The organism is Streptomyces sp. NRRL S-920, assembly GCF_000717945.1.
GTDB classification, from domain to species: domain Bacteria; phylum Actinomycetota; class Actinomycetes; order Streptomycetales; family Streptomycetaceae; genus Streptomyces; species Streptomyces alboniger.
In genome coordinates this window covers 1-40,692 of the sequence record NZ_JODF01000056.1, presented here as the reverse complement: position 1 = coordinate 40,692, position 40,692 = coordinate 1, and the positions used below count along the sequence as shown (strand labels likewise).

38 protein-coding genes are annotated in these 40,692 nt (G+C 70.9%); 20 read left to right on the top strand and 18 right to left on the bottom strand.

Going from position 1 to position 40,692, the window contains the following annotated elements; translation table 11 throughout:
- Positions 1 to 28 precede the first annotated feature (28 nt).
- From IG54_RS43895 to IG54_RS0129715, 4 genes are all read right to left on the bottom strand, one after another.
- Positions 29 to 199 carry a DUF5999 family protein gene (locus IG54_RS43895; protein ID WP_420712297.1) on the bottom strand — a complete coding sequence of 57 codons (171 nt, stop codon included), beginning with the start codon at positions 197 to 199 and terminating at the stop codon, positions 29 to 31.
- A 192-nt stretch (positions 200 to 391) separates the two neighbouring features.
- Entirely contained in the window at positions 392 to 688 is a 297-nt protein-coding gene (locus IG54_RS0129730) for a WhiB family transcriptional regulator (RefSeq protein WP_078594674.1), read from the bottom strand.
- A gap of 254 nt (positions 689 to 942) precedes the next feature.
- Positions 943 to 1,143, bottom strand: a complete 201-nt coding sequence (locus tag IG54_RS38410) for a hypothetical protein (protein ID WP_158708952.1) — start codon at positions 1,141 to 1,143, stop codon at positions 943 to 945.
- Between the two features lie 169 nt (positions 1,144 to 1,312).
- Positions 1,313 to 1,921 carry a hypothetical protein gene (locus IG54_RS0129715; protein ID WP_030791392.1) on the bottom strand — a complete coding sequence of 203 codons (609 nt, stop codon included), beginning with the start codon at positions 1,919 to 1,921 and terminating at the stop codon, positions 1,313 to 1,315.
- Between the two features lie 418 nt (positions 1,922 to 2,339).
- Here IG54_RS0129715 and IG54_RS0129710 point away from each other — a divergent pair, with 418 nt between their 5' ends.
- From IG54_RS0129710 to IG54_RS0129670, 7 genes are all read left to right on the top strand, one after another.
- On the top strand, positions 2,340 to 3,254 hold the full coding sequence (locus IG54_RS0129710; protein ID WP_234336391.1) for a sigma-70 family RNA polymerase sigma factor: 915 nt from the start codon (positions 2,340 to 2,342) through the stop codon (positions 3,252 to 3,254).
- Between the two features lies 1 nt (position 3,255).
- Positions 3,256 to 4,599, top strand: coding sequence for a UTRA domain-containing protein (locus tag IG54_RS43660; protein ID WP_051820130.1), 1,344 nt, complete (start codon positions 3,256 to 3,258; stop codon positions 4,597 to 4,599).
- Positions 4,600 to 4,619: 20 nt separating this feature from the next.
- A complete protein-coding gene (locus IG54_RS38405) occupies positions 4,620 to 5,189 on the top strand; it encodes an AAA family ATPase (RefSeq protein WP_030791386.1) in 570 nt (189 codons plus the stop codon).
- Between the two features lie 1,220 nt (positions 5,190 to 6,409).
- Entirely contained in the window at positions 6,410 to 8,641 is a 2,232-nt protein-coding gene (locus tag IG54_RS42255) for a hypothetical protein (protein ID WP_051820129.1), read from the top strand.
- Positions 8,638 to 9,477, top strand: a complete 840-nt coding sequence (locus IG54_RS0129680; RefSeq protein WP_051820128.1) for a DciA family protein — start codon at positions 8,638 to 8,640, stop codon at positions 9,475 to 9,477. The genes IG54_RS42255 and IG54_RS0129680 overlap by 4 nt, the downstream gene beginning before the upstream one ends.
- 92 nt (positions 9,478 to 9,569) lie before the next feature.
- The gene (locus IG54_RS0129675; RefSeq protein WP_030791377.1) at positions 9,570 to 10,004 is read left to right on the top strand and encodes a hypothetical protein; all 435 of its coding nucleotides are present in this window, start codon (positions 9,570 to 9,572) and stop codon (positions 10,002 to 10,004) included.
- A gap of 139 nt (positions 10,005 to 10,143) precedes the next feature.
- Positions 10,144 to 10,803: a hypothetical protein gene (locus tag IG54_RS0129670; RefSeq protein WP_234336390.1), complete on the top strand. Its 660-nt coding sequence runs from the start codon at positions 10,144 to 10,146 to the stop codon at positions 10,801 to 10,803.
- A gap of 48 nt (positions 10,804 to 10,851) precedes the next feature.
- Here the strand turns inward: IG54_RS0129670 and IG54_RS0129665 are convergent, their stop codons facing one another.
- Together IG54_RS0129665 and IG54_RS0129660 are read right to left on the bottom strand one after the other, a co-directional pair.
- Positions 10,852 to 12,381 (bottom strand): hypothetical protein, encoded by a 1,530-nt coding sequence (locus IG54_RS0129665; RefSeq protein ID WP_030791372.1) that lies wholly within the window; start codon positions 12,379 to 12,381, stop codon positions 10,852 to 10,854.
- 182 nt (positions 12,382 to 12,563) lie between these two features.
- A complete protein-coding gene (locus tag IG54_RS0129660) occupies positions 12,564 to 14,543 on the bottom strand; it encodes a hypothetical protein (protein WP_030791369.1) in 1,980 nt (659 codons plus the stop codon).
- Between the two features lie 156 nt (positions 14,544 to 14,699).
- Here IG54_RS0129660 and IG54_RS38395 point away from each other — a divergent pair, with 156 nt between their 5' ends.
- Positions 14,700 to 15,443 carry a TIGR02391 family protein gene (locus IG54_RS38395; RefSeq protein WP_037897975.1) on the top strand — a complete coding sequence of 248 codons (744 nt, stop codon included), beginning with the start codon at positions 14,700 to 14,702 and terminating at the stop codon, positions 15,441 to 15,443.
- Positions 15,444 to 15,730: 287 nt separating this feature from the next.
- Positions 15,731 to 16,123 (top strand): hypothetical protein, encoded by a 393-nt coding sequence (locus tag IG54_RS0129650; protein ID WP_158708951.1) that lies wholly within the window; start codon positions 15,731 to 15,733, stop codon positions 16,121 to 16,123.
- A gap of 66 nt (positions 16,124 to 16,189) precedes the next feature.
- Here the strand turns inward: IG54_RS0129650 and IG54_RS0129645 are convergent, their stop codons facing one another.
- Positions 16,190 to 16,723, bottom strand: a complete 534-nt coding sequence (locus IG54_RS0129645; RefSeq protein WP_030791360.1) for a hypothetical protein — start codon at positions 16,721 to 16,723, stop codon at positions 16,190 to 16,192.
- 130 nt (positions 16,724 to 16,853) lie between these two features.
- Positions 16,854 to 17,405 (bottom strand): hypothetical protein, encoded by a 552-nt coding sequence (locus IG54_RS0129640; RefSeq protein ID WP_158708950.1) that lies wholly within the window; start codon positions 17,403 to 17,405, stop codon positions 16,854 to 16,856.
- A 477-nt stretch (positions 17,406 to 17,882) separates the two neighbouring features.
- Here IG54_RS0129640 and IG54_RS0129635 point away from each other — a divergent pair, with 477 nt between their 5' ends.
- Together IG54_RS0129635 and IG54_RS0129630 are read left to right on the top strand one after the other, a co-directional pair.
- Positions 17,883 to 18,149: a hypothetical protein gene (locus IG54_RS0129635; RefSeq protein ID WP_030791354.1), complete on the top strand. Its 267-nt coding sequence runs from the start codon at positions 17,883 to 17,885 to the stop codon at positions 18,147 to 18,149.
- Positions 18,149 to 18,547, top strand: coding sequence for a hypothetical protein (locus tag IG54_RS0129630; RefSeq protein WP_030791351.1), 399 nt, complete (start codon positions 18,149 to 18,151; stop codon positions 18,545 to 18,547). Before IG54_RS0129635 ends, IG54_RS0129630 begins: the two co-directional genes overlap by 1 nt.
- Positions 18,548 to 18,917: 370 nt before the next feature.
- Here the strand turns inward: IG54_RS0129630 and IG54_RS0129625 are convergent, their stop codons facing one another.
- Together IG54_RS0129625 and IG54_RS0129620 are read right to left on the bottom strand one after the other, a co-directional pair.
- Positions 18,918 to 19,727, bottom strand: coding sequence for a hypothetical protein (locus tag IG54_RS0129625; RefSeq protein WP_051820127.1), 810 nt, complete (start codon positions 19,725 to 19,727; stop codon positions 18,918 to 18,920).
- Between the two features lie 8 nt (positions 19,728 to 19,735).
- Positions 19,736 to 20,911 (bottom strand): cupin domain-containing protein, encoded by a 1,176-nt coding sequence (locus IG54_RS0129620; protein WP_030791345.1) that lies wholly within the window; start codon positions 20,909 to 20,911, stop codon positions 19,736 to 19,738.
- Positions 20,912 to 21,268: 357 nt separating this feature from the next.
- On the opposite strand from IG54_RS0129620, the gene IG54_RS0129605 reads away from it, so the two are divergent.
- On the top strand, positions 21,269 to 22,513 hold the full coding sequence (locus IG54_RS0129605; RefSeq protein WP_030791342.1) for a hypothetical protein: 1,245 nt from the start codon (positions 21,269 to 21,271) through the stop codon (positions 22,511 to 22,513).
- Positions 22,514 to 22,665: 152 nt separating this feature from the next.
- Positions 22,666 to 22,905 carry a hypothetical protein gene (locus tag IG54_RS0129600; RefSeq protein WP_030791339.1) on the top strand — a complete coding sequence of 80 codons (240 nt, stop codon included), beginning with the start codon at positions 22,666 to 22,668 and terminating at the stop codon, positions 22,903 to 22,905.
- Positions 22,906 to 22,986: 81 nt separating this feature from the next.
- On the opposite strand, the gene IG54_RS0129595 is transcribed toward IG54_RS0129600, so the two are convergent.
- Positions 22,987 to 25,668 (bottom strand): ATP/GTP-binding protein, encoded by a 2,682-nt coding sequence (locus tag IG54_RS0129595; protein WP_234336389.1) that lies wholly within the window; start codon positions 25,666 to 25,668, stop codon positions 22,987 to 22,989.
- 149 nt (positions 25,669 to 25,817) lie between these two features.
- Here IG54_RS0129595 and IG54_RS38390 point away from each other — a divergent pair, with 149 nt between their 5' ends.
- Complete coding sequence (locus IG54_RS38390; protein ID WP_037897973.1) at positions 25,818 to 26,060, top strand: hypothetical protein; 243 nt, start codon at positions 25,818 to 25,820, stop codon at positions 26,058 to 26,060.
- Here IG54_RS38390 and IG54_RS0129585 read toward each other — a convergent pair.
- From IG54_RS0129585 to IG54_RS0129575, 3 genes are all read right to left on the bottom strand, one after another.
- Positions 26,024 to 27,874, bottom strand: coding sequence for a zeta toxin family protein (locus IG54_RS0129585; protein WP_030791333.1), 1,851 nt, complete (start codon positions 27,872 to 27,874; stop codon positions 26,024 to 26,026). The genes IG54_RS38390 and IG54_RS0129585 overlap by 37 nt on opposite strands.
- 108 nt (positions 27,875 to 27,982) lie before the next feature.
- Positions 27,983 to 28,384, bottom strand: coding sequence for a DUF4357 domain-containing protein (locus tag IG54_RS0129580; protein ID WP_030791330.1), 402 nt, complete (start codon positions 28,382 to 28,384; stop codon positions 27,983 to 27,985).
- Between the two features lie 272 nt (positions 28,385 to 28,656).
- Complete coding sequence (locus tag IG54_RS0129575) at positions 28,657 to 29,370, bottom strand: GNAT family N-acetyltransferase (protein ID WP_051820125.1); 714 nt, start codon at positions 29,368 to 29,370, stop codon at positions 28,657 to 28,659.
- A gap of 754 nt (positions 29,371 to 30,124) precedes the next feature.
- Between IG54_RS0129575 and tap the strand changes: the two genes are divergently transcribed.
- Both tap and tpg (IG54_RS0129565) read left to right on the top strand, forming a co-directional pair.
- Positions 30,125 to 32,473: a telomere-associated protein Tap gene (gene tap, locus IG54_RS0129570; protein WP_030791324.1), complete on the top strand. Its 2,349-nt coding sequence runs from the start codon at positions 30,125 to 30,127 to the stop codon at positions 32,471 to 32,473.
- Between the two features lie 9 nt (positions 32,474 to 32,482).
- Complete coding sequence (gene tpg, locus IG54_RS0129565) at positions 32,483 to 33,040, top strand: telomere-protecting terminal protein Tpg (RefSeq protein WP_030791321.1); 558 nt, start codon at positions 32,483 to 32,485, stop codon at positions 33,038 to 33,040.
- An 86-nt stretch (positions 33,041 to 33,126) separates the two neighbouring features.
- On the opposite strand, the gene IG54_RS0129560 is transcribed toward tpg (IG54_RS0129565), so the two are convergent.
- Positions 33,127 to 34,416, bottom strand: coding sequence for an endonuclease domain-containing protein (locus tag IG54_RS0129560; RefSeq protein ID WP_037897970.1), 1,290 nt, complete (start codon positions 34,414 to 34,416; stop codon positions 33,127 to 33,129).
- 103 nt (positions 34,417 to 34,519) lie between these two features.
- Positions 34,520 to 35,056: a DUF6233 domain-containing protein gene (locus tag IG54_RS0129555; protein ID WP_051820123.1), complete on the bottom strand. Its 537-nt coding sequence runs from the start codon at positions 35,054 to 35,056 to the stop codon at positions 34,520 to 34,522.
- Between the two features lie 91 nt (positions 35,057 to 35,147).
- On the opposite strand from IG54_RS0129555, the gene tpg (IG54_RS0129550) reads away from it, so the two are divergent.
- The 4 genes from tpg (IG54_RS0129550) to IG54_RS0129535 all read left to right on the top strand — a co-directional run bounded on the left by tpg (IG54_RS0129550) (position 35,148) and on the right by IG54_RS0129535 (position 37,421).
- Positions 35,148 to 35,738, top strand: a complete 591-nt coding sequence (gene tpg, locus IG54_RS0129550) for a telomere-protecting terminal protein Tpg (protein WP_030791312.1) — start codon at positions 35,148 to 35,150, stop codon at positions 35,736 to 35,738.
- Positions 35,739 to 35,839: 101 nt separating this feature from the next.
- Positions 35,840 to 36,610, top strand: coding sequence for a hypothetical protein (locus IG54_RS0129545; protein WP_030791309.1), 771 nt, complete (start codon positions 35,840 to 35,842; stop codon positions 36,608 to 36,610).
- A 305-nt stretch (positions 36,611 to 36,915) separates the two neighbouring features.
- Positions 36,916 to 37,149: a hypothetical protein gene (locus IG54_RS0129540; RefSeq protein ID WP_030655479.1), complete on the top strand. Its 234-nt coding sequence runs from the start codon at positions 36,916 to 36,918 to the stop codon at positions 37,147 to 37,149.
- Entirely contained in the window at positions 37,149 to 37,421 is a 273-nt protein-coding gene (locus IG54_RS0129535) for a hypothetical protein (RefSeq protein WP_030791305.1), read from the top strand. The genes IG54_RS0129540 and IG54_RS0129535 overlap by 1 nt, the downstream gene beginning before the upstream one ends.
- A 1,329-nt stretch (positions 37,422 to 38,750) precedes the next feature.
- On the opposite strand, the gene IG54_RS0129530 is transcribed toward IG54_RS0129535, so the two are convergent.
- Positions 38,751 to 39,167, bottom strand: a complete 417-nt coding sequence (locus tag IG54_RS0129530; protein ID WP_030791302.1) for a helix-turn-helix domain-containing protein — start codon at positions 39,165 to 39,167, stop codon at positions 38,751 to 38,753.
- Between the two features lie 59 nt (positions 39,168 to 39,226).
- A complete protein-coding gene (locus tag IG54_RS0129525) occupies positions 39,227 to 39,847 on the bottom strand; it encodes a hypothetical protein (RefSeq protein ID WP_030791300.1) in 621 nt (206 codons plus the stop codon).
- Positions 39,848 to 40,692 lie beyond the last annotated feature (845 nt).

Here is a 40,692-nt window from a genome sequence, read left to right as displayed (position 1 = left end):
TCGATCAGCTGGTGATGCAGGCTTCCCGTCACGCGGGCCTCCTTGAGCAGACGAATGTCGTCTCGCTCAACGAGTCCGAGAAAGTGCAGTTAACAAACCAGCCCTGCTCCGGGTGAGCGGCCACGACCTGAGCGGCCTCGCGGTCCGGGCTGGCGGCCGACGGGCACTTCGGGGTGTGCGTGCACAGCGAGTCCGGCATCCGGGAGGTACCGGTGAGGGACGTCGCGGTCTCGAGCTGGGGGCTGCTTTCCATGGGGCTCTCCTGCGGGGAGGAAGGCGATCCCGGGATTGTCCCGGGCTGGAGACGTGCGAAAAGGCCAGCTGCCCGCCGTGCGGACAGCTGTTGTGCTGCGATGCTGCAGGGCGGGCAGGGAGTTACCTGGGGCTCCCGTCAGGCGGCACGGTTGCGGGCCGCGCGACGCTTGAGGGAGCGGCGCTCCCTCTCGGACAGCCCGCCCCACACGCCAGCGGCCTCGTTCCGCTCCAGCGCGCCCTGGAGGCAGGACTCCATCAGCGGGCAGCGACGGCAGACAGCCTTCGCTTCCTCCTCCTGGAGCAGCGCCGGGCCCGTGTCGCCGATCGGGAAGAAGAGCTCGGGGTCCTCGTCGGCACAGGCCGCGCGGGGGCGCTCGATGACGTCCGTGGTGTCGGCGCCGTAGTAGGGGGTGCGTACGATGGTGCTGTTCATCAGGGCCTCCCAGAAGGTCCGTACGACAGCCCCGGGGGTGCGATCCCTGGGGCTGTTCGCGTTGGTGGCGGCCGGACGGCCGGAGCGAAGGTGAGCTCCCGACGCTCTCCGCCGGCCCCGCCCGTGTGGGCGCGGGGGCGACGGGCAATGCCGGGGGATCGGTCAGCGGCGGTTGTTCTCCGACCGCTTGTTCTGCTCGCTGTTCTTGCGCGAGAGCTCAGCGCGCTCCGCGTCGGTCAGGCTCGTGACGGCGTTCACCGGACCGCCCCCATCTCCGCGAGGGTGCGACGGGCGCGGCGGCCGGCCTTCGCGGCCCGCAGGTCGCCGTCGGCCACCAGGTGGCGGACCAGACGGTGGAAGCTGTCGGTCTCGTCCCGCTCCGGGCCCTTCTGGTTGTCGGCGTCCTCCATGTCGCTATAGAGGCCGTTCGACGGGGCGGGGATCGTACGTGTCATGCTGGGCATCAGGTCCTCCGAGTCAGGTCCTGGACAGTCCGAGGGCTGCAATCCCAAGGGCTGTCGCGATCACTCCCCAGTTGGGGAGCTGACTGCTTGTACGAGCAGCCACGGCCCCGGCCTCCCCTTCGCGGGGTGGCCGGGGCCGTGGTCGTTCGTCCGAAGCAGGTCAGCTCGCGCGGCGCTTGGGGTGCAGCGTCGTGAGCGGCACCGGCGGCGCACCAAGCGGCGCGGCACCGGCGGGCAGCTGCGCGCGCCGGGTGTCGGCATCGCGAACCGTGGGCGCGGCCGCCGCCCACTGTTCCTTGCGCCGCAGCCACAGCGGCCGGTCGTAGCCGCGCTCGTCATCCGCCGGCGCCTGCTTCTGCGCGGCGATCTGGCTGACGGCCGGGGCGGGCGCGACCTTCGGCTTACGCCGCACGGTGGTCTTGCGGCGGTGCCCGGTCTCCGCGTGGCCGTCCTCCAGGCGCTCCTGCCACGCCTTGACCGTGACGTCGAGCGTGACCAGGCGGTTGCTGCCCAGACGGCAGCGGACAGCCGCGTCCTTCCACGTGCGCCCGGTGTCGTGCGGCACCACCTTGGGCGCCGTGCTCCGGAGGCCGGTGATCGGTACCCACGTCTCGCAGTCGGGGCAGATCAGCGATGCGCAATCCCGGCGCAGGTCGTACTGGTGGGGCTTGAGCGTGGACAGGGCCAGCGCAGGGCGGGCGCTGACGGTGCGGGAGCGGGTCCGGCTCCGGCGGGGGCGGGCGGTGTGCTCAAGGATCGAGGCAGACATCTGGACTCCTCACAGGCGGAGCGGCAGGGGGCGCGGGTCGCGATGCTCTCTCTGCCCTCCGGGCCGCACGGCACGAGGCCGGCTTCCCGTAGGACAGACAGCGCACAGCGCTGCGACGTACACGCAGTGGTCGCGGCCGTCAGGCTCCGGGGGAGTTCGATGGTGCTCTCGCGTCCTCAGCTCGCCTGATGACGTGCCCCCAGCGAGCTGAGGGCTACCCCGGCCGCCCCGAAGGGCGGACGACTACTGCGGTCTTGCAACGGGCGCTTGACGTGCAGATATAGCGAACGCAACCAAGCGATTTAGCGCCCTAAACCGCTCGACTACCGAAACCATAGGTCTCGTCACGGCGCGCGTCAACCACCTTGAACCCGTGCGGTTTAATGGGGTAAACATGACCCTAGGAAGGGAGGCACGCATGGAAGCGCACGACGTAGCTCCAGCCGCGCTGCGAGAGCAGCTCGATGCGGCTTTCGATGTCGCCTTGTCCCAGTTGAAGGAGCTCCCCGATCCCCTGGAGCGCGCCAAGCTCGCGCATGCGCTTGTTGGCCGGGTGCAGGACTACGGCAACGAGTTCCAGGTGGTCCGCAACGAAGCGATGAACGAGACGCTGCGCGTGGGCCAGCTGAACAGCACCCAGTTGGCGTCCGAACTCGGTATTAGCAAGGGCCGCGTAAGCCAGCTCGCCAAGGGAGCTCCGCCGGAGCGCCTCTTCCTCGGCTCGGGCAAGGTCGTCGTGGCGCTGGCCGAGAAGCTGGAGGACGGCAACGACAAGGATGGCAAGAAGAAGGCCATCCAAGGCCCGGTAATCGCCACCGAAGACGTCCAGACCTATGAACGTCTTCGGGAACTAGCCGAAGAGGTCGGGCTGGAGATCAGCTTCGAGCGGATCCCGCTCGGCGGCAACGTCCGACTCAACCGCAACAACCTCGTGGTCATCTGTGGCCCTCGGCTGTCGCCCCTCATCGAACAGATCCTTGAAGGGGACCCCCACCTGCGGTTCGACAAGGACGATGCCGGCTGGTACCTCACCGACCGGAACACCGGCCAGGTCTACCGATCACCGATGGACCGCGGCGAGAACAGCGACATCGCGTACTTCGGCCGGCTCCCGCGCCCCGACGGCAAGGGCACGTTCCTTTATGTCGCCGGCATCCACGCCCGCGGCTCCGGCGGCGTCGTCCACTGGCTCAACAAGGAGCTGGCCAACGTGCACCGCGAACTCAAGGCGCGGCGGTTCTCGACCCTCATCTCCAGCCGCTTCGACCCGGAGACTCTGGAGATCGTCGCGAGCGAGCGGATCACGCCCTTCTACCGCCCGGAAGGGGCATGACGTGCAGGTATCCATGGCTTCGACCCAAGGCGTGGGCTCCGCGAACGAGGACACTGTCCACGTCAGCCCCACCGGGGTCGTCGTGCTGGACGGCCTGTCCGCACCCAAGGACCTGCCCATGGGGTGCATCCACGGCACCCCATGGTTCGTACGCCAACTCGGCACATGCTTGATCAACCTAATCGGCGACAACGCAGTGACGCTACGAGAGGCCCTGCGAACCGCCATCTCCGAGGTCAACGACCTCCATCGTGGCACCTGCGCGTTGGACCAGGAGGCTGTCCCAGCATCGACCGTCGTGATGATCCGCGAGCGGGGTGACGTCCTCGACTACCTCGTGCTCTCCGACAACGTGCTGGTGCTCGACCTCGGCGACGATGGCATCCAGACCATCACCGACAAGCGAGTCGAAGAGGTAGCCGGCGAGGAAATGCGCGCCGCGCTCCAAGGGCCTACGGGCACTCCCGAGCACACCGCTCGAGTCTCCGCGCTCGTAACCGTCCAGCGACGTCTCCGGAACCGGCCTGGTGGTTACTGGGTCGCGGCCACCGACCCGGCTGCGGCCGACGAGGCGATCACGGGGACCGTCGGCCTTGCCCAAGTCCGGCAGGCCGCTCTGCTCACGGACGGCGCGAGTCGACTCGTTGACAGCTTCGATGCCCTGAGCTGGGAGCAGCTCCTCGATCTGCTGCGAGCCGAGGGGCCGGCGGCCCTGATCGCTCGCACTCGGGAAGCCGAACTTGCTGACCCGGTAGGCGAGCGATGGCCGCGGTTCAAACGATCCGATGACGCGACCGCCGCATACGTGCGCATCGGCCAGCCCGTGCCTCTCTCCTCTGGAGGCCAGCGCCTGGAGCGCGGGCGGCACACCGGGTCCTCATGGGGCGCGGGAGAGCGCTCCGACGGACACACCGCCGCTGTCGTGCCCGCCCCGCAGGACGTTGCTGCGGCGCTCGGGGTGGAGCCCGGCGACGACGTCATCCGGCGAACCCGCGTCTACCGTGACCGGCACGGCGTTGTCGCACACTCAACCTCGTGGATCCAGCTCGAGTTCGCCCAGGCGGTGCCCGCGCTCCTCCGCAAGGAACGCCTGATTGGCGGCACGTCCCTCGACCTCATCGCCCAGGAAACGGGTCGGCAGGCTGTGAAGCGAACGGACGAGACCACAGCCCGCATCGCCACCGCCGAAGACGCCCGGCTCCTGGAGCTCCAGCCCGGTACGAACGAAGCGATCCTCGTCCTCTCCGCTCGGTTCGTCGACCGCGAAGGTCGGCCTCTGGAGTATGGCGTGGATCTGGGCGCTCCCGGCCGTACACGCGTCGAAACGGCGGACATGACGTGCTGACCTCAACTTGTACCCCGGCCATGGGCGGGGACGTGCCGCGCAAATCACGTGTCGTTCTGATGGCGGGGATGCCGGGCGCCGGTAAGACGACATTGGCAAGAGCCCTCGTAGCCGCGGGGTTCACCCGGCTGTGTCCTGATGAGGAGATGTTCTGTCGCTACGGCCGGTACGGCGTCGACTTCCCCAGGGGGCAATTCCGAGTTCGGGAAGCTCCCGTTCTTGAAGATGTCGCTGGTGAACTCCGAGGACTGGTGGAGGCCGGCGACGACGTCGTGGTCGACCACGGCTTCTGGACACCAGAAGAGCGGGCCGAATGGCAAGCTCTAGTCGTAGGGGCTGGTGGCGTCCCCACCCTGGTGTACCTGCCGGTGCCGCATGAAGTGCGATGGTCACGAATCCGGGAGCGGAACCAGCTCGCTGATGTCGACGCCAATTCCATCGAGTTCAGCGAGCAAGACCTGCTGCGCTTCGCCACGCGCTTCCATCCTCCGACTGAGGATGAGCCGCATGTTGTATATGACGAGCGACCCGAAGCCCTGCTTGCCCAGCTCCGCGACCGCCTGCCATCCGCGAAGGAAGGCCGACAGTGACCAGCCTTCAAAACGATCGGGCTTATCGGATCAACTCTCTCGGATCGCGTCTCCCGTTCGACGGACACCGCAATTCGAGCACGCCGCGCTTCCTCCTTACCTCCATGTCGTCAGAGGAGGTTAGGGTGATCACAGATGTTACCGATAGCAGCAAAGAGTCCCCCATGACCGGGCACGGCCTTGGAGGACTCCTGGACGGGATTCCCGTCCGCACGATGCACCTGATGGGAGGTGATCGCGGGATGCAGCGTACCCGCGCGCGGGAACTCCACCGCGCAACTACGCCGTTTACAGCCGTGATCGCTTTCACCGTTCAGTCGTGCGGGCACGCCGACTCCGCCTCTGTTATCGAGGGGGTCGGCGTGACGTAACCGCCATGGCCGCGCTGCTTCGGCGGACTAACCATCCGCTCGGCCGCGCCGGCCGCGTCCTGACCGGACTCACTGTCCAGGTCAACGCTCAGTCCCGGTCACTACCCGGTCCTGAGCTTCGGCTCATCGAGCCAGATCTACCCAACCGCAACACCGGCCACTAACCACGGCCACCACAGCCGCGCAGCACCCGCTGTGCGTGTCCCGCAGGGCCCCCACCACAGGGGCTCTGCAGTCCCACCGAGACAAGAGGAGAAATCTCCGCCCTGCCGTTCGGTGTCTGCCCGCTTCGCGAAGAAGGGGGCTGCACCCTCATCCACTGGCCGGCCGTCCCGTGTGAACGGGGTGGTCCGACTCGCATATGGAAGTAGGTGTCTTCGCCATAGTGCCCGATCTGGTGTCCCCTGAAAAGTCGAGCGCCGTCCGTTTCGGTACGATCCAGCCGTTTCGCGCGTTTCACGTGACGGAACAGACGTCCGTAATCCGCCCCTTCGCTCCTTTTAGTCAGGAAGAGGGTCTTCCTGTAGGAAGCCACAACCCGGCCGGGTCTGTCCGGTCGGTGTCCACCCGCGTCCGCGACAACTTCGTCGGTGGCGTCCTCGACGGGGCCGTCCCGTGTGGCGGGACGGGTTCCAAGATTTCTGCCCGCCGCGCGGGAGTGCGGGGGGTGATCCGGGCTGAGCGGGCTCTGTCCACAGGCCGCCTCGGGCACTGTCGGCGGATGGATCACGAAGCGCGCGTTCTGCCTGCTCAGGGAGGTGTCCGCTTTGGCGTGTACACCGGCCCAATGACGACGCAGATGACTCCGCCCCTGGTGGCTCCCGCCGCTCCTGTCGAGGCGGTGGGCCGATGAGCACGGTCGCGGCGGCCGCCGTGCTGAACCGCCCCTTGTGGGAAGACGTCGACAACTCCGTCGACCAGCCCCGGGTTCCCGGGCAGCGGAGCGCGCTGCGGTCGATGCCGGCCTCCGGGCAGGCGGGAGACGGTGGCCTGGACGATCCGCTGCGTCTTGGTCGCGCGATGCGGCTGCGGCTGCGTGACGCGGTCCAGACGCTGCTGGCGGACCCGTCGATCGCCGGGCTGAAGGATGCGCCGAAGTTGGCGGCGGTGGTGCTGTACGCGAAGTCGCGGGCGCCCAAGGGCGAGAAGAACGACAACCAGACCTCGACCTGGGGTTCGGAGCTGGGCCGCTGGCTGGGCATGAAGGAGTCCACGGTCCACCACAAGGTGCTACCCGCGCTGCGTGGCACGGACGCGCTGCACACGCAGGTGAGGACCAACGGGAACGGGCACCCGACCGGCCTGGACTGCCTGGTCATGCCGCTGTGGAACGCTCGTAAGAGCGGCGGGGCCGCGCACCCGCTGGCGCTGACCAAGTCGGAGCTGGCGACGCTGCTGCACCTCATCGAGGCGCTGTTCGGGCCCGGCTGGACGCCGGAGGGCAAGGAGCCGACGCCGCCGGGGCTGCTGGCCGGCCGTACGGGCAAGGGCGCGGCGACCGACCGACTCGGGCTGCTGCTGATGGTGCTGAACACGCGGGCGTCGGGCTGGCTGCAGCTGTGCGGCGGCTCGGTGAAGGCGAAGGAGGGGCGAGGGGCGGCGACGCTGGCCCGGCTGCTGGGCTGCTCGCCGTCGGGGGCCCGCAAGGTCCTGGCGCGGCTGACGGAGGCCGGTGTCGTAGCGCGGGGGCACCGTGACACGGCGACGCGGATGCGCGGCCGGGGCCGGGTCATGCTCGTGCCGGTCGCCCACGCTTACGGGCGCAGCCCTCGTTTCCTGGAGGCTGTTCAGGAGTCCACGTCCGCGTTTTCGGTGCGTCCTGATCGTGCAGTCGGAGATCATGCTCCGGCCGCTGCGGCGGGTGCCCTTGGTACGTCTGGGATCGGGGGTGCTGAGGGGGCTGGGGATGCGGCGATTCAGGAGCGTCCCGATGGTGCAGAGCTCCACGCAGACCACGCTTCTGTAATTACTCCCGGTGGTTCTCTGACGCTCTCTGGTGGCTTTTCCGGCGAAGGCCGTGGTGGGAACCACGGTCTGCCGGACCGCGCGTGCGTGCGCGAGGACGGCGGCCCGCTGCGCGGGGAACAGCCGAAGGAGTCCCCGGTCGTCGAAGGTGCGAAGGGCGGCTGCGGGCCGGTGGCAGGCGGCCCGGTGCGGGCCTGGGACGGTGCGGGTCAGGGCAGGCAGCAGCGGGGGAGGGTGCCTCTGCCGCCGGAGGATCTGCGGGCCGTCCTGGCCCCGGTGGACCTGGTGTGGGCGCGGCTGGAGCGTTCAGCCGCCCGGGACGTGGTGCAGGCTGCTGTTCGCAGGGAGCTGGCGCGTCTGGATGGTCTGGTCGGTCCGTCGGATGCGCCGCAGGCCCTTAGCGACCGGCTCGCTCGGCGCCTGGCGGAGCAGATGCGGCTGGGCGGGCCGATCCAGGATCCAGTGGGCTGGCTGATCGGCCGGGGCCTGCCGCAGCGTCAGCTCTGCAGCGATGTGCGGTGCGACGAGCGGGTCTTGCTGCACTCGGGCGAGGACTGCCCCCGCTGCGAGGAACGGCAGGCCGACCGCCGCAACCAGCGCCACGCGGTCGCGGCCGCCGTCGACGCCGCGATGCCGCACGCCTCCGAGAGCGAGCGCCGCGCGGCCGTCGCGCAGCAGTTGCACAAGGACGTGACCGCCCAGGCGTGGATCCGCGAGCACCGGTGGGCGCAGATCCGCGAGCAGCAGGCCGCCGCAGCTCAGGCCCGTGCCGAAGCCGCGGCCGCGCAGCCGGCCGACGTTGCCGTGGACGAGCCGGTGGCCCCGGTCGTGCTGCCCGCGCCGCGCCCGGCCGCCGTCATCGTGCCTGCTCCGCAGCCGGAGCCCGCCGACGTCGACGACGACCACGAGCTCGTCCTCGAGGACCTCACCCCCGACCAGGTGCGCGACTGGCGGGTGCGGGGGCTGAAGGACCACCAGGTGGTGTTCGACCACATCGACCGCTACGGCGAGCCGTCGGCGAGGCGTCTGTTCAGCAACCAGCTGGTCGACCAGGCGCAGCACCACTCCCGGCTCGGGCACCTGGACCTCGGCTACACCACCTGGGGGCAGGCATGAGCGGCGGCGAGACGTCCGGCGTGGACCTGGCCCGGGTCGCACTGCGGGCCGCGATGGAAGCGGCTCGGAAGAACGGCAACAGCCAGAAGACGAAGCGGAAGCCGCGGGCCGTCACGACGGTGCGGCGCGACGGGCGCGAGCCGATGGGACTGGGCGCGGCGATCGGTGCGCTGGTCACCGAGCGGGCCTGGGAGCTCCCGGCCGCCGGCGCGACGCTGCGGGAGCGGTGGGCGGCCATCGCCCCCGAGCTCGCCGGGCACGTCGCCGCCGTGTCGTACGACGCAGACTCCGGCCGGCTCACCGTGTGCCCGGAGTCGACGGCCTGGGCGACGAAGGCCCGCCTGGAACAGACCCGGATCATCGCGGCCGCCAACAAGGCGGCGGGCCGCACCGTCGTCAGCTCCCTGCGGATCCTGCCGCCCGGCGCCGCGCCCGTCCCCGCTCCGGCCGCCGACGCCGCCCCGGCAGATCCGGCCCCGGCCGCGCCCACCGGCCCGGCCAAGACTAGGGAGACCGCGTCCGAGGGCTACCGCCGCGCCCTCGCCGCGCACCAGGAGGCCGCGCCGCCGCGCCGGGTGGACCCGGGCATCGCGGAGGCGGCGCAACGGCAGACCGCCGCGATGCGCGAGTTGTCCCGCAGGGCGTTCCCCGAGACCGACGTTGTGGTGCCGGAGGATGCGCCGGTCCCGATCGAGCAGGCTCGTGCCGAGCGGCGCCGCCAGGCCGACGCCTCCCACGCCGCGGCGGTCCGTCGGGCCCGAGCAGAACGCGCTGCCTGCCAGGCCGGGACGACGGCCGCCATGCCGCAACCCCGTGAGCTGCGGACCACGGCGTGATGGGCGCAGCTGTCGTGAAGTCGCTGTCAGGCCGTTCCACCCACGGAAGACTGAGTGGGCAGGCCATAGGCACCAGGATGGGAGATACGCGCGTGGCGAAGAAGAAGACCACGAAGTCCAGCAAGCGCCGTCAGCAGGTCCTCGCCCGCCGCGAGCATGTTCGCTACCCCGGCAACGTCTTCTGCCCGCTCAGCGAAGCCGAGCAGGCCCTGGGCGCGGCTCGGGCGGGCGAGCTCCTTGCCCTGTACGGCGGAGAGCTGCGGAAGGCCGACGTGCAGCTCGAACTGGTGCTGCGCGAGGAACAGTTCCGGGTGGTCGACACCGACCGCCCGGACGGGCATGCGTGGACCCTGCGCGAGTACATGGATGACTGGAACAGGGACCTTGCAGCAGACGCGGAACAGACCGGAGAGGAGTACGACCTCCTGCCTGACGAGCAGGCGGTAGTCGAGATGCTGCACGACTGGCACCGCTCCGGCCGTATCTGCGTCACCCGTGATGGTGTCATCGAGTGGCAGCCGCTCTGAAGAACCTCTGAGCCACTCGCGGGTGGGACGTGAGGGGAGCGGCGAGGGCGCCGCAACAGCTGGAGCGGACCGCGTGATCCCGCAGCCGTCTGCCCAACCTGACCGTTTTACCCGTGTGCCGCCGAAGAAGGAGACCGCCGTGCAGTCCACATCCTCTCTGGTGCCGGATCAGCCGAGCCGGGAACGCGCGCGTACTGCTGTTCGTGCAGTCCTGAACGGCCCCGGCCTGACGGGTGAGCTCGATGCCGTACGGCTCGCCGCGGTGGTCTTGCAGGCCCTGATCCCACCGGGGGAAAGGTCGGTGACGCTGCGCTCACAGAGCCTTGGGGAGTGGGTCGGGGTGTCCCTCTCGCATGTGGCATCGCTCGTGACTCCCGGGCTGCGCCGGGCGGCTTGGCACACCGCTCCGGACGGGGACCCGGGCCTTGTGTTCACGCCGCCCACCGCGGCTGCCCCGGACGGGGCCCTGCGGCCTGTGGTGTCTGCGCTCTTCGCGCCCGGCACCGGGTTGATGGGAACGCGCACGGGACGCGGGGCGGCCACTGACCGGCTCGCGTTCCTGCTGCTCGTCCTGGAGACCTCGGCAACGGGTGAGGTCCGGCTGATCGACGGACCAGTCGACAGCCAGCGCGGCCGTATCTCCGCGACGATCGCGGCCCTCCTGGGGTGTGGCCTGCCGGGTGCATCGAAGATCGCAGACCGGCTGGAGGCGATGGACCTGGTGGAGCGACGGCGGGAGGAGACCGCGTCCGGCCTGTATCAGGGCACCCGCCTGTTCATCCCCGCAGCCCGCCAGTAGGCACTGCCGCCGAGCCAGGCCAGCCGCCAGGCGGGATTCCGTCTTCCCTCAAGCCCGGAGGGGGCAGGTGAGCGGGAGGACGCGTTCGGTCAGCTGCCCGGTGAGGTGGGTGCCGGTGAGGGCGGCGTCGATAAGCCAGTCCGCTGCGGTCAGCTGGTCGACCAAGTGCTGCAGTTCGCCGGAATCGACCGAAACCCGGCCGGCGAGGAACTCCACAGCGATGCCCTGGCCGCCGGAGCCGACTTCGCCGGCGGCGCTCGCCTGGGTGGCCAGCGTCAGGGCCAGCAGCCGGGTGGCGGCGGTGGCTTTGGCCTTGCGGAGCTTCTTGTCCGAGATGACCTTCTGGGCCCAGCCGGAGAGCTTGGGCCGCATCTTCTTGCCGAACGTGAACGGGCCCGTTCCGTCCTCGCGGGGCACCAGGGAGGGGACCGTGATCGGGGTGGCGTTCTCCGGCCGGGAGGCGAGCAGGTCGCCGACGGTGCCGGGAAGCTCCAGCCAGCCGCAGCCGGTCAGCTTCTCGACCAGGTCCTCCGGGTCGGTCAGGCCCAGCGCGGTGAGGTCCTGGCCGACGAGGTTGCCGGTGCCGGTGTGCGCGGTGCGCAGGGTCAGCATCAGCACCAGCAGCCGTGCGTCGGTGCCGGGCAGCGGGGTGTGGTCGGTCACGTGCGCGAGGACAGAGCGCGCGTGCTCCCACTGCGTCGGGACGGTCAGCAGCCGGGCCACGGCCGGCTCGTCGCCGCCTGTGATGCCGCCGGTGCGCTGCTGGTGCTGGAGGCGGGTGGCAGCAGCGGCCTGCTCGGCGCGCCGGGCCTCCCACCGCAGGGCACCCTCGCAGGTGACATCGGCCCAGGTGCTGAAGGCGCGGGCCTTACGTTCCTGGAGGTCGGCGAGCAGCGCCAGGTCAGGCTGGTCCCGCTGCTGATAGGCGCGGAAGAGGTCACCGAGTTCGATGAGTTCGTCCCGCAGGGCGACGGGCCGCAGGTCGTGGGGGATGACTCGCTGGGCGATCTTCGCCTGCGGGTGGCGGGCCCGCGTCGGTGCGGCGCGGGGCGCTGGCACCTCCCGCGCGCGGGATCCGGGGGAGGAGCGGTCGGAGAACTGCGGGACACCGGCAGGAGCGGTCGTCGGGGAGTCGGCAGCGGTGGCTCCGGGGGAGACCGGGGCGGTGGTGACGACCTTCGCGCCGGGTGTGGCGGCCGCGCAGCGCGAGCAGCACTCCGTGGCCTGCCACCAGCGGCCTTCCCGATCGGCGACCACGGCCAGGACCACAGCCCCGCCGCACCGCCAGGGCTGGGCACGCTCATGACGATCGGCGGGACGGATGTGCGTGCGGCAGTTGTCGGCCCGGCAAGCGCAATACGCGTCGGCGCGAGGCCCGACCGCTCGCAGGTGGGACTTGAGGTGGGCGACCGCGGCCGTACGGCCGGCGGCCGCGGACGGCAGACGCTGCTCGGCGCAGGACGGGCGGCTGCACGAGACGCGCACCGCCGCACTGCCACGACTGGCAGCGTCCAGACGCACTGTCCACCTGCGCCCCAGCACCCGCTCGTCCAGCTCGCTTGCCGTGGCCTCCGTCATCCTGACCTTCCTCCCACGCCGTGGCCCCGCCGCCCGCATCCGCGCCCACCACAACGGAGAGAGCGCGGCAGCGGGCCCACCGTACGCGGCAGTAGCCCGGAGGCCGGGGAACTCGCCGACTCTGAGCGGGGAGCGTTGGGGCGAAGACCCCGGAACCGTCCCTCGAACGGGACGGGTGCCCATCACACCCAGAAGGGGCCGCCGCGCTGGGACAGGATGGTCGGGTTGGGCGTGCTGTCGAGTACGGCTTGCCGCCACAGGGTTCGGTTCCTGAAGCGGGCCTGGTCGATGTTCTGGGGATTGTGCTGCCACTCGTCCAGGTGCTGGGCGACGGCGGAGAGGACAGCAGCGTCACCGACCGCAGCCTCCAGCGGGTTCGCCGCGTGGAGAGCTGCCACCGCGGCATGGGCCGGGTGGTAGCTCAGCTGCATCACGGGCTCCGGCGCGTCGATGCCCTGCCGGAGCTCGGCGATCGCCTCCTGGAGGTGCTCGTCGTGCTCCGCAGGGCGAACCCTCAGCAGCGCTTCGAGGAGCACGGCCGCCTCGGTGGTGTTCAGCGGTGTGGTGTTGCTGCCGCTGAGGGTGTGGTGGAAGACCCGCAGGAGCACGTCGGTGAGGCGGGGCTTGGCCCGCCGGTCGACCAGGCAGTGGGCGCACAGCCAGGCCATGGGAACGTAAGGCCGGCGCGGGTTGGGCATCCGGCCGATGAGTTCGCCGACCGTCACCGGTGCGGCACACAGGTTGCAGGAGGAGTCCGTGACGGCCGTCTTCGTGCGCATCGGCGCGGCCACGCCGCCGGGCTCGGCCGACTCCGGGTTGGTGTAGGCGCGGTAGGAGTCGGGGTCCTCGATCCAGGCCCTCGCCTGGATGATGGCGTCACGCAGCTGCTCGTCTGTCGCCTCGGCGCGGCTGGGCGCGCCCACCCAGTCGTTCAGCTGCTTCTGGACGAAGGGGATCGGTTCGCGCAACGCGCCCGCCAGCGGCCCCACGTAGGTGGCCAGGAGTTTGCGCAGCTCGGCCCCGTGGAGCTTGTCGAGCTCGTCGGCGGAGGGCGCGGGGAGTCCGGTCGGCATGGACGACGGGTCTTCCAGCCACCGCTCGACGTTGGTGAGGGCGGCACCGAGCTTGGCCAGCGAGATCCCCGACCGCGTCTTCTCTCCGATCGAGTCGTTGACGATGCCGTTGACCCGGCGCCCGTGGATGCCCGCGGCGGCGGCGAGCTTCTCCACCTTCCAGTTGATCCGCTGCCGGGCCTGGTTCTCGGTGAGCAGGACGACCGGCTCGCAGGTCCGGCACGGGACATCGGCTGCGGGGGCCGGCTGTTCGCCGCACTGCCCGCAGACGAATCCCGGGCACGCCGAGCACAGCGTCTCCAGCCCCTCACTCTCCCCAGGGTCGGGCTGGCACAGTTCTCGTCGCATCTGCTCGGCGACCGACCCACACTCGCCGACGCAGTTCTCGGCGGCGGCCGCGGCGCCGGGCTGCTGGACCAGGGCCTCGCGCACGGTGGGCCACAGCACGGTCGCGTAGGGGCTGGCGAAGGTGTCGTCGTGCCACTGTTCGAGCTGCGCGGCGCGGTAGGCGGCGAGCAGGCGCTTGTCGCTGCCGCCGGCCACCTTGCTGTGCTCGCGGTCATCGAGGCAGCCGCAGGGCAGCCGTTCGGCATATCCGCAGAACTCGGCGCCGAAGGACCCGCACTGCGGACACATCGTCCACTGGTAGGGCGAGTCGCCGTAGGTGCGCATTCCGCTCACCTCGTGCAACCGCCAAGGCCCGTCCCAGGGGTCGGGTCGCCCCCATGTATCGATGCCTGGGTCGTCGTCGGGGAAGAAGGGGCCCTCGGACAGCAGCGTCAGCCCCTGCCATTCCTCCGGCACCTCCACCGGCAGGCAGCCGGCGGCCTCCTCACCCCAGCCGTCATACCAGTAGTCGCTGCCCTCGGCCGCCATGGCGAACCGGCCCCACCACACCGGCGCCTCCACCTCGGCCGCGAACCACATCCGCTGCTCCGGCAGCCAGAACGCCGGCGTGCGTGGCGAGCCCTGGCTGTCGTAGAAGGTCACCGGTTCGTACGCCCACGGCACCCGCAGGTGGTCGAAGAACACCGACCAGCGCGCGTGGAGCTCCGTACGGAACTCCACCCTGATCACCTCGTACGCCATGTACCGCTCCCTGCCGCCGCATCTGGGCTGTTGCCGGGCCTCACCCTCCACCCGGCAAGGTGAGCGCCGATGTGTCAGGTCACCGGTTCGGACCAGCTGTGTCCCCCTGCCGAGTTACAACACCTGGGTGTCGGTGCCACCCCGTACCGTGCGCCCATGACGTTCACGTACATAGCGCCGGTCCCGGCGGAACAGGTCCGGCAGTTGCCCACCCGGGACATCGCGCTCCTCCTCCTGCAGCACCTCGCCAACAGCACCGACCTCCTGCAGTACGGAGGGACGGTGGGCTCTGCCCGCCAGGCGTTCCAGGAGGAGCCGGACGCGCAGGATCTCGTGGATCGCCTCTCCGATGCCTGGGCCTGGCTGGAGGCGCACGCGCTGCTGTCCCGGGTGCCCAGCCAGTCGGAAGCCTTCCGCCAGCTTTCCCGCGACGGCAGGGACCTGGCGAAGGATCCCGAGGGCATTACGAGATTCGAAGCCCGCCAGCGGCTGTCCGGCCAGCTCCACCCGGCCCTCGAGGACACGGTGCGCACCAACTTCGACCTGGGCGACTACGAGACGGCGTGCTTCGCCGCGATGAAAGCGGTCGAGGTCGCCGTCCGGGACGCCTCCGGCCTCGACAACTCCCTGGTCGGCGTGAAGCTGATGCGTGCAGCGTTCCAGCCGTACCAAAACGGCAAGGCCGGCGGCCCGCTCGCCGACGCCGAAGCCGAAGGTGGCGAGCAGGAGGCCGCTTCCGCACTGTTCGCCGGCGCGATGGGCGCGTACAAGAACCCCGCCAGCCACCGCACCGTCGACTTCGACGACCCGATCGAAGCAGCCGAGATCATCCAGTTCGCCGACCTGCTGCTGCGGCAGGTCGAACGAGCCAAGCGCCGTCTGGCCGCCGCAACCACGTAGTGGAGCAGCGCGGCCGGGATGAACCAGGACATGGCGCGTGGCGGAGCCAGCGGATCAGACCGACGGAGTGAACACTGTCGTGCGTGAGTCGAGCAGTGCCGCCGGAGGTGCGTGAACGCGCCCGCAGCCGTAGCTGTCCCCAATGCCGTGCCAGGCCAGGGGAGAAGTGCGCCCCGGACAGAGCCGGGCGCTCCCAGCTGCACCGCTGGCGGATCCGTGATGCCCAGCAGGCCATGGAGCCTCTGCCGCCATACCGGGTCCTCCCGCCGGACGAGGACCGTGTCTTCATGCAGCTGCAGCCGGACATGGCCGACACACTCGTGGCGTCCTGGCACAAGGACGTCCTGAACGACCTGGCGCCCCACCCGTACGAGACAGCGGCCCTGCTGAAATTGGCCCTTCTCCAGGCTGAGGCCAGGACGTTCGACAACTTCGCGGTGGCACTGTGCCTGATGCCGCTGGAATTCATCACCGCCGACGAAGCGGCCGAAGCCATCGATCGACTGATCGCCCGCGGTTTCGTAGAGCGGGTGGACGCCACGTACGTGTCCGTCAACGCACTGGCACTCGACATCATCGAGAGCGCCGTACTGCCCGCCCGGTTCCGTATGGAGTGGAACGCGGCCAAGGCAAGCTGGTCTGGGCCCACGCCGCCCACGGCACAGCTGACCCTCATGTGAGCCAAGGCAGCGGACACCCTGTAAGCGGCGCGGCCGCCGGTCCTGAACGTCTCACGGCCTCGGGGGTTACTGCTCGTGGACCTGGCAGCCTGCGGAGGAAAAGCAGAAGGGGTCCTCGATCATGTGCAGGTGCGCCTGGTAGAACTCATCCCACCCGGCCGCGTCGTACGGGTGGACGATCACTGGCTGTTCGGCGGTCATCCCCCCTTCCGCCGTCGTGATGTAGGGGAAGCGGTATCGGGACGCGAGGGGGCGAGGATCCGTCCACGGTGCGAGGGCTACGGAGGGGTTCACCCACAGGCGGGCGATGCCGTCCACGTCTCCCTCCAGTGCCAGGAACTCGTGCTCGACGAGCCACGCCACCACCTCTCGCAGTCGCGTGACAGGAACACGCAGTTCGTCGGCCCAGTGGGCGAACTCGAACAGGACCGGCCGGCCGCCCTCCAGCCGGCCGGACAGGATGTCCAGCACATCGCGGGTGGTCCCGTCGTCGCCACGGCGTTTCTTCCCGTCGGCCCGGGCCTGAATGCGGCGAAGGAAGCCGGCGGCCATCACCGCCGGTCCCACCATGACTCCGAAGTCGCACGTACAGCTGGTCATGCCTACACAACTCCTCGATCACGGCGCGGACGTCCCTGCGGTGGGAAGCCCGCCTGGCCGGACGTGTCTCGGTGATCGCCGGGCCCGTTTCCAGTGGAAACGGCCGCGCTCGCCTTTGCCGTGCGGCTAGTCAAGGGTGGGGGATGAGCTCGGGCATGGAGGAGGCCGCAGTCCTCGGCCACATCACTGCGTCGGGAATCCGGCTATGGCCGGCGTGGCCGTGCTCCGCCTGGTGGGCCGCTCGGACGCGGTCCAGGAGAGCGGTCAGCGCTGGAGGCTCGAATGTTGCCCGGCGGCCTTCGGTGAGCTCGTGGACCAAGGCACTGAGGCCGGCGCACCCGAAGGTGCGGTGGGCGTAGTCGACCGCGGCGAGCACCAGGCCCTGGCAGGCGGTCACGTTGGTGGCCGCAACGGTGCTCAGTGCGCTGCGGGTGAGGTCGTCGTCGTCCAGGGCGAGGCGGCCGCAATCGCAGAAGCCCAAGCGCTTGACCAAGGCGAGGGATTCGTCGTGGGGGAGGAGGTCGGCGATCGCGTCGACGGCCACGAAGCCGAAGTCGACTGCGGTCTGGAACGCCTGATGGCACACCGCCGGGTCGGCGGCGAACTCACCAGTCAGCGGGGCATGGGCGCGAGTGACAGCGGGCGGCCGCGGCGGCCGGCGGCGAGAGCGCGAGGACGGCATACAGGCTTCAACACCATGATGCGAGGTCGGTCACCGCTGTGTCGCCCGCTTGGCGCACCGCGCGCCTCTGCCTCCACGGTGTTCCGCCGGTGTGAGACGACGGGCCCAGGCAGAACCCGGACAGGCGTCGGCCCTCCCGTGGGGAGGCCGGGAGGGACGGCGCGGCCCGCGCCCAGGAGACCTGGGGGAGCCAGGGCGATCGACGATCACCGCTGGCGGCAGCATTGCACTGGTATCAGCCAGACGACAGCCTCGTGACTGAATTCGATGCCTGGCCGGACGACGGCTCGGTCATTCCGTGGCCTGCATAGCCGAAGAAGGAGCGGCCGCCGTTTCCAGTGGACCTCCGGCGCGGAATCTGGCGGTCGTGGCCGTTTCCATTGGAAACGGCCACGACCCACCTGCTCGGCCGGGTAGACCGGGCGCGGTGTCGCCGGAACCTCCGCCCAGATCCTCTACTCGCAGTAGAGTCGAGGTATGGCAGACGAAACGAGCATCAAGGTGAGCGCGGCCACCCGCGACCGGCTGGCCGCGCTGGCGACCGAGCAAGGCACCACGATCCGCCAGCTCGTCGAGGAGCTCGCCGAAGGCCGGCCGACCCAGGCCGAGTACGCGGAGCGTGCCGAGCAGGCCCGCGCCGAGCTCGCCTCCGTCCTGGGCACGGTGCCCAGCGAGGAAGCCGAGGCGAAGGCCCGCGGACTTCTGGAGCGCCTCGGCGGCCGCCAGGACCCGGCGGCCGCGTAGTGGGGCCGATCGCGGTCGTCCTGGACCACACAACCGCTACCGCCCTCCACGACCCCAAGGACCCGTACAACGAGGCCGTCGCCGCGTTCTACGTCCAAGCCTCCGGTGGCCTGGGCACCCTCTACGCGCCGGTGCTTTCCCTGACCGCGGGTGATACCGGGCGGCCCGGCCTGCTCGCCTACATCAACGGGCTGCGGTTCATCGAGATCGAGCCCTTCGACACGGCCGCTGCCCTGTCGGCCACCGAGCTCCTGCACGCCGGGCACCCCTGGGCCACCGTCCACGCCATCCACGCGGCCCGCCCGTCGGCAGACTTCCCCGCCGGCCGCTACCTGCTCACTTTGGAACCCGAGCTGTACGACGGCACCGGCGTCCAGGCCGTCCATCCCGATCATTGACAGGACCGTCCAAGACCAGCCGTGTCACCCGGCGGGGGTCTGCATGCGCCCCGTGCTACGGTCGGCGCACTTGAAGGGGCACTCGCCATCGCTGGCCACTGCCCCTCATTTTCTTTGGGTCCGCACGCCGATCGGTCAGCGTGCGGACCATCGTCTTGCCGGGTTCCTGGTACACGAGGCACCCGGACCGGCTGGCGGCGCTGAAGAACGGGGGCGAGGTGCTGCGCAGGGCGGACAACGGGGAGCTGAGCATCCGGGGCGTACGCGACTCGTTCCGTGGGTGTCCAGTCCGGTTCAGACTGGAGCAAGCCGTAGTCGGTGGTGAGTCGGTCGGCTTCGCGGCTGCGGCGGCCTGTGTGCAGCAGCCCTGCTACAGGTGGGGCAACTGCTCGCGTACGGGGCCGGCGAGCTCGGCGTAGAAGTCAGTGCGGTCCTGGGCCTGGAGGATCTGGGCGCACACGGTCAGTAGGCCGGTGCGCGCCTCTGGCCGGTCCAGGACGGGGGCGAGCTCGGTCCGGATGCGGGCGGCCGCGGCAGGGGCCAGCAGTGCGTACACGTACAGGGTGGCCGCGTCGTAGCCGTAGGGGGCGCGGCCCCAGCCTTCCCAGTCCAGGATGTACGGGCCTCGGGTGACGTTGCCGTAGTGGAGGTCGCCGTGGGCAGTGCTCCAGGCGATGGTCTCCTCGGCCTGGTGGCCGGTGAACTGGGGGATGACGCGGCGCAGGTACTCCTCGCGTACGGCCTCGCGGTCCGCGGGCGGGGGGACGTCGGCGAGGGCGTCCAGGGCGGCGACCATCTCCTTCCACCACGTCTCGGGCAGGCCGGGGTCCTCGTCGAGGACGGGGCGTGGGGAGACGATCGGATCGGGTGCGTAGGCGTACAGCTCGGCCCGGTAGGCGTAGCCCTCGGTGGTCCAGTCCCGGATGCGGAACAGGTCGGGGCGCGGCACCGACGCGGGGAGGGCGCGGGAGGCGGACGGGCCGTTCCACAGCGTGCCGCCCTCGGTGCCGGCCTCGGCGCAGACCACGCGGAGCCAGTGCGGGCCGGCGGCCGACGACAGGGTCCGGCCCCGGTACCCCCACACCCGGCGGCCGGTGGCGCGCAGGCCGAACTGGTCGGCGGCGTGCTGCTGGGCGGCCAGCATCCGGTCGACGGTGGCGGGGGCGGGGGCGTCGAACATGGCGGTTCCTACCTCGGGTGGGAGACGGCGGCCGCGTCCTTGGATACCAGCTCGGTGGCGAGGGCCGCGACCTGTTCCACGGTGAGGCCGGAGCGCTCGGCCAGTTCTCCGAGGGTCAGGCGGGCGCCGGAGACCAGGGCCTCCAACGCGGGGCGCACGGACGGGTGGAGCTCCCATTCGTGTCCGGCGGCGCGCAGCACGACGGCCTCGTCGGCGCCTTCCAGCGCGGCCCGGGCGGTGGTGAGGGCTAGGACCAGGCCGGGGTCGGCGGGGACGTCGCCGATGTAGGGGAGGGAGGGGGCCGGGCGGCCGGGGTCGCGGGCGTCCATGGAGGCGGCGAACTCCGAGACGATGTGCGGATGGAGCGCCTCGGCGACTTCCTTGCGCAGCTGTTCGGCGTACGCGGTGCGCTCGGCGGGGCCGGCCACCGTGGGCACGTTCGCGCGCAGGGTGGGGGAGTGAAGGAGCTGTCCGGCGAGCCACACCAGGAGGTGGTGGCCAGTCGCCGGGGTCAGCCCGCACGTCAGGTGCAGGGACCGGCCCTGGGTGGCGGCCACCGCGTGCCACCAGCCCCGCGGCACGTACAGCATGTCCCCGGCCTGCAGCACCACCTCGGCGAGCGGCGGCCCCTCGGGCTTCTCCGGCGCTTCGACATCCAGGCGGAGCGGATCCGTGCGAGTCGCCCCGTACAGGTTCCACCGCTTAGCGCCTTCGAGCTGGAAGACCACCGTGTCGTGGTCGTCCCAGTGGATGCCGAATGCCTCGGTCGGATGCCAGGACGCGTACAGGTTGGCCTGGACGTCGGTGCGGAAGTGCCGCTCCAGGGCTTCGGCGAGGTCCTGAACACCGGGGTGGAGTTTGTCGACGGCGTCCAGGACCAAGGAGGCGCCGGCGGTGATCTGCCGGTGAAGGCCAGAGGGTTCGACGCGGTGGCGGACCTCGGAGCGCTTGGTGACCGAGGTGTGGAGGTACTCGTACGGCGGAACCTGCTCCCCGTCGTTGAACAGGCGCAGGCGCGGGGCGTCGAGCCGGTGGCGGGCCACCAGGTCGTTCAGGTCGTCCCACGTGAACAGGCCGCGCAGCCCTGCGGCGGCCTGTGACCAGTGCTGGAAGGAGCGGCCGAAAGCCCCGGCGAGGAAGTCCCCGCCGAGGCTCCGGACCGCCGCGTCAATCGCGGTGGTCATGGTCGGCGATCAGTCGTTGCCGTCGCCCTTGCCGGTGCCCCCGCCGTCCGGGGTCCGGGTCGCGGCTCCCTTGATGGAGCGGCTGGAGAGGATCAGACCGTTCATGACGTACTCCTTCTCTCGTGTCGGATGGAGCGCTGGACGGCGCCCGCCGCCCCCAGGCAAGACGGGCGCCACGTGCGGGACCGGCCGGAGGGGGAGCCCCTGGAGGCGTTGTTCCGGCCGGTTCCGTTCGACCATTGAAGGTCCGGGGAACACCAGAAGGGAGGGCCGCTCCGGGGGGCCGATTCCCGCTGCGGGGTGCCGCGTTGGGGGGCCAGGATGGTCTTTCAACACCCGGACAGGGGAGGCCCCGGCATGGTGAGCCCAGACGGAATCGGCGAGTTGCTGCGCTCCATCAGGGAGCGGGCGGACCGGAGCCGCGAGCAGCAGGCCAAGCGCATGACCGCCGCCGGCCTCGTGTGCACGGTCGAGAACCTGAAGCGCTGGGAGACCGAGAAGCGGTTACCGACTCCGGTCTGGCGTACGGCGATCCGCGCCGTCTACGGCCTGACCGACGAGCAGCTGGACCAGGCCCTGGAGAACACCCGGCGGCACCGCAGGCAGCAGAGGATGGAGGACGACGACGTGAAGCGACGCAAGCTGTTCACCCTGGCGGCGGCCACGGCGGGGTTCGCCGTGCTGCCCGGCATCGCGCAGGCCCGCGAGGGCATCGACACCGGCCTGGACGGCGACGGCGCCGGGGACCTCGCCTATCTGGAAGGCGCCTTCGAGCGGCACCGGGGCGGCTACAACGGACGGGCGCCCGACGCGGTCCTGGGCGAGATGCGTGAGGACCTGGCGCTCCTCGCCGCCGTCCTGCGCCGGCCCCACCCCGCCCGGGATCGTACCGACCTGGCACGTACAGCCGCCGGGATCTCCGGCCTGGTGGCGATCGTCCAGCACGACCGCGGCGACCAGGCCGACGCGCACCGCTGGTTCGCCACGGCAGCGAAGGCCGCCCGAGAGTCCGGGGACCGGCGGATGACCGCCTGGGTGCTCGGCCGTCACGCCATGGTCGGCCTGAACTACGGCGCCCCGGGGCAGGCCGCCCGCATCGCCGCGCAGGCCCGCCGGGAGGCCGGCGGTCGCCCGTCCGGCGCGGCCGCGCTCGCGGCCGCCGTCAACGCCCGCGCCCTGGCCGCCGTCGGCGACTTCCCTGGCGCCCGCCGGGCGCTGGACGACGTCCGCACCCTGACCGAACAGTTGGACGGCCCCGAGTCGGCGGACACCTGGTTCGGGTACCCGGCCCAGAAGCATCACGTCCACCTCTCCCAGGCGTACACGCTGCTCGGCGACACCCGCGCCGCGTACCGGGCACAGGACGACGCCCTGGCCCTGACGACCTCGCCCTCAGTGATGACCCGCGCTCTGATCGCCATGGACACCGCCGCGTGCCTGCGGGTCGACGGAGATCCAGGCGCGGCCGCCGAGATGGCCGCCGCCGTCTACGACCGGCTACCGCCCGCCTACCGGAGCGGCCTGGTGCACTCCCGCGCCCAGCTGCTCCACCGACACCTGGAGGGCGCCCCGCACCGGCTGCTCGGCGACGCCCTCGCCTGATGGGGCCGACCACCGCGTTGGCCTGACCAGGCAGGCCGTCTGTCCCGCTGGGCGCAACGGTTGGTTGTTCGATCACGGCAGACCTCGCCCAGCGGCCGCGTTATCGTGGAGTCCTCTTATCTGCGGTTTCGTGATCAAGCAGGAGTATCCGCGTGCCCGAGGACCCCATCGCCCACAGCGAGCTCGCTGCCCTGACCCGGCGTTTCGAAGAGGTCGCCGAGAAGCACGACCGCGAGTTCGGGATCATCAAGTCCGACCTCACCGCAGTGCGCCTCCAGATCGGCAACCTGGACCAGAAGGTCGAGGCTCTCGACAAGAAGATCGACCGGAATCAGGCCCAGATCATCGAGCTGCTCACCCAGCTCGTGGGGCAGCGCCCCGAGGCCAGCTGACTTATCCGGGCCCGGCGCCCGGCCCGTACATGGCGACGGCTCCGACCAGACACTCTGGTCGGAGCCGTCGTGTGTCCAGGGTCAGTTTCCGGCGAACAGGTGTTCCTGCCGGGTCTGGACGAGGCCGCGCCACGCGCTGCGGACGTCGTCTTCGCTCGTGGTCCAGCGGATGGTCGACGGCCCCGGCAGGGGCAGGGCGCCCATGAAGTGAGCGATGTCGGTGAAGTAGGCGAAGTCGCCGGTGGCGGTCAGCGCGCGCAGCCGGTCGATGGTGGCGGCCAGGCCCTGGTCCTCGCCGCGGACGGCGTGGTGGAAGGCGAGAGCGAGCTCCACGAATCGGTGGAGGAAGGGAAGCCCCGCGGCCTCGATCTCGGCGTTCAGGCTCTGGGCGCGGTCGGTGACGCCGCTGGTTCCGGCGTCCTTGATCAGGCCGACTACCTGGGCGAGGAGGGTGTTGGAGCGCTGATCGAGGCCGTCGAGGAGCTGGTCGGCGAGTGCGAGCTCGTCGTCGGCACGGGCGGGGTCGGCGAAGGAGACGGCGAGGGCGAGGCGGACCTGCATCATGGCCCGCTCGCCAGCGGCACCGTGCTGCTCGGCTTCCGCCCGCCCGGCTTCGAAGGCGGCGACGGCCCGGACGGTGTCGCCCTGGGACCAGCGGATGTCGCCGAGAACGCGATGGTGGCGGCCCTTCCAGCCCAGGGTGGGGACGGCAGCCAGCGCCGTGGGGAAGTCGCCGGCGAGGCGGGCCAGGTTGGCCAAGCCCCGGCGGGCCCGGGGAGCGTACCGGCCGCCCGAGTCCGCCACCTGCTGCATCCCGGCACGGGCGGCGTCGTTGAGGCTGAGGTCCTTGTACGCCTTGGCCCGGTAGTACAGGCCCATCTCGGTGAGCTCCGCGGGCAGCAGGCCGCTGTCGAGGACCGCGGTGAGGCGGTCCGCGGTGCGCTGGCGGTGTTCGTGCTGTCGGCGGGCGATCGTCGTGAGGAGCTCTGCCAAGGCGTCGGCGGGGGTATCCGGCGCCGGATCGGCGTTGGCGTCGGTGGGCAGGGAGAGGGGCTCCCACACGGAGTCGTCCGTGTAGGCGTGTGCGGCAGCGGTGAGCCAGCCCAGGTCGCTCAGGCGGTGGTCGCGGGCCAGGCGCAGCCCCTGGCGAAGGCAGGCGACCAGGAGCATGCGGCTGGGGCCAAGCGCGGTGGCGCTGGTCCACTGGTCGCCGAGGGCGGCCAGGGCGCGGTTGGCGGCCTGGGCCCAGTCGGCCGGGGTCCAGCGGTCGTCGCTGTGGTCGTCGTCGCGGACGGCGCTGCGGATCGCGCGGTGCAGGTGGTAGGGCCACAGGGCGTACGGGTTCTCGTTGACCAGGGGCCGCTCGATCAGGCGCCGGGCCGGCGCCTGCTGGGCGAGGCCGGCGGTGCGGGTGGCCAAGTCGAGGTCGAAGGCGTCCAGCAGGGCGACGCTGCGCAGCAGGTGGCGTTCTTCGGGCGTGAGGTCGGAGAGGGTGCGGGCCAGGAGGGCGGGGAAGGTGCAGTCGAAGTCGGCCGGGGTGGGGGTGCGGCCGGTGCGGCGGATCTCCAGGAAGCGGGAGACCGCGAGGTCGAGGTGGAGGGGCAGGCCGTGGGAGCGGGCGGTGATTGCGGCCCGGATGTCGGCGCCGATCAGGGGCTGGTCGTCTTGGACCAGACGGCGGGCGAGGTGGGTCTCGCAGTCCTCTGGGGAGAGGTCGCCGATCAGATACTGCCGGGCGCCGGTGCCGGCTGCCCGCGGCGCCGGGACCGTCAGCGAGGTGGAAGAGGCGGCAAGGCCAGGCCAGGCGGCGGGGCCGGTCCAGTCGAGCTGGCCGTGCAGCGCGGGGTCCGCCCACGGCAGCCGGCTGCGGCCGCCGATGACGAAGAAGGTGCCGGGCATGAGCCAGACCAGGCGCTGCAGCAGCCGCTCGAAGTCCCGGTGGCGGTCTGCGGTGTCCTCGAAGGTGTCCAGCAGGACCACCGGGACGATGCGCTTCTTTGCGGGCAGCCGGCTCAGGTCCCAGGCCAGCAGGTGCGGGTAGTAGGACAGCGCTTCCAGGTCAGGGGTGGCTTCCAGCAGCGCTGCCGTCCGCGTGGCGCCGGCCAGGGCCTGGGCGCGCTCGTGGCGCTCGCGCAGCGCGTTCACCAGCGCCGAGGTGAGCTGTCCGGCAGCCGAGCCGACCAGGCCGGGCAGCGCCAGGGCTGCGGCGACCTCCCCCACCCCGGCCTGCAGCTGTTGGGGCAACATCTCCGCGAACTTCCCGGCCAGCCCGGAACGCCGGATGTACTCGTCCAGCGGCTCGCCGGGGTGGACGTGCTCCCAGTAGTTCCGCAGCGCCACGTCGAAGGACGGCATCGGCCTGCCCAGGGCCCCGGCGAGTGCGAGGCGGATCGTCAGGATGACGCGCTCGAAGTCCGAGCCAGTCGACGCGGCCCTGGACAGGTCGATCCGGATGGGCAGCACCCGGTCCGTCCAGGTGGGAGCGCCCCACTGCTCGGGGCGGTGCTCGGCGGCGGTGAGCGCAGCCTCAATCTTGCGGAGCAGGGTCGACTTCCCAACCCCGCCCACGCCGTGGAAGACGATCAAGTTGCTGCGGGGGGCTTCAAGGTCCTCCACGTCGAAGGACGGGCTGGCGATGCGGCGCAGGTGTTCCTCCACCGCGGCGGCCACCAGGACCCACTGGCTGTGCCGGTCGGTGAACGCCTCCGCGACATCGAACGACGACGGGTCGTTGGAGCTGAACAGCGCACGAAGGTCGGCCACGGTCGGTCCCCCCAGAATGATCATCGACGGTATCAACCGTAGGGCCTGGGGCGTGTGGTGTGGCCAGCTTCCGCAACGAGGTGCCGTTCCGCATCGTCTCGGCCAGAGACAATGGCGTCCCCGCCGCCTCCCGGTGTAAAGGAAGTCCCTTGTCAGAGCAGTGGAGTGCCCAGGCCGCCGAGCAGGCTGTCCTGGCCGTGACCAGGTGGTACGCAGAGCAGATCAGGAACGAGCAGCGCACCGGGGCGGACCCGGAGCGGCTGGAGACCCTCAAGGAAGGCTTGGCCGCGTGCGCCGCCGACCTGGAAGCGCTCCAGGACGGAGGGCCGGCGGAAGCCGCTGAGATCGGGTCCCGCTACGCGGCCCGGGCCCAAGAGCTGGAGGGCCAGTAGCTGGCGTCCTTCAGGACGGGCAGTAGGGCCGGGGTGAGCGGGGAGGTGAGAATCCGCGGCTGCAGGTGGGTCGGCATCAGCGGCCAGGCCAGCACGGCGATCTCGATGAGATCCGACCAGTACTGCGGCAGCTCGCCCTTCAGCCGCTGAAGGGTCGCCAGGAGGTGGGCGGCTTCGGCGGGCGTGTAGGGGCGGTGCTGCTCGGCCTCCAGGACGTCTCCGCCCCGGGCCGGGATGCTCCAGTCCCCGCCCCGGTTCCGGTCGTTGCGGTACAGCGCGGTCAGGTCACGGCGGATGACGGAAACGCTGTGCACGTACGGTGATTCCTCGGCCGCGCGGACCACGTCGGGGATGACGCTGAAGGTCTGGGTGTGGGCGGCGGCCGCGGTGAAGCGCGGGGTGACGCCCATGCGGGCCACCTCGGCACACCGCGTGGCGGTGCCCAGTCTGCTGTCCGCGGCCCGCGCCGCGATCACGACCAGCTCCACCCGCCGCCCCGCCCGGTGGTCGCGGCGGGCACTGGCCAGGAAGTGCTCGATGCTGTCCGGGGCGATCTCGATCAGCATGTCGCCGCTTCGCGCACGAACGTAGGCTTCGGCCATCTCCTGCCAGGCCCGGTAATCGGCCCGGATCCGCGCGGACGCCGTACGCGGCTCCTCTTGGAGAAGCCGGCGGTAGTCGGGGTGCAGGGACTTGAACGTGCCGCCTTCGATCCCGGTGGGCCGACGCGCGCGCAGCGCACGGCGCAGCGCCCGCGCCGTGTGCGACTTCCCCGATCCCTGCGCCCCCATCACGTAGAGACTGACCGGGTCGTCCTGCGGCGTGATGTTGCCCAAGAACATCGGGACGATCAGCTCGTCGAACACCCAGGCGTGCTCACTGGCGGACAACCGGTGGTAGTCGATACCCGGCGCCACCGTGAGGGGCTGGGCCCGCCGCCGTACCGGCTCGGCCAGCGCGAAAGCGCGCTCCAGACCGCCGGCCACCACCAGACGCCGCTCCGGTGCGAGCGGATGCAACCGCTGCTCCGCCCCGGCCAGCCGGCGCCGGAAGACCCAGGACTCCGGAGCCGTCCACGGCCGCGCCCACTCGGCGGTCAGCGCCTCGGGTGCGCCCGTGGGACCGCGCCAGGACGTTCCGTCCGCGGCGAGCTCGTTGCGGTACAGGGCATGAAGGCCGCGGCGGACCACCATGACCTGGTCCGCGAGGCATTCGCTCTCGACGGCCTGAAGGAACATGGGCAGGTTGCGCGTGCACTTCTCAAGGTTGCCCCAGGACACGGACCGGCCCACGCCCTCCTCGTCGACCTGAGCCAGGTACCGATCTAACCCGCTGAGCTGCGCTTCGGCCTCCGCGACCGCCAGCGCCACCAGTTCGACGCGGTAGCCATCCGTACGGTAGCCACGGGCCTTCGCGCACGCCTCATCGACGTCGGCGACGGGCTCTTCGAGCACCACGTCGAAACGCCGGCTCCGGGCGTACGCCTCGACCTCGGCCTGCCACCGCAGGACGTCAGGGCGCACCCGCACCCCTGCGGTGCGGTCATCGGCCCGCATGAGGGCGTCGTAGAGGGGGTGGGCCTTCTTGTAGAGGTCGCGGCCGATGAGGACCGCGCCGCCCCGGCGGCCGACAACCTCTAGCAGGAGGTCGCACAGCGCGGACTTTCCGCTGCCCGCGGGTCCGGCGACGATCACGACCACCGGGCGCTCCTGCGGGACGGCGTCCCGGGTCCAGGCTGGCAGGATCTGCGACGTCAGGATCGCCTCGTGCTGCTCCTCGGCCAACTCGACGGGAACGATGTCCTCGTCTCTCATCACCGCTCCACTGCCCTCTCCTGCGGCCTTCTGCCTGATCCCGGTCGGTGTTCCCGCTCCGCCGTGCCCGGCGCGCAATCCGGGCACGGCACGAAAGAGGGGGAGGTTCTACTCAGCGTCGAGCTGGCTGCGCAGCTGGTCGAGGGTCTTGCCGTCGCGGGTCTGCCACAGGGTCCACCCGTTGATGACGTTGCCCGTGACTGCCTCGGCGGCCTTCGAGGGGGAGGGGAATGTCGAGGAGTGGCCGTCGACGATCAGCTGGCCGTCGGCGGTCACGACGGCGCGGCCCGACCGGTTGGCGCGGCGCTGGTGGAAGGTCAGCTCGGTGCCCGACTCGAGAAGTCCGGCCTGCATCAGGCCGGCGAGGGGTCCGTGCGGTACGACGGCGGCCGCCTCGGTGGAGGGTTCGCCTCCGCCGAGGGACAGGGTGACGTGGACGGTGTCGTCGCCGCTTGCGCTGGTGAGACGCGCGATGACGGCGGGGTCGAAGTGGATGCTGAGGGTGGCCATGAGCGCTCCTGCCGACGACGGCCCGTAGGCCGAATCACTCGATTTCCCTTTGATCGTAAGCAGCACAAGCGACTCGCGTCAACTTCGATTCTGAGTGGTTCAGCAGAAAACGGCAGGGCCTTCCGGTGCGGCCGTCAGCGGTTCACCCGCGGCGGCCGAACGGCCACCACCTCCGGCGGGCAGGCGAGTCGGCTCAGGCGGCTGCGCCCATGCCGGCGGCAGGGGAAGGCGCAGGCGGGAGTACAGGCCGCGGAGGCGCCGCTGCCGCTCGGTCACTTCCAGCGGACGAAGAGCTGCTCTCCGGGCCCGGGGTCGATGCCGAACGGCAGGCTGAGCGGGGCCAGGTCGAGCTTCTCCTGCGGGGCGAGCGGCGTGAAGCCGCGCTGTTGATAGAAGCGGTCCAGGCCGGAGTCGACGGGGCACTGGCCGTACAGCAGGAGCAGCCCGAGCTGCTCGTAGATCTGCACGGTGCGCTTGAGCAGGTGGGTGGCCCATCCGGCGCCGCGGGCCTTCTCCGCGACGCTGAGGCCGGCAAGCTTGGCGAGGGCGAGGGGAATGGACATCAGCTGCTCGGGAGGTAATCCCTGCTGGTGGGCGCCGTTCATGATGGGCATCGGCGGCATCGAGTACGCGGCGCCGACGATGTCGCCTTCCTTGTCCTCCGCGACCAGGACCAGGGAGAGCCCGGGGATCGCGTCGAGGTAGGTCCTCTGCACCAGCAGCGGCGTCATCGCCCTGATCCACGCCTCCTGGCCGGTCAGCCCGGCGCACAGCGCCACCGCGAGCTCGCCGCCGAACTGGTCGGCCGCCGGCTGGTCCAGCCGTGCTCCCGCGGTTTCCATCAGGGCCTGCACGGCGGCATCCTCGCCCGCCTGAGCAAGCCGGATGCGCCCTCCGCCGGGGCCTTGCCAGCCCTCGATGACTCGCTTGCTGCTCACGGGCTGCGGCGGGGTGGAACCGCCGCGCGTCTTTCCTCGTTTGGCCATGCTCGGCACCGTACTGAGCCGGACTCAGCCGGATTGGCGGTTCACCAGAACCAGCCACTGTCCTGTCTCAGCGAAGGGGGGAGCGGCCAGGTCAGCGCCGCTTGCCGAGTCCGGGCAGTCCACCGGGCACCGTGCGGACGCTGCTCGACGAGTCGTCGGCATGCCGCGGAGAAGCAGGGGCGGAGGGCTTCTCGGTAGTTCTCAGTGGAGGCAGCACAAGAGGCTCACCGCCCCGGGGGCTTGCCACGACATCTCCTGAGGCTGAGCAGGAAGCGAGCTCACCTGGCACCTGGTGAGAGTAGAGGCGGCCCGTTCGGATGTTGACCTTTGTCGTCGCGCCACAGTCACCGCATTCGTGTCGGACAGCGTCCGGGTTTCGCACTCTTCCCCCTCCGAGCGGTCCTGGTTCGGCTGGCTCCCATCGTGGCCCCCGATCCCCACCTGCGGTAGGGCACCGCGCGTTCCCCGAGACCGACGGCGTGGTGCTGGAGGATGCGCCGGCCCCGATCGAGCGCGCCCGCGCCGGTCGCCGCCGGGGACCCGACGCCTCCCACGCTGCGGCAGTGCGCCGGGCCCGTGCCGAGCGCGCGGCGCGGGAGGCCGGGAGGCCGCCATGGACGCCCAGCGCCCCCCGCTGCGCAACGTCAGCATGAAACGTCGCCTCACCCCTAAGAGGGTTCGTACGGTATTTGTACGGTAGACGTACGCTAAAGTTACGGTTAATGGGGTAGGGTGTGAGTCAGGAGGTGCTTTCATGTCCGAGATGTTCGACGCGGTCGACGCGCTGGTCGCGTCCCGCTCTCCGCTGCCGCCAGCGGAGGAGCGTAAGCGGCTGCGCACCGCGCACGGCCTGACGCTGGACGAAGTCGCCGGCGCTCTGAAGGTGCGTCGGGCCACGGTGTCCGCCTGGGAGTCGACGAAGAAGCCGACCGAGCCGCGCGGCCCCGAGCGTGAGGCGTACGCACGACTGCTCAAGCAGCTCGCGGAGCTCTACCCGGCACCGGCAACGCCGGAGAAGCCGGCTGCCCCGGTGCCCGCCACGTTCACCCGCGCGCCCGACTCAGCAGGTGAAATGCCGGAGGTTCCGGACGCTGCGATCGAAGAAATGGTCCGGTCCCTCTATCCCTCTTCCGGCGCGCCCCGGCCGACGGGCTTCGCCGACCCGGCGGAAGCGCGAACTCTGTCCACAGGCCAGGCGTCCGAGGCTGCGGCCATGACTACAACCGAGAACACCCAGACCCCTGCCCCCGTCGCCGCTGCTCCGGCGGCCGCGACCCGTCCGGCGCGCACCACCAGGCCGTCGTCGACATCGCGCCGCCCGGGTGCGAAGAAGGCGGCCCCGGCTGGCACCCCGGCGGGCGGCACTGATCCGCGGTTCGAGAACGGGCCACTCGCGGTCGTCGATGTCGAGGACGGGAAGGTGCTGGCGTACTGCACCGGCGGCCTGGTCCTGGACGTGCCCGCCAAGAGCATCCCGGCCCTGGTCGACTGGACGCTGCGCGAGGCCAAGCTCGGGGCTCCGAAGTTGTCGGGGCCGGGCAAGGACGCCGACCCGCTGATCGTGCTCACCGAAGCCGCCCTTGAGCGCTACGGCCTGCCCGTCACGCTCACGGAGGAGGAGAAGCTCGCCGGGCGGATCCCGGAGGGCCACAAGGTCATCAAGCAACTGGCCCGTCAGGAGTGGCAGCTGACCAAGCGCGGGTTCGGGCCGTGGGCGAGGATCTATCGCCCCGCCATCGGTTCGGAGCGGGCCTGCGTGCAGCTGTGCATCCCGACGTGGGGGGCGCTGGACACCCGGCACTGGGGCGAGGCCGGGCAGCTCCCGCCGGCGGAGCTCGCCCGCGTCCTGGGCGTGTACGCCTCCCGTGTGATGACGCCGCGCGGCTCCACGGCCGTGACCGGCCTGGAGCTGATGACCGCCCTGCATCCGCCGACGCGGGCCTCCGAGCCGGACGCCGACGGGAAGCGGCACTCCGAGCACAACCCCGGCTCGCTGGGCAAGGAAGCCATCGACCCGATGAACTGGCCGCCGTGCGAGGTCCCCGACGGCCACCCGGTCCTCAAGGACCTGCCCCGCTTCCACGTGCGCGGACCGGCGGAGAAGCTGTTCGAGGAGGCGTACGACTGGGCGCGGCCGATGACCGACGCGGAGTGCACCCTGCGGCACCTGGTCGGCATCGACGTCAACATGGCCTTCGCCGCCGGCGCCAACGGCCTGCCGGTCGGCCTCGGGGAGGCGACGCACGTCAAGGCCCCCGCGTTCGACCCGAAGCTGCCCGGCTCCTGGCTGGTCGACCTGAGCCACGTGGACCTGTCCCGCGTGAAGGTCGGCAAGGAGTGGGTGGAGCTGGACGGCAGCCTGCTGCCGAGCCCGTTCACGCCGAAGGGCGAGCGCCCGACCGGCCCGGCCTGGTACGCCACGCCCACCGTCGCCTACGCCCAGGAGCTCGGCTACGAGGTGCGGCCGATCGAGGCGTGGGTCCGGTACGACAACGGGCGTTACCTGGACGGCTGGTACAACCGGCTCCGGGACGCCTACCTCGTCACGATGGCCGACCTCGGCGTCGACGCCGACCTGTCGCCGGAAGACTTCCTCGCCGCGATGAACGGCTACAAGGCCCGTGACCCGGAGCTGGCGATCGTCGTCTCGGCGGTCAAGGCGACGGTGAAGGGCGGCCTGGGCAAGCTCCGCGAGCGCCCGCGCGGGGAGGGCTGGCGGCCGGGCGAGCCGTGGCGCGCCCTGTCCCGCCCGACGTGGCGGCCGGACATCCGCGCGGCGGTCATCTCCCGCACCCGGATCAACCTGCACCGGAAGATCGTCAAGCACGCGTCGTTCACCGGGCAGTACCCGATCGCGATCCTGTCCGACTGCGTCGTCTACGCCTCCAACGGGCCCTCGCCGCTGGACTTCCTGCCCTACCGGGAGGGCAAGCCGCTGCCCGGCGGCTTCAAGCTCGGCATCAACCCCGGCCTCGTGAAGTGGGAAGGCACGCAGGACGTCCTGTGGGGCGAGGAAGTTCGGGAGCGGTTCAACGCGCCGGAGCTCAACCTGGCCCGGTACATCAAGGACGGCACCGTCACCGACGTCGACAACGGAGAGTAGGAGTAGGCGATGAGCCTGTTCGGGGACGGCCTGGAGGCCGCGGTGCAGAAGGCGTTCACCCGCCCGGCGCCGAAGTCGGCCGGCGCGCAGATGCGCTACCTGGTCAAGCAGCTCAAGGGCACGAAGGCGGTCGCCCAGATGCTGCGGGTCTCCCAGCGCACCGTCGAGCGGTACGTGAAGGACCAGATCAAGAAGCCCCGCCCGGACCTCGCCGAGCGCCTGGAGCGCGAAGTGAAGAAGAGGTGGCAGCCCCAGATCAGGGCGAAGGCCAAGGCGAAGGCGGCGTCGACGGGCGGCATCGTCATCGACACCCGGGCCCGCATGGGCTACACCGCGCCGATCGGGTCGACGGACGAGGACCGTGTCCGGCACCTGACCGTCGCCCTGCCGCCCCACTTCGCCGCTCGCCTCTTCGACGCCCAGGAGGCCGGCGCCAGCGACGCCCAGCTCCAGCAGATCGTGGCCGACGGGCTCAAGGAGGCGTACTTCCAGGACGGCGGCCGCCGCGCCGGAAGCCTCGAGGAGGTCCGCTTCACGGACGTCCAGCACCTCGAGTTCGACCTGTAGCAGCCCCGGACGACGAGCGGGCCCGGACCACACGGTCCGGGCCCGCTCACTTTCTGCGGTCAGGTGCGGAAGTGAACTCCAGCTCGTCACGTCCGCGTATTCGTGTCGGAAGCCGCTCGCGGACCCGGCACCCCGGCCCCGGGTTGCCCGGCCGCGAGCGCCTGGTCGACGAAGGCGCGGACCAGCTCGCGCGCCTCGGCAGTCAACACTTCCTCTCTCCACGTCTTCGTCCAGTGCCGGTCGCAGTACAGGTCGAAGCCGTGTCCGCTCGTGGTGGTGCCCCGGTGCCGGACGCGCGGCTGCACGGGACAGCTCGCGTGCCGGGCCTCGGCTTCCAGGTGGAACCCGGCCACCGCAGAGTGGAACCGCAGGGGAAGGGTCCGCTCCTCGCGGCAGCGGCTGCATTCCAGCAGGTGCGCCACGACCTCCTCCCGTCGCAGCAGGAGCTCCGGGATGCCCTTTCCCTCGAAGGTGTTGCAGCTGGCGCAGACCGGGCCGCGGACCAGGTCGTGCCCGTGGCAGTGGTCCCACACCGAGGCCCTGCTCGACTGGCACAGTCGGCACAGGTAGTCGTCGGCCCGCAGCTTCCGGGCCCGCATCTGCCCGTACGGCACCCCGCGCAGGTGTCCGGTGTACGCGGTGAACTCCGCCCCCGAGCACGGCGGGCACATCGTCACGTACCCGGTCTTGGTCGACGTCCTCCAGCCGCTCCAGCGCGGCCCCCGCGCCCCGCACCGCGAGCACAGCCGCGCCCGTTCGAGGAGCTTCTCCTCCACTACCTCCCACCGGTCCAGGAGGTCGGCGTAGGCGCGGGGAAGCCACCAGCGGCCCTCGCCTCGGGTGAGCAGTCCCAGAGGGTAGGTGCCGGCGATCGTGGACGCGCTCCCGGATCCGTTCCGCGCGGTGACTAACTCCTCCCACGTCAGCTCGCCCGGAAGGCCGTTCTCCCCGATCCGCGCCCACTCGCTGCGCTCGGTATACGGCCGATTCCGGGCCAGCTCCTTGGACAGGGCCTCGTGGTACATCCAGCCGGCGATCTGGCCACGCCAGTTCGCGCGGCCGCGGGCGTCCTCATCCTCGGCGCTGCTCTCCTCACGCCACCGCCGCCCGGGAAACACGACCTCAACCAGGTCGTCGTGGTCGACGGTCACGGCGGCCAGGTCCCGGGCGGCCCGGCGCACGTCACGCTCGTCGTACTGCCACGGCCCCTTGTGCTTGTACAGGCGCAAGGCGACGTCGCCGACGACGACGTGTCCGTGCCAGCGCAGGTGGTGCGACATCGTCTTCATCAGGGCATCGGGGCGCAGGGGCAGCGAGGCGTCGCGGGTCTCGTCCGTGAAGATGGCGCACGCCAGTTTCGGGCTGATCATGGGCATGGGCGGGAGCGTTGCAGACCCCTCTGACAACGCCCTCCGCAGATTCGTACACAGCCGCGAAAGACCGATCGGGTACTCGATACGCGTCCGATGTGTCCGGCCGTTAGTCCTCGCCGTCGAAGCCGCGGGCGAAGCCCTTGAGGACCGGATCGAGCTCGGCGGCCGCACCGCACAGCGAGCACAGCCGGACACCCGGCTGCTGCGCCACGTCCAGGGCCCGCTCCACCGTCAGCACCGGCACCCCGGTCGGGGCCTCGTCGCAGTCGACGGCGTGCACGACACCGCCTCGGGCGGGACCGCGGCCGCCGGCCTTCGCCAGCACCCAGCCCGACGGGCGGCGGGGCCCGAGGACCTGGTCCACGAGCGACGGCTTCGGGAGGTACTCGGTGGGCACGTCGTCGTACGAGACGCCGTCCACGGGCCGTACGTGCTGTGGCGCGCGCACCCAGACCCGGTACTCGGCAGGCTCCACCGAGCCCCCGGGCCCGTTGCGGTACGCGGGCAGGCCCACCTCGTACAGCCAGCCGTCGAGGACTTGGCGCTTCGCCCACAGCCGCGCCACGACCTCCTGGTCGCCGGGCAACAGCACCCGGATCGGCACCGGGGCCGGGTCGGGTGCGGGCGAAGGTGACGTCGACATGCCTCCACCGTAGACACCACGGACCGACAGAACGCCGTGACCTGCATGGACGCGGACTCTGTCCACAGGGCAGGCGCCCGAGGCTGCGGCCATGACGATCAACGACTCGCAGCAGCCGGCCCCGCGCCACGGCAAGATCCTGGAGGCCCTCGCCCAGGCAGAGCGGAAGGTGTTCACCCGGCCCGCGCCAAAATCCGCTAAGGCTCAGGTGAAATTCCTCCTCACGCGAGCGAAGGGGTCCACCAAGGCCCTGGCCGAGCGCCTCGGCGTCTCGCGCCGCACGGTGGAGCGCTACCGCGCCGGACAGCTGGCGAAGCCGCAGAAGCGCCTCCAGGCCGCGCTGGTGGAGGAGACCGAATCCGAGTGGCAACCGCAGGTCAAGGCACATGCACGGGAGCAGGCCGCGACCTCCACCGGCATGATGGTGCGCGTCGTTGCCCACTTCGGGTTCACCGCCAACGGGTCGTCTGATGACGGTCGCGAGCGCACGATCCTCACCCCGATATCGCCCACCTACGCCGCAGAGATCCTCCGGCTACAGGAGGCCGGTGCGACGGAGTCGGAGCTGCATCCGGTCGTCGCGGAGGCCATCACCGAGTCCTATTTCACGGAATGGGGAACCCGGGCCAAGGGTCTGCGCGCCGACCTGACGGACGTCCGATCTATTGAGTTCGAATTTTGAGACACCGCAATTTAGGGCCTGCTATAAACCGTATGCGCGGGCCGTCGCGGAAGCGCTCTGGCGGCGGCCCGCACCCTTTTTGACTCCGGATGCGAGGCCCTATGAGCACCCCCTGGCAGACCCGGCGGGCATCCCGCCAGCCCTTCGCCGCCCGCGCGGCCGCGCCCCGGGAGCCGGTCGACCCCGCGCGCATCGGCCGGCGCGTCGTACGCCGTCGCGCGAAGGGCATGGACGCCGCCGCCGTCGTGCGCGCCCTCGAGGACGCCCGGTTCGACGCGCGGCAGGACTCCCGGCACGAGGACCTGGCCGACGACGAGCGCGGCCGCGCGGAGCTCGCGGAGTGGGAGCGCATCGACCAGCTGCTCGTCGCCGCCGCGCCGGGCACCGTGTACGACCCGGACACCGACGACGTCGTCCAGGCCGAGCTCGCCGCCGAAGCCGCGGCCGCCGCCGACCGCGAGGCCGCCGTACGCGAGGCGCAGCGGATCGCGGCCCGCGCCGACGAGCTCCAGGCGCTGCGCGAGCTCCACGCCCTGGAGCGGACCGAGCCCCGCGACGGGGACGAAGCCGTGCGCGACGAGATGACCCGGCGAGCCGGCGGATACGTCCAGGCCGACGTCGACGCCTGGCTCGCCCGCGCCCTAGCCGCGCACCGCGGGCACTACCGCGACCCGGCCGCCCGTGAAGCCGCCGCCGACCTCCTGCCGCCGCCGGTCCTCGCCCACGCCGCACTGCTCACCGAACTCGTCCGCCTGGTCCCCGGCGTCGACATGGACCAGCTGGCGTTCGCGGCCCGGCTCGCCACCACCGAACCCGAAGCCGCCGGTGACCTCGCCGCGCTCCTTGCCCGCGCCCGCTCCGGCGCCAGCTGACCGCACCACGCTCTTCCGGCCGAGTGTCATGCTGACTGAGCGTGAGCGTGACACCGGCTGTCACGCTCCCTCGGGAAAGTGTCACGCCACCTTAAATGTGTCCCTGTATGTCCGTTTCTCGGGGCCCGTAGGGGCCTCCAGGGCAGTTTCGGGGACGGAGCGTGACACATAAGAGTTGATCTCCCGAGCGCTTACGAGCAGTACGGAACGTAGTCATGGGGGCCGGTTCAGCCGGAGTGGTCCCGGGCTCCGCGGCCCGGCGATACCGTGGTGAGCAACGCCAGTCCTGCCCTCTGGAGCCCTCGATGAGCGAACAGCCGGCCCCCGCCGACACCGCCGCCCGGCAGCTGGAGCCCGCGGCCGCCGACGCGGTCCGCGCGTACGCGGCCAAGACCCGCGCCGACGCCGACCGGTTCGCCGCCGTCCTGGAGGACATCGCCACCAACGGCCTGCCCGACCCCGAGCAGTGCACCCCGTGGGAGGAGCTGCGCGAGGCCCACCTCGCCCGCCTCGCGCGGCAGCGCCCGGCCGTCGCCTGATGGCCCCGCAGCACGGCCCCCGCCGCGCCCGGATCGCGTTCTCCGACTCCGCCGCCAAGCAGCTGGAGAACCTGACCAGCGAGGCGGAGATCCACGCCCTGGACCGCGCCCTGGTCGTCGTCTCCGTCGACCCCGAGGTCGGCGAGCCGATCCCCGGCGACACCGCCGGCCCCCAGCTGCGCGAGTACGCCGACGAAGTCGAGCGCGTACGCCTCCTGTACTGGGTCACGGCCTTGAAGACCGTGGTCGTGGTCGCCTACCTCGAGGTCTGACCCACGACGCCCTGGACCAGGCCGACCGCGTCCTGCTGGCGCGGCCGGCCTCTGCGCGTGTCCGTCGTTTGGTGAGGGATCGGGTCTGTCGGTTGGTGAGGGATCGCTCGCGTACAAGGAAGACCTAGGACTGACTGACCAGAGGACGAGCGCGACCTTCCACCCGCCGTAGGCGAAGTACCGGAAGTACAGCCGGGCAGTCCTCGCCAGCAGGCTCGCCACTCGCCTTGCACCCTTGCACCCATCGCCGCGTCACCGTCGGCCCGGAACTCCACGCCGACGGCGCGCCCTGCAACACGCCCGTGCAACGCGGCCTGCAACACACAGGTGCAACAGAGCCCGCGTTGCACCCCTGGCCTGCGGCAACGCCCCTCAAAGCGCGGACCGGGTGCGTGTTGCACCCCGCGTTGCAGGCCCTCGTCCCGGACGGGGCCCGGACGGCTCGGCACCGTCTTGCACCCCATTAGTAGGTAGTACAGGTAGTACCTATGTGCGGGTTGTAGATCTCTCCCCCTGAGAGCGAAGCTCGCCGCGCGGGTACACACCACCCGCCGCCACCTGCACCGAGGCCCACCCCGACCGTCCGGCGCACATGATCCTTCCCGGCGCTGTACGGCCGTCTGCGGCGTTCTGACGCCGTCCGGGCTCCCGAGTGACCATCAAGGCCCTCAAAGGCGCTCACAGCGGCGCACAGCGCTTCGAGGGGCGGTGAAGCGCCCTGCCCCTCGGCGACAGCTCCACGACGGGCGCCCAGGCCGCCCCTCCTCGGCCGCCGCCTCTCGCTGCTCCCGGGCCGAGCTCTGCTCTCAGGGGGGAGGAGACTCAACCCGCACGTAGGTACTACCTGTAGTACCTACCAATGGGGTGCAAGACGGTTCCGCTCCCGCCAAGCCGTGACCGCCGACGGCCGTCACCGACCAGGTGCAGCACCTCGTGCTGCTCGGCCGCCGACGTCCTGCTGCTCCTGGTGGTGAAGGGTGCAAGGCGTCTGCTGCATGTTCGACGAGGAGTGCAGCGCAGCATTCGCACGGGCCAGGCGGCACACGGGTGCTGCTCGGGTAGCAAGGGTGCCCTAACCCGGGCAGCACGAGACGCAGCAGAGCTACCGGAGCCGCCACCGTTCGTTCTGCTGCTCCAGAACAAAGTGGTTCACCTGGTGCTACCGCCAGCTTGTCGCCGGCCCCCACGGAGCTGATGACGCCGTGGCTCGCGTTTGTTCTGCTCCTCCAGAACAAAGCGGTTTAGGTAGTGCTACCGGCGGGAGGGGGCAGGGCAGGAAGAAGGCGCCGCAGCAGGAGGTGCGGCGCCTTGGGCCTTCGGTGGGGCGGGTCAGCCGGTGGCGGCCAGATTGGCGACCTGAGCGGCGAACCGGGCCCGGCGTTGCTCGGTGAAGCGCTCGGGTTCGGAGGCTTTGATCTCCGGGATCGGCATGGGGTAGGCCACCTTGCCGTCGGTCAGCACCGGGTGGAGTTGGTAGAGGGCGTCTTCCAGGCTCCAGGCGAGCCCGCACTCGCGGAGCTCCTTGAAGCCGCGGTTCACGGTGGGCTTGCTGGCGCCCAGCTCGCGCGCCATCTCGTTCTGGCTGATCGCGGCAGTGCCGGTGTCCGGGTTGCTGAGGTACAGCAGCTCGTCCAGGACGCGACGGCCGGCGGTGGAGACGTCGACCAGGGACAGGATGCGCAGGGCGTCGCGGGTGAGCGTGACGGGCGCCTCGGAGGGAGGGCTGGGGACGTAAGAGCTGCTCACGGAGCCTCACCACTTCCGATCAGAACGACGCTGCCACAACGAGGATATGCCGCGCGGGATCACGCGCTCGCCTTGCGCACGGGCCGCCGCTGGCGGAGCGTGACGACCTTCTCCTTGCGGCGGGCGGCCTCGGCGGCCTTCTTCTCCGCCTCACGCGCCCGGCGCCACTCGGTGGGGTAGTCGGCGTGCGGAATGATGCAGGCCGGCCCGTCGGCGGCGTTCCAGAGCTTCTGCCACTTCTCCTGCTCGCCGGAGGTGCCGGCCACAGTGAGCCACGGGTTCAGCTGGAGGATGCCGCGCTTGGCGGTGCGCATCCAGCCGATGTGTGCGAAGAACTGGCTGGCCTCGCTCACCGAGGCCACCGACAGGTTGCACCGGGCCTGGAGGTCGCGCTGGTTGGTCTTCACGAAGCCGCGGGGGACATCACGGTCCTTGTCGTTGGCGCGGTTGGCGTCCTGCAGCGCCATGAGCTTGCACCAGACCTGGAACCAGGAGCCGGGCATCTTCAGGCTGCCGAGCACGTTCAGCAGCAGCCGGGCGTCCAGAACGTAGCCGCTGACCTCGGCGCTCGCGGCGAACTCGCGCCCCTGGATCTTCTCCACGCCCAGGATCAAGCCGCCCTTGCCGTCCGACCGCGCGACCACGCGCTCGCCGGGGCGGACGATCGGCAGCTGTTCCATCGGCACTGTCCTCCAGGGATGATCAACGGTTCGGTGAGCACGGTAGCACTAGGTAAACCGGCTTGTTCTGGAGGGGCAGAACAAACGGTGCCTCACAGTCACCTAACGACCCGTCAGGTTCGGGGTGACTTTGTTCTAGGTTTCCAGAACACTCGGGAGCCGTTTGTTCTGGAGATCTAGAACAAACGGTTTCGCATCGTCGCAGGTCAGAGCCGTTTTCAGCGTGGTGCCCTCTTAGGTGTCTTTAGACACCAGCCACCACCCCGGCCCCTGCTGCCACGCCGCGCACCGCGCGGCAAAAACCGCTGGTCACGGCGGGCGCGTCGCCGCTGGTGACCTGCGGATCGTGGGAGCCGGCCTCCGTGGCTGAGCTCGCTTCGCGTGCGGCGCCGTCTCCGGGTGCGGGCCGGGGACAGCAGCAGCGGCTCTGAGTCTCGGGTGGTACCAGCCGTGACGATCAAAACCCTGGAAGCGTGGCTGGTCCCGGTGGACGGTTCCGCCGCCCGGCCCTGGGGGGCCGTTCGGCTCCGGTACCTCCGCACGTCGAAATTCCGGCTTTCCGATATCTGAGGTTCCGTTCTGTGGCTCGGGTCCGCATCTTCCCAATCTAGGATTCCTCGCGTGAGTGGTAGGCAGAATTCGCGCGCTGACCGTGTATCAAAAACCGCGCCCCCGCCGGGTGGTTGGGGGGTGTCCTGTGTTTCCGCCAACGGTACATGCTGCATCTACCGGATGCCGGTACACTGGAACCCACACGAACGAGCGACCCCCACCCCCTCATAGCCAGCCAGGCCCGCGCCAGCGGGCCCAACGGTTCTGGAGGCGCAGCCGGAAGGACCGTCAGG

Bases quoted from the DNA above. Each gene is read 5' to 3' on its own strand.
- IG54_RS43895 (WP_420712297.1), bottom strand. From the start codon at position 199: ATGCCGGACTCGCTGTGCACGCACACCCCGAAGTGCCCGTCGGCCGCC.
- IG54_RS0129730 (WP_078594674.1), bottom strand. From the start codon at position 688: ATGAACAGCACCATCGTACGCACCCCCTACTACGGCGCCGACACCACG.
- IG54_RS38410 (WP_158708952.1), bottom strand. From the start codon at position 1,143: ATGACACGTACGATCCCCGCCCCGTCGAACGGCCTCTATAGCGACATG.
- IG54_RS0129715 (WP_030791392.1), bottom strand. From the start codon at position 1,921: ATGTCTGCCTCGATCCTTGAGCACACCGCCCGCCCCCGCCGGAGCCGG.
- IG54_RS0129710 (WP_234336391.1), top strand. From the start codon at position 2,340: ATGGAAGCGCACGACGTAGCTCCAGCCGCGCTGCGAGAGCAGCTCGAT.
- IG54_RS38405 (WP_030791386.1), top strand. From the start codon at position 4,620: ATGGGCGGGGACGTGCCGCGCAAATCACGTGTCGTTCTGATGGCGGGG.
- IG54_RS42255 (WP_051820129.1), top strand. From the start codon at position 6,410: ATGAGCACGGTCGCGGCGGCCGCCGTGCTGAACCGCCCCTTGTGGGAA.
- IG54_RS0129680 (WP_051820128.1), top strand. From the start codon at position 8,638: ATGAGCGGCGGCGAGACGTCCGGCGTGGACCTGGCCCGGGTCGCACTG.
- IG54_RS0129665 (WP_030791372.1), bottom strand. From the start codon at position 12,381: ATGACGGAGGCCACGGCAAGCGAGCTGGACGAGCGGGTGCTGGGGCGC.
- IG54_RS0129660 (WP_030791369.1), bottom strand. From the start codon at position 14,543: ATGGCGTACGAGGTGATCAGGGTGGAGTTCCGTACGGAGCTCCACGCG.
- IG54_RS38395 (WP_037897975.1), top strand. From the start codon at position 14,700: ATGACGTTCACGTACATAGCGCCGGTCCCGGCGGAACAGGTCCGGCAG.
- IG54_RS0129650 (WP_158708951.1), top strand. From the start codon at position 15,731: ATGCAGCTGCAGCCGGACATGGCCGACACACTCGTGGCGTCCTGGCAC.
- IG54_RS0129645 (WP_030791360.1), bottom strand. From the start codon at position 16,723: ATGACCAGCTGTACGTGCGACTTCGGAGTCATGGTGGGACCGGCGGTG.
- IG54_RS0129640 (WP_158708950.1), bottom strand. From the start codon at position 17,405: ATGCCGTCCTCGCGCTCTCGCCGCCGGCCGCCGCGGCCGCCCGCTGTC.
- IG54_RS0129635 (WP_030791354.1), top strand. From the start codon at position 17,883: ATGGCAGACGAAACGAGCATCAAGGTGAGCGCGGCCACCCGCGACCGG.
- IG54_RS0129625 (WP_051820127.1), bottom strand. From the start codon at position 19,727: ATGTTCGACGCCCCCGCCCCCGCCACCGTCGACCGGATGCTGGCCGCC.
- IG54_RS0129620 (WP_030791345.1), bottom strand. From the start codon at position 20,911: ATGACCACCGCGATTGACGCGGCGGTCCGGAGCCTCGGCGGGGACTTC.
- IG54_RS0129605 (WP_030791342.1), top strand. From the start codon at position 21,269: ATGGTGAGCCCAGACGGAATCGGCGAGTTGCTGCGCTCCATCAGGGAG.
- IG54_RS0129585 (WP_030791333.1), bottom strand. From the start codon at position 27,874: ATGAGAGACGAGGACATCGTTCCCGTCGAGTTGGCCGAGGAGCAGCAC.
- IG54_RS0129580 (WP_030791330.1), bottom strand. From the start codon at position 28,384: ATGGCCACCCTCAGCATCCACTTCGACCCCGCCGTCATCGCGCGTCTC.
- IG54_RS0129575 (WP_051820125.1), bottom strand. From the start codon at position 29,370: ATGGCCAAACGAGGAAAGACGCGCGGCGGTTCCACCCCGCCGCAGCCC.
- tap (WP_030791324.1), top strand. From the start codon at position 30,125: ATGTCCGAGATGTTCGACGCGGTCGACGCGCTGGTCGCGTCCCGCTCT.
- tpg (WP_030791321.1), top strand. From the start codon at position 32,483: ATGAGCCTGTTCGGGGACGGCCTGGAGGCCGCGGTGCAGAAGGCGTTC.
- IG54_RS0129560 (WP_037897970.1), bottom strand. From the start codon at position 34,416: ATGCCCATGATCAGCCCGAAACTGGCGTGCGCCATCTTCACGGACGAG.
- IG54_RS0129555 (WP_051820123.1), bottom strand. From the start codon at position 35,056: ATGTCGACGTCACCTTCGCCCGCACCCGACCCGGCCCCGGTGCCGATC.
- tpg (WP_030791312.1), top strand. From the start codon at position 35,148: ATGACGATCAACGACTCGCAGCAGCCGGCCCCGCGCCACGGCAAGATC.
- IG54_RS0129545 (WP_030791309.1), top strand. From the start codon at position 35,840: ATGAGCACCCCCTGGCAGACCCGGCGGGCATCCCGCCAGCCCTTCGCC.
- IG54_RS0129540 (WP_030655479.1), top strand. From the start codon at position 36,916: ATGAGCGAACAGCCGGCCCCCGCCGACACCGCCGCCCGGCAGCTGGAG.
- IG54_RS0129535 (WP_030791305.1), top strand. From the start codon at position 37,149: ATGGCCCCGCAGCACGGCCCCCGCCGCGCCCGGATCGCGTTCTCCGAC.
- IG54_RS0129525 (WP_030791300.1), bottom strand. From the start codon at position 39,847: ATGGAACAGCTGCCGATCGTCCGCCCCGGCGAGCGCGTGGTCGCGCGG.